This window comes from Acutalibacter muris, from assembly GCF_002201475.1.
Lineage (GTDB): Bacteria > Bacillota > Clostridia > Oscillospirales > Acutalibacteraceae > Acutalibacter > Acutalibacter muris.
This window is the reverse complement of record NZ_CP021422.1, coordinates 2493014-2549898: the sequence shown is the minus strand read 5'-3', so window position 1 is coordinate 2549898 and position 56885 is coordinate 2493014. Positions and strand designations below refer to the sequence as shown.

Sequence of the window (56885 nt, the reverse complement as noted above, 5' to 3'; positions counted from 1 at the left end):
GACTTCAACCTTGGGGACGTTGCGCTAAAGGTTATGGTCGGCGCATTTGGCGGACCTGCCGGGATCGTGGCAAACGGCATATACCCTCTTTGTATGCTGATTGGGCTGTCGTACTCCGTTTTGAAGGTGTTTTTCGCCAACATAAAACGAGGCGGCATCCTGCTTATCCAAATGGCGGTAGGTACCCTTTATCTTTTCTCTGTTCCCCGGGGCTATACGGACGGGTTCAATCAATGGTGCAAGCAGATCATAGCTCTGTGCCTGACGGCCTTTTTGCAGACAACGCTCCTGTTCCTGGGTCTGCTGACTTTCAACAGCAATATGCTCCTGGGGCTAGGGGTCATGCTGGCGGCAGGCGAGGTACCAAGGATCGCCCAGCAGTTTGGGCTGGATTCCAGCGTGAAAGTCAACATGATGAGTGTTGTCCACGCCACCAGCACTGCTGTGAATATGACCCGGAATATTGCCAGGGCTATGGCATAGGGGGTGGCGAAGCTGAACAAGGATAATGAAATGGAGCGTCAAGACCTACGGGTAAATGATGACATCCAAGTGTCCGAGGACGGGCGCTCTCTCATCGCATGTCTGGAAACCTGGCTTGATGCAGGGAAAAAGTTTCAAGAGGATTTGAGCGACGATGAAACATGGTTGAATCTATACGCCACCTATGATCCCTTTACAGATACGCTTGAAATGGGCTATGTAGTTGAAACCGCTATTCATTATTACTCAAATGACTATAAGCCCACAACGAACGAAGAACGCCTTGTCAAGGACATGATCACGGAGAAAATCCATGAACTGTTCAATCAAACGCCACAGGAATTCTGCCGGGCGTTCTCAGACAACGACATACAGATGGGAGGCCAAACATGACCCAATACATCTACCCGCAAAACCTCAAGGCTACGGCCAACCTCTGGCTGTGGAGCCTGCGGGACTTTGCAATCATCTGCATAGGGCTGCTGATTTCAGCCCTGGCGCTGACGCAAATCCACCTGATAGTCCCGCTGGCGCTGACAGCAGCCTACGCCTTCCTCTCAATTAGGCTGGAGGAAATCACTGTGCTGGATTATGTGCGCTACGCCGGGAAGTTCCTCCTGTTCAGCCAGCAGGAATACGTCTGGAGGTGTGAAGAATAAGCAGAAAAAAGAAAAAGGGCAACTCCACCCGCGCCCTTATGGGCCTGGAGGGGTTCACAAACTATGGAATAAAGACCGCTGGCGGCGAGCTGGCGGTTTTTCTCGTCCAGCCCACGAATATCTCCGTTCTCTCTCAGGCTAATGTGGAGATAAAGATCCAACACCTGCTCATGGTGCTGTCCCGGCACCCGGGACTGGAGATCGCCTGCCTGGATTCCTGTGAACGCTTTGACGATAACAAGCGGTTTATTAAGCGCCGCTTACAAGAGGAAGGCAACCCGGCAGTCCGCAAGGTGCTGGAGCAGGAGATCGGCTACCTGGAATCAAAGCAGATCGAGATGTCCACAGCCCGGCAGTTTCTGTTCATCCTGCGGTTCACCAAAGGCGAAAAAGCGGAGCAGGTGTTCCACGACATCAACAACGCCATGACAAATTTCACGGGCCAGGGCTTCGAGGTGCGGCGCATGGAGCGGGAGGACATCAAGCGGGTGCTGGGTATTTACTTTGAAACCACCATGTCCGGCGAAGATGTGGAGGACGTGGACGGCGCCCGCAATTTTGACATGGAAAGGTTGGGTGATACTTGAAAAAAGGCATAAAAGTTTTAATTGTATTCGTGCTGGCAATCGCGCTGGCGGCGTCGGGATTCTGGATAGTACACAGGTTCATCGAGTCGAAGGAGCAGCAGGAGAGCTTTCAAGATTTGGCGGAATCTGTGCTTTTGGATAAGCCCAAGGCGCCTGTGAAAACTGTTCCTAACCTGGATAAGCTTTTCCCAAGAGATGACCCCATAGCCCCAGGGGAAGATGAAACGCCCAAGCCAACCGGCCCGGAAGTGCTCCACGACCTGGCCACGCTCAAGGAGAAGAACGCTGACTGCATCGGCTGGATCAGAGTGCCGGGGACGGATATCGACTATCCCATCATGTGGACGCCCAGCGACCCGGAGCATTATCTGCACCTGGATTTTTACGGCAACTACTCCGATTACGGCGTTCCGTTTTTAGACCACCGCTGTGATTTGGGCAGCAGCAACATCATTCTCTATGGCCACAATATGTTTGACGGTACCATGTTTACCGACCTTATCTGGTACAAGGAAAAGGAGTACGCCGACGCTCACAGGCAAATTATTCTGGAAACGCCCGATGGGGCCAGGGAGTATCAGGTATTTGCCGTATGCAAGGCTAATTCTATGGTGTCCGGCTGTTACCAGCATACCAGTTTTGCCGATGACGAGGAAAAAACCGCGTTTCTGGATTCCATCGAAAACGATAGCGTTTATTATACAGACCCGGCATCTGACCAATTTATCACCCTCTCCACCTGCGATATCTCCCGACGAAACGGCAGGGTCGCTGTCTTGGGAGAGCTGGTGGGAAAGGAGAGCCTATGAGGAAACGAAAAGCGCTCAGTCAGGAGCAGGCCGAGTCCATTGCCGTCAAGGATTTCTTTGACATGATACTCCCCGGCGTGGTGAAGTTCCAGAGCGACCACTATATCTGCGGGGACAGTTACCGCTGCGTGTGGGCCGTCCGGGAGTACCCGCCCAACACCGAGGAACAGGCTATCCTCTCCCAGTTAGCCGATAGGAGCAATATCACTCTGCGGGTGTACAACCGGCTGGTGGACAGCATGGAGCAGCGGAAGATCATGCAGAACGCCACCCGGCGCAATAAGCTCATGTCCGGCGGTACGGACGTGCAGGAAACGCTGGAGGCCGAAAATAACCTCAAGGATGTCATCGATCTGCTCACGAATCTCAGCAGAAACAGAGAGTGCCTTCTGCACTGTGCGGTATACATGGAACTGAAAGCACCTACCCTGGAAAAGCTCAAGGATCTGCAGTCGGATGTGCTGATGGAACTGACCCGCGCCAAAATCAACATCGACAGGCTGACTCTGCGGCAGAAAGAGGGCTTTCTATCGGTGGCACCCTTCGGGACCAATCAGTTTGGGCCGCAGTTTGAGCGGGTGCTGCCCGTCTCATCGGTGGCGAATCTATATCCGTTCAACTATTCCGGCAAGTCAGACCCTCATGGGTTCTACCTGGGCCGGGACAAGTTTGGCACCAATATTCTCACCGATTTTGACCGCCGGGCCGATGATAAGACCAACTCCAATATCCTCATTCTCGGCAACTCCGGGCAAGGGAAATCCTACTTGCTGAAAGGGATAATCTCTAATTTGAGGGAGTCCGGCAAATCCATCATCCTTATGGATGCGGAGGCAGAATACCTAGACCTGACCAAGTCCCTGGGCGGATGCTATCTTGACTTTCTGTCCGGCGACTATACCATAAACCCATTGCAGCCTATGGCCTGGGAGGACGATGCCGAGCGGGAAGACGATGAAAACACCCCGGAAACCTTCCGCAAGACCAGCACCCTTTCCCGGCATATTTCCTATCTGAAAGACTTCTTCCGGGCATATAAAGACTTTACCGACCCCCAGCTGGACACCATAGAATTCATACTCCAAAAGCTGTACCGGCGCTTTGACATGGATGACCATACGGATTTTTCATCTCTGTCCGCCGGGCAGTTTCCAACTATGTCTGATTTCTATGACCTGTTGGAAGACGAGTACAACCTCTACGACCAGAAAAAGAAAAACCTCTTTACAGAGGAAACCTTACAGGAGATTTGTCTGGCGCTGAACTCTATGTGCGAGGGGGCCGAGGCCCGATTCTTCAATGGACATACCAATATAAAGGATGACAAATTCCTGTGCTTCGGGGTGAAAGGCGTCCTCAAGCTGAACAAGCGGCTCAAGGACGCGCTGCTGTTCTCTATCCTCTCCTATATGACCAACGCCATGCTGGGGGCCGGAAACTGCGTGGGCGCTGTGGACGAGCTATATCTGTTCCTCACCAACATGACGGCCATCGAGTATATCCGCAACCTCATGAAGCGGGTGAGAAAGCGAAATTCCACCGTGCTTATCGCCAGCCAGAATATTGAGGACTTCCTCATCCCGTCCATCCGTGAGTTCACAAAGCCGCTATTCAGCATACCGACCCACCAATTCCTGTTCAATGCAGGGCAGACCGACCCCCAGGCGTACATCCGCACCTTGCAGATGGAGGAAGCCGAGTTCAAGCTGATAAAGTTCCCGGAGCGCGGCACCTGTCTGTACCGGTGCGGCAACGAGCGGTACTTGCTCCAGGTGGGGTTCCCGGATTTCAAAACGAAAATGTTCGGGGAGGCTGGCGGGCGGTGAGCCACCGCGGGCAATTCGCGCGGGAAACTGAGAAAAGACATGAAGTTTACTGCCCGCGATTCACGCAGAAAAAATCAGGAGGTGGGATATGAGCCTGACAATGGGCAGCTTGTTCGATGGAATCGGTGGATTTCCTCTGGCGGCAAGCCATGTGGGGATAAAGACCCTGTGGGCCAGCGAGATAGAAAAGTTTCCCATCCAAGTGACTATGAAACATTTCCCGGAGATGGTTCATGTGGGGGATATCACTAAGCTGAATGGGGCTGATCTGCCGCCTGTGGACATCGTCTGTGGAGGCTCACCGTGTCAGGATCTTAGTGTCGCATCAGGGGCCCGTGACGGACTCCAAGGTGCTAGGAGCGGCCTGTTCTACGAGATGATCCGGGTGATAAAGGAGCTGAGAGATGCAGACAGAGAAAGAGGACGGACAGTTCAGTCTGTTCGCCCAAGATGGGCTGTGTGGGAGAACGTACCCGGCAGTTTCTCAAGCGGAGAACCGCCCGGCGAGGACTTCCGCATCGTCCTGCGGTCGTTCACCGGAATTGGCTGCGGCGCCGTTTCTATCCCTCGACCTGACTCCGGGAAGTGGAAATCTGCTGGGCGAATCCTATTGGGAGATACTTTCTCCCTGGCTTGGCGGGTCCTCAACGCTCAATACTGGGGCGTCCCCCAGAGAAGTTCGAGAGTGTACCTTGTCGCAGATTTTGCAGGCCCATGTGCTCCCAAAGTATTATTTGACGAAAAGGGCCTGTTTAGGGATACTGCGCAGGGCGGCGATACGGAATAAACCGTTGCCGCCGCAGCTTGAAATAGCATTGAAACTGCAGGCTGGCGTCGTTGCAGCTGCGCAGATTGAAAAACCACCGTTGGCTTTTGCAATCAATCAGAGAAAGGAGGTCCGGGACTTGGGGATGGCCTCCGCGGCACTGACCGCAACCCAGAGTATGGAGATGCAGACATTTATCTCCCAGGCAAGTTTTACCGCTGGCTTTTGCGCCGGAGCCGGAGCCAAAGCCGGGAGCATCGGCTATACCGAGGAACTGTCCCCCACCCTCAAGGCCAGCCCAAGCGGGAACATGATGCCATCGGTGCTGTGCCTCAATGACCAAGGTGGTATGCTGATGGATGTAAGTGAAAATTGCACAGGTACCCTCCGCGCCCAGGAACATGGACACCAGCCATTAGTTTTTGAGAATCATGGCCAGGATTCCCGGTTTTCGGGGCCGGTAAGCGTGTCCCCGGCTATCTGCGCCGGGGCTGGCGAGGGTGGGAACAATTTGCCCTTTGCGGTGGAGCAGAGTGTGGCCGGAACGCTGTGCGCCAGGGACAGTAAAGGTGTGGACAATATCTGCGCGGAGCAAAACAAGCTGGTAGTGGAAAGCCCACTGCTCATAAGAAGGCTTGTGCCGCTGGAGTGTGAACTCTTACAAGGATTCCCTCCCGGCTGGACGGACATACCCGGCGCGTCGGATACCGCAAGGTACAAGGCCCTGGGCAACAGCATCGCCGTTCCCTGCGCGGAGTTTATCCTGGGCGGGATAGCGGAGTGGGCAAGCTCAATAGTCCTCTGACCCCGGCATAGCCACCGAGAGCGCGTCCCAGAACTGGCCGAACTCCTCGTCCGTCATATTACCTCCATGGGACAGGATGACATAGTCCGTCCCCAGCCAGTTATAGCGTATCTCGGTTTCCGCATAGCCATTGTGCATATAGAATGCCTTGCGCTTGATACGCTCTTTATTATTGGGAACGGAGCTGTCCGGCTCCTCTATGTCCACGATCACCCGCTTGTGGAGGTTGTCACGGTGGACAGCCTGCAAAATCTCAGAACCGAGGCCATGGCCCCGCAGGTCTTCCTCCACGGCGAAATAGATAATATGGACGATGTCTGACCACTCCAATATGCAGACAAAGCCACAAAAGCCGCCCTCACAATAGGCAGCCAGCACCTTAGAGTGGCCGGTAGTATCATTCAGCAGCGGTCCAAGAGGGCGGCGCTCGTTGGCGGGAAAGGCGCGCTCATATAGGGAACGTATCATGGGAACATCATTTTGGCTGGCTGGAATCAGTTTGAGCATAAATAAACCTCTATATTGCCCGGCCCAGCTCATAGGCCCTCTGTATGGCATCTTCGCTAGTCGGGCCGGTGACCACCAGCGGCTCCATCCGCTCAAAGCCCCAGCCGTCGAATAGGCGCAGCAGTTCCTCATAGTTGGCCCGGTACTTGGGATTGTCAGGCGCACCCTGGGCAAAAATGGTATAGAGCTTTTTGCCAGGCTCGATACGGCACCGTGCGCCCTCGCCCACACAGTCATGCAGGCAGAAGTGGCGGTTCATAAACGACCACGCCTCTCCCTGGGGGTACCCCATGTAAATGCCCGCGCCGAACACTACGGCTCCGGCATCAGGAAGGGCGTCAAAATAGGGCCGCAGTGCGTCCTGCTGTACACAGAAACCATCCAGCTTTTTGCAGGCATGACAGCCTGTGCATCCGCTAAGCCCTTTGCTGATGGGTATCAACAGGGTATTATGCCCTGCCTCCTCCGCACCCTGCAGGAACGCCTTTACCGCCTTTTGGGATAGGCTCTTGGGCAGACAGCTGCACGTTATACCGACAACATTCATGTGGAGTTCTCCTCTCAAAAACTATTGATGGAAAAATTATAGCACAGGGTGCTGGGGCGCGTCAATTCGCTGTGCAGCGAAATGTGACAGAGAATCGCTATCCCGCCCCGCTATAATCGAAACTAACGCTTAGATTGCGAAAAGGAATAGGCTTCGTCGATCCAGCCCAGCAGAGCTTCATCCATATCGTTTGCGGACTCTACGCTGACATGGTGCGTCCAGCGGTTCGGATATGCCTCCACGCTCATGGCGATCCGCGGGGAATCCACCTGATAGGGCAGCCCAAAGGATACCATGATAAAACTCTTAGGCCAATCTTTCCTGCGGCGGGCAGGCGGCGAGACCATGGCGAACATATGCCTGTTATAAAATGAGATCTGAGTTTTCGATACCTTGATTTTCATGTCGGGGTAGGTCTCCACCAGCCGCTGTTTGAGGGTTTCGTACAGAGGAAGCAACGGTTCCCACTTTTCCCAAAACATCTGCTCATCCAAATTCATTTCCATAGGCTGTGATTCTCTCCAATGACATTTACTGCTCTCAGGTGAAGCTGTTAAAATGAGTATAGCATATCGCAAGGCCGCTGTCTACCCAAAGCGGGATTTATGACAATCGGCAGAACATATCGCCCCCGCCGCCCCGGTTTTTCTGTAGGTTTCCCAACTGGACTTTCTGCCCCGGCTGGGGTATTGTGTGTCCCAGGAGGTGAAAAACATGGAAGACATTCTGAGACAGCTTTTCTACGGTGATTACATACCCTTTGAAATTCTCACGGAGCTGGACGGCAGCGGGAAGTACGACCGGGGCGACGTCACCAAACAACTCCAGGCGCTGGTTCAGCCAGAGCAATTCAGCCTTATAGAAAAATTGCTCGGCGACGTTTATGAGTCGCAGACGAAGAACATGGTGAAAGCCTTTAAGGTCGGCGTCAGGTTCGGGGCGCAGTTTGTGATGGCGGCTTGCCTGGATAAAGCCGGACAGGAGGACGCGGAATAATGGATAAAGGAAAAACGCTTCTGGAGAGGCTTTACCGAGGCGAGATCTTTCCCGCAGAGGATATCGTACCCCAGTCGAAAGAGTATCAGGCGGCAGTAAACAGAGAAAGCACACTCAGGGGCAGGCTGGAAGGTAAGCTGGGTGAAAGGCACTTCGATCTGTTGGACAAGTACGAAGCCGCAGTCGAAGATGTCCACCGACTGGACTTGCAGTACACTTACGCCGATGGTGTGCGCTTCGGAGTGCGGCTCATACTGGAAACCCTGTGCGTGGACGGAAAACTCCCGCCTCTCAGGAAAAAGAAATAGCAGAGAGGCCGTGCCGCATGGCGCGGCCTTCTATTATATCAAATGTAAAGGAGCAAATACGATGGATATCATCGAACTGGAACATTGGGCGCCTGACCCCGAGCGCCCGCATATGCTGAAATACGCCGGCCAGCCCACAGCCCAGGAGGTCTTCGAGGAACTTCGGTACCGGCTGGAGAGCATGGGCTGTCTCCCGGACGAATATTTTCTCATGGATAAAGAATGGGAGAATGGCCGGGAGACACCCAGGGACGCTGACATCTTCTGCACCACCGACTACGGCGCGAGCGAGGGCATCTATATTGACGTATACCTCAAGTGGCACGAGGACGGCAAGCCAGTCACCAAGTCCTTCATCACCGGCAAGACCCTGGGCGAGAGCGGCTCCGATTTGGACAGAATGTTCCTTATCGCCTCGGCTATCACAAAGGCATTCCGGGGCGGTGACATCAGGAAGAACTCCGTGCTTTCTCTGAACGAGCAGGAACAGGCTATAGTTGTCAATGCCCTAGCAGAGCAGAGGGAACGTCAGGAGAGCGCCCTCAACCAGACCGAGCAGCTCTTGCGGCGCATGACCGGGAGTATCACGAACTACATGAATCTGGTGGGCCAGCGGCCCCTGCATATGAGCGGCGGCGACCGGGCGGTCATCGCTGTTCGGGATGGTGAGCTAAATGAGTTCAAGAATCTGCTGCCGCAAATCTCCGGGCAGGAAACCTATAACGAACTGTTCCTGGAGGCTGTGGGCCGTCCAGGAGCAGTGGGCCGGAAGATGACCATGCTCTTTCTGGACAGCAGCACTGCCTTCTCCCAGGATGTGTACAAGGAAGCCTGCGAGAGGGCGGTCCGCATTGTGGATGCGGAAAAGGTGGCGCTCCTGCAAGAGCAGGCGCATAACCATGTTAAGGATTTACCGCTGGACTTCTTCGGAGAGCTGGCGCGCTACGCATACCAATGGAAGGGCGTCCAGTTTATATCGGCGCAGATCATGGAACGCTGTTCATCGGAAGAAGTTCACGCGGCTCCGAAGGAGCTTTTAGAGATTTCCCTTGTCTGCGGCGACATAGACATACCCAAAGCAATGGCGCGGAAAGGCGTAAACGGTGACCATGCCCTGCGGCCCTTCATCAAGTGCCGGGGGAAAGGAGATTCCTGGATACTCGACGTACTTCTGGACCAGGGAATGAAGGTCAGCCCGGATAACTACGACGCCCTCGCCGCCTGTGTGGAGTATAACTGCCCGGAGATCGGGAAAGCGCTCATCGACCACGGTGTTGATTTTGAGGGCTTCTCCGGCTGGGCGGAGGGTCAGGAAAAAGACATTTCCTGCGATACCTATCAGGAGCTTGCCGGATATTGGCAGGCCCAGCATCAGCAGGAGCAGGGGTCGGAGCAGACTTTGTGAACATGCGTGGTACATAGTGGAAAAACCACGCCGCACATTCGGCGGCATTGGGTATGGACTTTTGCGCCCGGTTCGGGTAGTGTTGTGGGTGAAAAAGGACAGGCCGGAAACGGCGGTCCCAAAAAAAGAAAGGCGGTAAACGCGAATGAGAACCATACACACCTTTGACATCGAGCTGTGGACAGAGCCGGAGGAAAAGGAACGGGCCAAGGAACAGGGGCTGGACACGACCCAAGGGGTATTCGAGGCGCTGAAGGCCCATCTGGAGGAAAACGGCCTGCTCCCGGATAAGTCCTTTGAACCCTGGGATAAGGAACCGGCTCCTATGCCCTACTTCGACTATGTCCGGTGCAATGTGGACTTCAGCGAGCCGGACGGTGTTTGCATGAGCATCGAACTGGTTACCCTGGTCAACAATGAATGGGAGGGGCGCACCTTCGCCATAGCGGATATATCCGGTTCAGGCGCTGATGATTACCTGCGGATGTGCCGCATAGCGGCTGAGTGTTCTCTCATGTTCAATGGGCGGGGGCAGGAGATGATGCTGAGCGAACAGGAGCCTGTGATAGCTGCTGTGGAATGAGAAAGGGAGAATGATATCATGTTCATGAACGTACTAAACTGGGAAAGCGAGTGGGAGCACTCGCATACGCTGGCTGACAGCCTCAAGAAGTCCGAAAAGAACGGTAACATTCAACGCTTGTGCTTTATGCCCGGAGGCTGGGCCTGCTTTCGCAGCGAGGGAGCCGTGGATAACTTCCTGCGTAACTTATCCATACAGTGTGGCGGAAAGGTCATCACCCATATGTGGTGGGGCGGCGATGACTGCGGCTCCTCACTCTGGCAGGATGGCAGGGAGTCAAGGAATGTTCCGTCTGTCGAAAGCCCTGAGTGGGATTCGCTTGCCAAAGAGGTGGCGGACAAGACAGCAGGCTGGGAGGCTTGCGCGGCTTTTCATGAAAAGCTAGATTCCTGCTGGGAAACCTACATTCCCAAACTGCGGGAGCTTACTCTGAAACAGATCCAGGAGCAGTCATCAGAGATAGCCGCCACGATGCTCTGCTATGGGCAGCTCAGTAAGCTCTCATGGCAAAAGACCTGGATCGAGTACCTTAACCGTCTGGATGACCCGCTGGCGGTGGTCCGGGACGCGCTGCTCGCCATGCTGAGCGCATTGGCACAGGAGAAATTCGACGCGGCGATGTGGGGCCTTATGGACAAGGCGGATATTGAGCAGGGCCATAGCAAAGAGGTGGGGCAGGAACAGACCATGTAAAGCAAACCGTTACTGATGAAGGAAGGCCGTGCCAAAGGGCGCGGCCTTTCCGCGTTTCAAGGAATTAAGAAGGAGCTGACATGACAGCAAAAAAATACATTGCCTACGGCAGCAACATGAATCTGGAGCAGATGGAGCGGCGCTGTCCCGGCGCGAGGGTGACCGGCAAGGGCTGGCTCAAGAACCACCGGCTGTTCTTCGCCGGGAGAAGTGAGGCGGCGGTGGCGTCCATTGAACCGGCAGAGGGCCACGCGGTGCCTGTGGTGCTGTGGGAGATCACGCCGGAGGACGAGCAGGCACTGGACGGATATGAGGGCTATCCCTGGTTATACGGCAAGCAGGATTTGACGGTTGAGGCAGCCGGAGAGCAGGTCAGCGCCATGGTCTACGTGATGGGCCCCGGCTTCGCTTACGGCGCACCCAGCAAACCCTATCTGGACTGTATCCGGGAAGGCTACGCCTCCGCAGGTTTTGATACAGCGGTTCTGGACGAGGCCGTGGAGTATTCCACCGCGCATCTGCGGCAGACCTATGAGCTGCCGGACGAGGGCAAACCGTCTGAGCAATCGATACTATAGGAGGTGACTATGAAAGACAAAACAGTTGTGGCCGAGGGTCTGGCGGCATACACCATCGAGCGGCGGTTCGCATGGGAACGGCACCGGCCTGACGGCGCTCCGCCCTGGGATGCGCTCAGGACTACGTGGGCAAGAGTTGTTCTCGGAGAGATGGACGACGTGAACGGTGAACAGTCGTCGCTCTTGGAGCTATACAACCAGCGTCTGAAAGAGGCGGAAGGAATCTTCGCAGCGGAGCCAGCCCCGCTCAAACTTCAGAGCGACACCATCCAGGGCCTGTCGGATTATGTGTCAGCACTGAGCCACAGAGCTGGAGATAGCCGCCACCAGATTTATGCGGTCAGGGAACTGCTGGACGACATGGGTTCGCACCTTCCTTGGACGGGAAGCGCAGATATGCAAGGCAAGACGATCGACAAGGCAAACTGGGAACTGCGGCGCATGACGGCGCGACAGCCCATCCGGTTCACCCTCCTGCTCCTGGGCTGGGAGACCGGCCCGGCAGGCAGTACCTTCCTCCCTGGGTGCGTTACGCAGGCAGACGAAATCATGTCCAGTGATTTCTTTGACGATATGCTCTGGAGGTATGGTGACTATGAGAAGTGGCCGGCGCTCTGTACCGTCTACACAGGCGGGGGCAGAGGCCACTACTTGTACGATGCGGATGAGTTTGACGTGGGCATCATGAACGAGGCCGGGGACGATTTCCTCAAGGAGCCGGGAATCGTCTGGCTGGGAGGTCCCTATGAGGTGGAGATAACCTGTGGGCCGGAGATGACAATGCAGTAACTTTAGCAAGGAAAAAACAATGATCGGAGGGATCAGATGGATAAAAATATTACGGTGAAGATTTCCGAAAGGCGCTATGACGCTCTGGCTTTCATCCTCGAGAGCAAGGGTACTACCCTTGAGAAAGAGTTGGATGACGCCCTTGAGCAGATTTTCAGCAAGCACGTCAAGGGTGACCTGCGCAACTTCGTGGAGAAATCCGAGGGAAAAATCAGCGCTGGTGGTGTGCAGGAGTAAGCAAAAACGGAGAGGGAGCAGGCCAGAGGCGGCCTCTCCCTCTTTCATTTTTCAAATCATTTTGTGGAAGGAGCGAGGAAAAATGGAAACCTACGATAAAATTTTGGCCATGTGGAAGTCTCATAAGCTGGAGACAGCCGCCGACATCGACCGGGTGCTGGACAATTTCAAGACCAGCTTTGCGTTTCAGTCCGGGCGGCTGAGCGACCCGCAGATCACCTACCACGACACCGTGAGCATCTTCGAGAGGGACAGCGTGAACGAGTACACCGGGGTGGTGCGTTCCCTTTTGGAGCAGCGCAACCAGAGGCTGTGCTACGAATACGCCCGCGCCAAGCTGGTGGAGCGCGCTCCCCTGGACATTCCTCTGGTGCTTGAGGTTCACAAGCTGCTCACCAACGGCACCTACAGTCAGAGCCACTACATCGACAACGGCGAGCGTCCCGGCAAGTTCAAGAAACACGATTACGGCGTGGGCCTGCATGAAGTGGGCGTACCGGCCAGCCGGGTGGAGCAGGAGGTAGGCGACCTGCTGGCGGAGGTCAAGGGCTATCGAGGCCCCTGGACTCTCAAGGCAGCGGCCTACTTCCACGCCAGCTTTGAACACCTACACCCCTTTGCCGACGGCAACGGACGGGTGGGTCGGACATTGGTCAACTACTATCTCATCCAGCACGACCACCCGCCGCTGGTATTTTTTGAACACCACCGGGATGACTACTACGCTGCTTTGGACGCCTATGACGTAGAGGAAAATCTGGAGCCGCTGGAGGACTTCTTCCGGCAAATGATAGAGGAAACCTGGAAGATCCAGCTATGGCGGGTGGAGAAGGAGAACCAGGGCCACAAGCCCCTGGCGGCGTTCGCGAGGGAGGCCCCCTGTTGAGCCGTGTGTGGCCCCGTGTGGCCGGTTTGGGGGCCGGGTGGAGAAAGTACCCGCCCAGAGGCCCTCCGGGGCCGTGTGGGGCCTTTGTGGGCCGGTTTCCGGTTGGGCAGTTTTACCAGGAGCGCCCGGAGTCCAGGCGTCGGATTCTCAAGCAGGAAGAAAGGCCCGGTGCCGCAGACGGCACTCGGGCCATCTCACATCGCCCGGCAACGCCGGTCGTTTCAAGGAATTCCGGGACTTTTGTGCAAAAATTGGTACGGTGCCGGTTTTGGGGCAGTGACTCCCGGATACGGTGCTGTGACTCGTTGAAACGCCGGATTTCCGGGAGATTTTACGGTGCCAAAGGCAGGCGCCATGAGTAAGGGAGGTGTATATCATCCAAAATCAGGAACCAGAGAAAAAAGAGGTCAAACGGCGCTTCCAGCTTTGGATCAAGCCCTCCACTTTAGCGCTGGCGGACAAACTGTACGCGGAGGATAACTGCGAGAGCCGCAGCGAGTTTATAGAGAAGGCTGTCATTTTCTATGCGGGGTATCTCTCCTCTCAGAACGCCCATGGGTATCTCCCCAGCGTGATCACCTCCACTGTCAAGGGTGTCGTCATGGAGGCGGTGTCCCGCATCTGCACGATGCTTTTCAAAATGTCGGTCAGCCTGACTATGATGATGAATATTATAGCCGCCGCAAATGACGTCGACCCATTGACCTTGGACAAACTGCATATCGAGTGCGTCAACGAGGTGAAACGGACCAATGGCAATTTCGTATTGAAGGACGCCTTCAAGTGGCAGAAAGGAAGCAAATGGGGGAACAAAACATAATTGAGTTGCAATCAGAAAAGACCGCCGACCGCCTCAAGGAGATCACCGACCGGCTGGAGCAGGGGGTCACAGAACTTTTTGAGAGTGAACGCTATAAGGAGTACCTGCGGGTTATGGCCCGGTTTCACAACTACAGTTTCAACAACACCCTGCTGATAGCCATGCAGTGTCCGGGGGCCACCCGGTTGGCCGGGTTCCAGACCTGGAAGAAGTTTGGGCGGTACGTCAAGAAGGGCGAGAAGGGCATCAAGGTCATTGCTCCTACGCCTTACAAGAAAATAATTGAGAAGGACGGGAAAGAACAGGAAGTTCTGGTTCCGCGCTATAAGGTAGTATCCACCTATGACCTGAGCCAGACTGAGGGGAAACCTCTGCCCACCATCGCCACTCCCCTCATGGGGAGCATGGATACCTTCAACGATATTTACGCCGCACTGGAACAGGTTTCGCCGGTACCGATTGCCTTCGAGGATATCTCCGGCAGCGCCTATGGGTACTACAGTCCATCGGAAAAGCGCATTGCTATCCGGGAGGGCCTGAGTGAACAGCAGACCCTCAAGACTCTGGTTCACGAGATCAGCCACGCTAAGCTCCACGATGTTGACCTGAGTAAGCCCAAGGACGAGCGCCCGGACATCGACAAACGCACCATGGAGTGCCAAGCAGAGAGCGTGGCGTTTACCGTCTGCCAGCACTTCGGCCTGGACACTTCCGATTACTCCTTCGGCTATGTGGCCGGGTGGAGTTCGGGGAAAGAGTTGAAGGAGCTGCGCTCCTCGCTGGAGGTTATCCGCAACACCGCCGCTGATATCATCGACAGCGTAGACGGTTATCTCCATGAACTGCGCCAGCAGCATGAGGCAGAAGAAGAAATCATCGGCCCGGCTCTGGCAATGTGAGGTACTCCATGCCAAAACTCGTGACCAAGTTCAAGTACCTAAAGCCCAGCGCCCGGCAGTCTCGGGGCGGCTATGCTAAGTACATCGCCACCCGAGAGGGTGTGGAAAAACTGGACGACAGCCAGAGGTTCGCTCCTGTCACCGCAAAACAACAGCAGCTCATTCAGCGCTTGCTGAAAGATTTTTCTGACAGCAGGGAGATGTTTGAGTATGAGGACTACCTCCAGAACCAGACAGTAGGCTCGGCTTCTGAGTTCATCACCCGCGCCATAGAGGACAACGCAAGCAAGTGCCTGACCTCCAAGACCTATGCGGACTACATAGCTACACGCCCCCGCGCCGAGCGGTTGGGCTCACATGGCCTGTTCACCGACGATGGTGTGCAGGTCAATCTGGATAGGGTGTCCGCAGACCTCAACAGTTATGGCGGCAACGTGTATACCATTATAATATCTCTCCGGCGGGAGGATGCGGAGCGCTTGGGCTTCGATACCGGTTCCCGCTGGCGGGATATGCTCCGCACTCAGACCCAGGCACTGGCGGAGAACCTCAAGATACCCTTGGAACACCTTAAGTGGTTCGCGGCGTTTCACAACGAGGGTCACCATCCCCACGTCCACCTACTGGCATATTCCACGGTGGAGAACGAAGGCTACCTCACCAAGCAGGGAGTACACAATTTGCGTTCTGAATTCGCCAAAGATATTTTTGCGCAAGACCTTCACTGTATCTATGAGCAGCAGACGGAGTACCGGGACGAGCTTCGGGCCAAGAGCAAGGAGAAGGTTGCAAAGCTGGTGGAGCAGATTAACAGTGGCTTGATCGTCGACCCACAGCTCCAGCAGATGCTGGTGGAGCTGTCACGGCGGCTGAAACGACATAAGGGTAAGAAAGTATACGGCTATCTCTCAGCCGGGGCGAAAAAGCTGGTGGACACTATCGTGGATCAGATGGCACAGGATAGCAGGATAGCTGCGCTCTATGACCTTTGGTACCGGCAGAGGGATGAGATTTTCAAGACCTACTCCGGCAACCCATCAGAACGGTTACCTCTCTCGCAGAACCCTGAGTTCAAGCCTATCCGCAATGCAGTGGTCAAGGCGGCGCTGGGGATAGAGCATCAGGAAGAAAACATAAAGGAACAGCAGGAACCCGATGAGCCTGGCTATTTCAGTCGGGAGTATGGTGGGAAGAAGTCCTGGTGGTCGGATGAATACAAGCTGGCACGGAAATACCTCTACGGCTCAGAAACTGCTTCGCCTGACCCTGTCCGGGCAATGGAACTACTACAGCGGGAGGCAGAGAAAGGCAACGGCTTTGCTCTGTACGATTTAGGGCTCATGGCCAGAAACGGTTTCGGCTGCGAGAAGAACGACGTACTGGCCCAGGAGAGGTTCCGCAAGGCTCTGGCCGCGTTTATGGCCGAGGAATCCCGGAGCAAAAAGCCGGACTACTGGCAGTACCGCATCGGTAAAATGTACGCTTCGGGCTATGGTACTGAGCAGGATTTCAGAACGGCCGCAGAGTGGTATGAGAAGGCAGCAGCCGGGGGTAACCCATTTGCCGCATATGCTTTCGGATGTCTGTACCGCCGGGGCCAGGGAGTGGAGCGGGATGAAGTACGCGCCATTGCTTACTTTCAAGCTGCCGCCGCCCATGGAAACGAGTACGCCCAGCGGCTGTTGGACTCTCTGCACTCAACCTCGGGCGCTCAGAGCTGGTCTGTTATGAACGCAGCTCTCCGCCTTCTGCGGCAGGCGGCGGGGATTTTTCAAGACAGGCTCCGCGACCTGGACAATGAACATATGCACCATTCAGACCGCAAGCTGATGAGTAAGATAGCTGAAAAGAAACTGGCCCAGGGCCAGAAGTTGGGAGGTTAGATCATGACTGCAAAAGACCGCTACCAGGCTGGCCACACCGACCTGGTGTACTGGCTCCGCTCCCGTGGTGAAAAGCTTAAGAAATCCGGCTCCGAGTGGGAGTGGGATTACCAAGGGGAGCGCGTCACCGTCCGCAACAATGTGTGGTTCGACCAGTACACCCAAGAGGGCGGCGACGCTGTGAAGTTCCTGCAATACTTCTATGGAATGTCCGAGGAACGGGCCGTGGCCGAGCACCTTGGCTGTTCTGTTTCCGAGCTGGACGATGTGCCGGAACGCCTCCGGCCTGCCAGGAAGGTCATCCCACCCAAACAGGAAGAAAAGAAAATCGAACTGGTACCACCCGCCGCCAACGGCAATATGCGGCGGGTGTTTGCGTATCTCTGCCAGACCAGGGGCATCGACCCGGAGCTGGTGTCTGCTTTCGCCCATGCCCACCTTATATATGAGAGTGCAGACAAACACAACGCCGTGTTCGTTGGCATGGACGGAAAGGGCCGGGTCAAACACATCCATATGCGTGGGACCCTCTCTGAGAGTGGGTTCCGCCAGACTTTGGGCGGCAGCGAAAAGGCGTACAGCTTTCACCACACCGGGCCGGGCCGACAGCTTTATGTGTTTGAGGCCCCCATTGATATGCTCTCGTACATCAGCCTGCACCCGGAGAACTGGCAGGAGAACTCCTACGTTGCGCTGTGCGGGGTGGGCAGCGCTCCCATCCAGCGCTTCCTGGAGGACTGCCCGCAGCTGGAGGAAGTCACCCTCTGTCTGGACAATGACGAGGCCGGTCATAAGGCCGCCGAGCGCATCGCTCGGGAGTTGTTGGAGGAATGGGAGGTGGAGGTCAGTGCTCATTTTCCCGACCAGAAGGACTGGAACGAGGAACTTCTCTCCACTAGTCAGGAGGAAACCATGGGGCAGGTGATGGCTATGTGAGTCAGTCAAGATGGAACAGCATGGGCAGGTCTGTGGACACGGGGCTGTTGTCCGGGTTGGTCTCCATGATGTCGGCCATATAGTCCCACCACTTCCGGTTGATGGCCGTGTCAGTGCCCTGCGCCCATAGCTCCTCGTTCTCTATCTCAATTACCGCAAACAGAGTAAGACTGCTTTCGTCCAGGAAGATGGAATAGTTTCTGCCGCCATGGGCGTGGATCATCTCCAACATCTCCGGCCAGAGCCGGTCATGGCGGCGCTTATATTCCTGGGCTTTTCCGGGATAGAGTTTCATTTTGAATGCTTTTAACATGGGTATTACCTTTTTCTTTTTTTGAAAAGCATACCACAAATGCACAACCAATTCAATGGGAGGTTATCAATATGCCGCAAAACGTCGGCGGTCTGATTCTGGCGGCGGGTATCATGCTTGCCGTCCTCGCAGGGATCACCGCCCTGAGTAATTTCTATTCGCTGAACATCAAGGCAAAGACCGTGGGCCACGGCCAGCACGGTACCGCGCGGTGGGCCACCAGAGGGGAGATTGTCCGCACCTATGCGCAGGTCGATTTTACCCCCGAACGCTGGCGGGAGGGAAGAAATCTACCGGACAAACAGGGCATTGTGGTTGGCTGTAAAAACAAAAAGCATGGCACCACCGCCCTGGTGGATACCGGCGATGTCCATGCTATCATGATAGGCGCGGCTGGCGTGGGAAAGACTGCGTACTGGCTTTACCCCTGTCTGGAATACGCCCTGGCAAGTGGGATGTCATTCTTAAATACTGATACCAAGGGCGATGTTTTTCGCAACTATGCTGGCATCGCTAGGGACTGCTATGGCTACCGGGTTTCCGTTATTGACCTGCGCAACCCTACAAAGAGCGACGGCTTTAACCTCCTGCATCTGGTCAACAAATATGCCGATTTGTACAAGCAGGAGGGCAAGCTGGCCCACAAAGCAAGGGCTGAGAAGTACGCCAAAATCATCTCAAAGACCATCATCATGTCAGGCGGCGACAGCGCAAGCTACGGTCAAAACGCCTTCTTTTACGATGCGGCGGAGGGCCTGCTCACCTCGGCAATCCTGCTGGTGGCAGAGTTTTGTGAGCCTGCCGAGCGCCACATCGTATCCATTTTCAAAATCATCCAGGAGCTGCTGGCTCCCAGCGGCGTAAAAGGCAAGACCCTGTTCCACATCCTCATGGACTCGCTACCATCTGACCACAAGGCCCGCTGGTTTGCGGGAGCGGCCCTGTCCTCCAGCGAACAGGCCATGGCCTCCGTCATGTCCACGGCACTTGCTCGGTTAAACAGTTTCCTCGATAGCGAAATGGAGCAGATCCTGTGCTTCGGCACGGCGGTAGACGCGGAAACATTCTGCAACGAGAAATCCGCTCTGTTCCTGGTGATGCCCGAGGAAGACCCCAATAAGTTTTTCATGGTATCTCTGGTGATCCAGCAGCTCTACCGGGAGATCCTGGCCGTGGCAGACGAGAACGGTGGCAAGCTGAAGAACCGGGCGGTATTCTTCGCTGACGAGTTCGGCACTTTGCCGAAGATAGAGTCCGCTGAGATGATGTTCTCGGCCAGCCGCTCCCGCCGTCTGAGCATTGTGCCGGTCATTCAATCCCTGGGGCAACTTGAGAAGAACTACGGCAAAGAGGGTGCTGAAATTATAATAGATAACACGCAGCTCACCATTTTTGGCGGTTTTGCGCCCAACAGCGAAACCGCCCAGGTCATGAGCAAATCCCTGGGCAGCAGGACGGCGCTCTCCGGCTCCGTCAGCCGGGGAAAGAATGACCCCAGCCAGTCTTTGCAGATGATAGAGCGCCCCCTCATGACCCCAGACGAGCTGAAGTCCATGCCAAAGGGCCAGTTCGTGGTGATGAAAACCGGCGTGAACCCCATGAAGGTCAAGCTAAAGCTTTTCTTCAAGTGGGGCATTGAGTTCGGGAAGCCGTACCAGGTGCCGGACAGGGGCAGCAGACCGGTGCGGTACGCCAGCCGCGCAGCGCTGATGGAGGCCATCCATAAGGCGTTCCCTCATCTGCGGCCCAGGAAATCAGAGCCATCTACCCAGCCTGTGGAGAAGCCAGCTAAAATACGAACCGAAAGGAATGAAACAGAAAATGTATAATATGGAGGGCCTATACCAGAGCGACCTGCCCAAACGCGCAATCCTGGTTTATATGTACCTGTCCGACCGGGCAGGCAAGGAGGGGCAGTGCTTTCCTTCCGTGCCGACCATAGCTAGACAGACAAAGATGTCCGAGGCCACGGTGCATAGGGCCATCCGGGACTTGGAGAAGGGTGGGTTCCTCTACGTCACCGGGCGGCAGCGGCCTAATGGCGCGGACTCGTCTAACCTATATACACTGACAAACGCCGAGCCAGGGTGGTGATGATTGAAAAGCTGAAACTACTCACAAGGGAGCAGTCTCGGATTTTCGTGATACCGGGAGGGTGTCATGGTGACAGGGGAATGTTAACCTACCAGTTTATGGGTAAGCAGAAAGAAAAAAGGTAAAGAGAAAGTATACTCAGCGATAAGTTTTTAACAACGATGGTTCAGTGAGTAAAGTTCGCGGCGCGGCCTTTTTCTTTTTCTGCTTATCGACGATTGAATGTTGAAAGCTGTGTTGAAAGCTGTGAAGAAGTGGGGTAGAATAGAGTTAGCAACAAGGAGGTTCGCATATGCCAAAGAAAAGAAAGAACCGCCCTCATGGACATTACTGCAAAATCTGCGGCGAGTACAAGGCCAACGAGAAGTTCAGCGGCAAGGGACATGCCGCACACATATGCAAAGCCTGCTCCCGCCTCTCTGCGGAAGAAAAGGCCGAGCGCATGACACTGAACCGCATGGATAAATGGAATATTTTGAGATGGATTGAGCCGGTTATTCGCCCTTCAATGTGAAAGTAATTTCAATCTCCCCCTGTGTGTTCCCATCGAAAACGCGTTTGAGATCAGCAGTAATCATGTCGACATCAATCGCACCACAAAAACGCATAGTGGCGGAGCAGACCTGCATCCCGCAGGAAACCGGCTGGGGCTGGACCACCTCTGCTGCCTTTTCCTCGGTTTCTTGAACACCCAGGAACTCATTCCAGCGGGCGCGGTCAACACGGCTCCCACGACTCAGCTTGATTCCGACGTCGTTGTCTGAGATATACCTGCGCACGGTGTTTGCGTTGATTTTGAACATCTGCGCAAAGGATACCGCGTTAGCGCCGTAAGTGTCAATCAGGTGCTGAAGATAATCGCGCTGTTCCTCTTTCTCTAAAGCCTTAAAGTCCTTCCAAGTCATCGGAACGTCATAATTGACTGCCATTTTTGAGCCTCCTTGAGGTGAATTGTGAGTGCATAAGTACAACATGATTGTACCACATCCACGGGAAAAATCAAGAGTTAATACTCATGCCAAAAAAAGCTGGCAAACTACCCAACTTAGGGAGTGTACATTGCATCCTCAACACTGTATAATATTTTTATGATGGGTTGAGTAGGGCCTAAATAAGCAAATATTCACAAAGAATTTACAGAAAAGGGGTTGCATTTTCCAAATGAGCGCACATAATTGTGTAGCAAGCAAGCAAGCAAGCAAGCAAGCAAGCAAGCAAGCAAGCAAGCAAGCAAGCAAGCAAGCAAGCAAGCAAGCAAGCAAGCAAGCAAGCAAGCAAGCAAGCAAGCAAGCAAGCAAGCAAGGTATAACTGCGCCCATTTTAACCTTATATCACAAAAAGCCACAGGAGCACTGGCGTGTTTCCTGTGGCTTTTTTGCGCGTATTTTTAGGGCGGAGGTGTGAGCTTTGGAACAGTACATCATGCCGCTGAGCGCGAACCGTAAGCTAAAAGCCGCGAAAAGCATTGACCAGACCGCCTATATCTATGGGGCAACCGGCTACGGCAAGACCACCTTTGTACAAAAATATCTGGCGAAACGCCGCCATACCTATCTGAACTGCGGGAACCGGCGCTGGGATGAAAATGATATCCCGGCCCAGGGAATCGTGGTGCTGGACGATTTGCATCTGCTGGACGAATCCCGGAGAGAAATAGTCAGGAGCATCGTCGCCATGCCGGAGGTCTGGCTGATCATCGTAAGCCGCAGCCCGGTACCCGCCTGGCTCATGCCCGAATACATCAATGTGGGTTTCATGATCATCAGCGAGAACGACCTGCGCCTGGGCAGAAAGGAAATTGCGGGGTACTTGGACAGGCTGGGGCTTTCTTGTACCGAGGATGGTTTGCGGCTTTTAACGGAGAACTCCGAGGGCAATGCCTATGCGGTGCGCCACGCGGCACTGAAGATGGCCGAGGGTATGACTCCCGGGCCGCAGATGCAAAAGGAAATTCACGACGGCTTCGCCCGGTACCTTACAGATCATGTGATGGTGGAATGGGACAGCGAGCTGCTGGAATTCCTCATGAGGGTCAGCGTGGTGGACGAATTTACCCTGCCCCTGGCAGAGCTCATCACCGCCAGCCGCCAGGCTTCGGTTTACTTGCAAAAGGCGGCTGAAACCGGCAATTTCCTGTTTTTGGAGGGCGATACGTACCGCCTGCGACCGGTGCTCCTCCACGCTCTGCGGGAGCGGTCCAGGCAGTCGCTGGGGGAGGAGCAGTTGAGGACCTGTGCGAAAAACGCCGGGGTCTGGTATGAGATGAACGGGCATATCTCGGAGGCCCTGGAGATGTACGAGCAGGCCGAGAACTGGGCGCAGATCCGGGAACTGCTTATCCGCAACGCCCGGACGAACCCTGGCGCGGGCCACTACTACGAACTGCGCCGGTACTATCTCAGCATGGATGAGGATGAGGCCGCAAAAAGCCCCGTACTCATGGCAGGGCTTTCTATGCTCCACTCCATGCTGATGGACGAGGAAAAAAGCGAGTATTGGTACAAAAAGCTGGCCGATTTCGCCAAGACTGCCACCGGCGGCACAAAGCGGGAGGCCCAGAGCCGCCTATGCTACCTGGACATCGGCTTGCCCCACCGGGGGAGCCGGGACGTGCTGAAAATCATGCTGAGAGCGCCTGCTATGCTCCTGGACCAGGGGGCGCGCCTGCCGGAGTTTTCCGTCACCAGCAACGTGCCCAGCACCATGAACGGCGGGAAGGATTTCTGCCGGTGGAGCCGCTCGGACCGGGCCTTGGCGCGGACTGTCGGGCCGCTGGTGGAGCGGGTGCTGGGGAGCTACGGCAAGGGACTGACGAAAATTGCCCTGGGGGAGAGCCTGTTCGAGAAGGGCGAGAATGCCTTCGAGGTGCTGACTCTGCTCTCCAGAGGACAGGTGGAGACCGAGTGCGGCGGCAGACCGGAGATCGCGTTCTCGGCGGTGGGCCAGCGGGTGCGGATGATGATTTTACAGGGCGACCTCTTAAACGCCGGGACGATACTCGACTCCTTCCAGACAGCGGTAAAGGAGCAGCGGGTGATGCAGCTCCTGCCCAATATCCGGGCCATGCGGTGCAGGATAGCGCTGTACGCCGGTGACATGGAGGCGGTTCGGGAGTGGCTGAAAGAGGCCCCGGACGAGGATAAGGAATTTATCACCATGGAGCGCTATCGCTATCTGACCAAGGTGCGCTGCTATCTAGCGCTGGGCGAGAACCTCAAGGCCCTGGCCCTGCTGGAAAAGCTCAACGAATACGCCGGGCGCGGCCATAGGACGTACATCCGCATGGAGGCCGGGGTGCTGGGGGCCATCGTGCGCCAGCGGCTGGGGGCGGAGTGGGAGGCCATGCTGACCGCAGCTCTGGACGAGGCCGAGAGCTATCACTTCGTGCGGTTCATCAGCGAGCTGGGGGCGGCGGTGCTGCCGTTGCTGAAGAAGCGGAGTCGGGACGGCCCGTGGTATAGGCAGATGCTGGATGAAACCAAGCAGACGGCCCGGCGCTATCCGAGCTATCTGCTGCCAAAGTCGGCGGCAAGGGATGACTTCTCCCCCACGGCGCTGGAGATCCTGCGGCTGCAAAGCGGGGGCCTTTCGGCCACACAGATCGGCGCGAGGCTCGGCATGAAGCCGGACACGGTGCGCTATCACATCAAGGAGAACTACCGCAAGCTGGAGGCTGGCAGCAAGACAGACGCCATTGCCGCCGCCAAGAGCTTGGGGCTGATATAGAATCAAAACGGAGGTTTTACTCATGAAGAAAATTATCAGTATTCTGCTGAGCCTGGCCCTGTGCCTGGGGATGTGGCCGCCGGTGGCGTTGGCGGTGGAGGGGGACCAGAACGTCACTGTGCTTACAGTGCAGGACAACCAAAGTATTTCTCTTCAAGAAAAAGATGGACAGCCGCAATATGTTATTTACAACGGCATGAATCCGGCGGGGAATGGCACCTTCACCAGCCTTGTCCTCACCGGGTCGGCCCAGAGCGCAAGTATTACATTTAGTAGAACGCTGCCGGAAGGTACGAGCGTTACCCTGCGGGATTTGCGTATTACAACCACCGACAACCAAAGTTCGCTCTATATATGCGGCAATCGCGAAATCGGGATCGAAGGGAATGTATCCGTTTCTGCAGCAGTTCCCCCTATTTGGATAAATAAAGGTGCCGTTGTCAGCATGACCGGCCCCGGCAATCTCACCGTGACGCATGACAAGGGAAAGGCCGTAATCAATAACGATGGCTCTCTCACCATTGATGTAAAGGGAGACGTCCGCATGGAGGCCCTTAACGGCACCCTGTTCAAGAATAATTCCGATGAACACCCCATCTCCATCAGCGCCAAAAACATCACCCTGTCGGACAGCACGGACAACACCAGCTTCGCGGGCGTGACCCTGACACTCAGCGACACATCGAGCGTCAACGGCCAAACCCCCGCGGCTAAGATGGAAAAGGACGGCGTTACCACTTACCTGCTCGCGGATCAACTGGACGCCGCCCTCGCAAACAGCGGCAACGCTGGGGCCACCTTCACCCTGCTGGCGAATGTAGAGAGGACAAATACCCTCAACATCAAAGTCAACTGCACCTTGGACCTGGGCGGGCATAACATCACATTTACCGGCACTGAATATGTCTGGGTTCAAGGTTCTGTCACTGCTATGACCATCCGGGGCGAGGGGGAGATCATTTCTGAGCAGAGCCATGCTCTTGCTGTGAACGGAAGCGTAACGCTGGAAGGTGGGACTTTTACCAGCAACGGGGAGAATTCCGCCGGTGTATACGTCAATTCTGCAAGTGCATCTCTATCCGTCACCGGCGAATATGTGACCATACGCAATACAGGCGGCGGCTATGGGTTGGCCGTCAACTCTGCACAGTCCGTCCAGCTCTCCGCCGGGATCTGCGAGGGCGAAAAGGCGATTGAGGTATTCGGCAGCGGCAACCTTGCCAGCCTGCTGGCCGAGGGCTGCGCCTACTATCGCGATGGTACGCCCATCGCGCTCGAGGCGGACGGCCAGGAGCTGACCGGCACCGTGACGGTAAAGGCGTGTAACCACGCCGGCGAGGGCGTCTGTACTTACACCCACAACGAAAATACGTCCACCCACACCAAGACCTGTCTGGCCTGCGGCAAAACATGGGACGCGGAAAACTGCGACTACGGCGAATACACCCACAACGACACCAGCCACACCCGGATCTGTAAGCTCTGCGGGTATCAAAATGTGGAGGCGCATAACATCAAATGCACCGCCGAGGCCAGCGGCACGGTCATAGCGGTGAGCGAAGCCTGCAAGACCTGCGGCTATGGGAAGGATTTAGGCACCGTGACGATCCACATTCCCAAGCTGGTCTATGGGGATCTGACCGGTGTGGTCACAGCGGAAAACACCCTGACGGAGCCGGTGTCGGTAGCTGGTAACGTGAAGAACCCGCTTGGAGAAACAGTTATTTTTTCTGATCACGCTATTATCGACCCTCCCACTATGGCTACTCTGACAGGCAATGCCCTTCTGAGTGCCGGAGAACATAAAATAAAAATAAATATTGTTATTATTCGTGACGAGAATGCTTTGGCAGAATGCGAGCTGACTTTCAATGTTGCCCCCGCCCTGCTGACGGCGGACATGGTGACGCTGTCCGCGGAGAGCGCCACTTACAGCGGCACAGAGCAGAAACCCGCCCTCTCTGTCCAGCAGGGGGAAACCACGCTGACTGAGGGAACCGATTATGAGGTCAGCTACAAACGCGGCGATGCTGCTACCACCGACTTCACCAACGCCGGAACGGTAAACATCACCGTCACCGGCAAGGGGAACTATACCGGGAGTGTGGAAAAAACCTACACCATCGGCAAGGCCACGCCCACAATCGCGTGGGCCAATAATAGCCCAGTGGAGCTGACCTACACCGGCCAGTCTGTGGCAATCGAGCCTACTGTGACGCTGGTAAACGACGAAAACTTCAGCGGAACGATCACTTACACTTATGGAACGTATTCCGGCCCTGACTTGCCCACCAATGTTGGAACTTACTCCATCAAGGCCAGCATTGCGGAGCAGGGTAACTATACCGCCGCCCAGAGCGAGGAGATGACGCTGACTATCAAGAAAGCGGACGTGACGGTCACAGCTCCCACGGCCAAAACGCTGACCTATACCGGGGAGGCCCAGGCGCTTGTGGAGGCAGGGACGGCGAACGTGGGGGATATGGTGTATTCAACTGCACAAGACGGAACGTACACCAAGAATATCCCCACCGGCACCAATGCGGGAACGTATGATGTCTGGTATAAGGTGGAAGGTACCGATAATTACAACGGCACCGCTCCGGCGAAGGTGGCTGTGACAATAAATAAGGCCAGCCATGAGAATGTGACCGTAGAAACCTCCGCGAAGTTTGGCGCCAGCCGGACTTATGATATCGGCGGGATGCTTCCCGATGGCGCGGAGCTGGGGAATATCACCGTAAGCGGCGGCATCTTTGCCAATCCCCAGCCTGCCGTGAACGAAGGTGTGCTGTCATACACGCTTGCGGCTGACCAGACTAATGTTAATAAGATTGGCACGGTAACTGTCCCTGTTTCGAGCTCCACCAACTATAATGCGTTTGACTTGATGATTAAAATTACTGTTGCCGATGTGGACATCCCGGAGCTGACCGTGGACGCGATATCTGTGACCTATACCGGCCAGTCTGTTTCGGACTTGAAGATCAGCGGCACAGCGGTGGCGAACGGCACGCCGGTCAAAGGCGGATGGAGCTTCGTACCGGGTCAGGCGCTGACTGACGTGGCGGACAGCGGCCTGAAAGAGGTGATCTTCACGCCGGAAGACAGCACCTTGTATGGGAAAGCCAAAGGCTATGCCCAGGTGCAGATAGGCAAGGCGACTCCCACCCTGCGCCTGACGGCATCCCCCACGGCCACGACCGGCGGCGACGTGACGTTTTCTCTCTCCGGCCTGCCCGATGGCAGCACAGCAAACTTGGCCTGCTACGATAAGGACATCACCGTGACAAAGAATCAGGACGGTACCTTTACCGCGAACATCCCCCAAGGCGGCACAGATACAACATACACATTTACAGCGGCATACGCCGGGGACAGCAACCATGAAAAGGCGAACACGTCATGTTCCGTACAGAGGAAGGCGCTGACAGAGCTGCCTGATCCTCCCGCTGACGACGGTTCAAATAAATTCAAGCTGGTCATGGAAGAAGGAATCTCAGAAGTACCCGCAGGGCTGAAGACCAACGCGAGCTTGGATACCCCGGAAGAACTGGAAGCAGTGATGAAAACTAAGGTCACGGAGCAAACCCCCACCATCCCGGCAACGAACACAGCTGTGTATGATGTGGCATTGCTGGTAAGCACTGACGGAGGGGGAAATTGGACAGCTGCGACCAAAGACAACTTCCCCGCCGGGGGATTAACCGTTACACTGCCCTATCCTTCCGGGACAGACAGCAGCTATACGTTTACGGTTGTGCATATGTTTACAACCACTGATTTTGGCAATGTCATTGGTGACATCGAGACCCCGACTGTGACCAACACCGCAAATGGCCTTCGGTTCACAGTAACCGGACTCTCGCCAATCTCCGTGGGCTGGGAGAAGAAGTCCTCCGGCAGCTCCGGCGGTGGCGGCGGTTGGGTCAGCTACTACAGCGTAAAAGTCAATGAGAGCGAACACGGCAAAGTCACCGCTGACCGCACCAGCATATACGCTGGCAGCACCGTGACCCTGACCGTTCAGCCGGACGAGGGCTACAAGCTGGACAAAATCACCGTCACAGACAGCCAGAACCAGGCAGTAGAGCTTACCGAGAAGAATGGTAAATACACTTTCAAAATGCCCAGCCGGAATGTGACGGTAAAGGCTGATTTTGTACCCGCAGGTTCTCCCAGCCCGGAGCCTATAGGTTCTCCCAGCCCTTTGCCGAGTGGCTCGCCAACACCCACTACATCCCCCAGCCCATCGCCAAAGCCCTGGAGGAATCCCTTCCCGGACGTGAGCGATACCAGCTGGTACATCAAGGCCGTGGAGTTTGTGTGTAAAAACGGTCTGATGGCTGGCTATGAGAACGGCAAATTCGGCCCTAATGACAGCATGACCCGCGCTCAGTTCGCGCAGATCATCTATAACAAGGCAGGGCGTCCCCAGGCCGGGAGCGGTGTGTTCAGTGATGTGACCACTGGCTGGTACGTAAACGCTGTGAATTGGGCGACGGCAGAGGGCATCGTCACTGGTGTAGGCGGCGGCAGATTCGCCCCGGATCGGCCAATCACCCGGCAGGATTTGGCAGTCATGCTCTGGCGCTACGCCGGCAGCCCCGAACCACGCAAGAATGAGCTGGATTTCAGCGATGCCGGGAAGGTGAGTACTTACGCCTGGAAAGCGCTGTGCTGGGCCAATGAGAATGGCATCGTCAGAGGTAAAGGGAATGGAATACTTGACCCGAAAGGGAAAGCGACCAGAGCCGAGGTTGCGCAGATGCTTATGAATTACTTGAATAAATAATGCGATAGAAAGGGATGGCGAAAGCCATCCCTTTCTACGCCACAATAACGATGGCCCGAGAGCAAAATGCTCCCGGGCTTTTCTTGTGTCGAAAAGAAGCCGTTTCTTATAAAATAGTGAATATCAAGCCATGTTATATGAGAAAGGAGCCATGCCCATGAAAACCTACGGATATATCCGGGTATCCAGCACCGACCAGAACGAGGACAGGCAGCGGATTGCGCTCAGCACTAAGGAAGTGCCACTGCGCAACATCTATATGGACAAGCAGTCTGGCAAGGACTTTGAAAGGCCGCAGTATCAGCGGATGGTGAAAAAGCTAAAGCCAGGCGACCTGCTCTATATTTTGAGCATCGACCGGCTGGGACGCAACTATAAGGAGATCCAGGAACAGTGGAGGATCCTTACAAAAATCAAGAATGTGGACATCTGCGTGATCGATATGCCGCTCTTGGACACCCGCACCGCCAAAGACCTGATGGGGACGTTCATTGCCGACCTAGTGCTGCAAATCCTCTCCTTCGTAGCAGAAAATGAGAGGGTCAACATCAAAAAAAGGCAGGAACAGGGCATCGCGGCGGCAAAAGCTCGAGGGGTACGGTTCGGCAGGCCGGAGAAGCCGGTGCCAGAGGATTTCGAGCAAATCGTGATTCAGTGGCAAGACAAAGCACTTGACATCAGCCAAGTGCTTGAGCTTTGCGACATGAGCGCCGCTACATTTTATAAGCGGCTGCGGGAATACCGTATAGCAAATGGGACAAAAAGGGAATCGGGGCAACTCTGAAAAGGTGTACTTTTTAAGAGTTCGACATGTTTAGATTATTTTACCACAAAGCGTTCATAATTGCAACACCTTTTGGCTACATAGATGTGAAAAAGACACGAACTTTGGCGTTTTGACTTGGGAAAAGCCGATTTTGTAAAAAAGTACACTTTTCCTTTTTGAGGCTGTTTTCTTGTAACACCCTAGTCATTCTGCTCGAATGATTAGGAATAACGATTTTAGAAAGCTGTTTGCTCGATTTTGATAGGACACTTGAATCATTTCAGGAATGTACCTGATTTGATAGAAGTAAGGACTCAAAAATTTTAAGGAGGATCTAACAATGGCACTATTTGAATCACTTACCAAAAAAGCGGCAGACGCAAGCGCAAAGGCCATACAAAAGACCAGAGAAATTTCGGAGGTTGCCCGATTAAATTCCATGATTTCCGAGGAAGAAAAGATAATCTCAAATGCCTATTTTCAAATCGGTAAGCTGTACGCAACCATTCATGCCCAGGATAGTGAGCCGGAGTTCATGGGGATGATAGGAACAATTGTGGACTCTGACAGGAAAATCCAGGAATATAAGAGACAAATTCAGGATCTAAAGGGCGTTCAACGCTGTGAGAAGTGCGGTGCCGAGGTGGCGCGCGGAGTATCCTTTTGTAGCTCTTGCGGAGCGCCAATGCCGGTGGAAAGTCCAAAAATACCGGAAGATAAAATGGTGTGTTCCGCTTGCGGCGCGTTGGTAAAAAAGGGAATGCGCTTTTGTACGTCATGTGGAAAGCCTATGGAACAGGAGCCAAGTCAATCTTTGGAAACCGCCCAGCCTATGGAAAATACTGCAACTGAACGGGTATGCCCGGCTTGTGGATGTAAGAACACCTCTGAAGATGCGTTCTGCAAAGAATGTGGAGCAAAATTAGGTTGAAATAAAAAAAGATAGCATTCCTTATGGTATATATTTTAAGTATACCTATTGTTGATAAACTTCTTGACAAATATATGGGGTAAAACTCCTGGGGTTATGGAGATGCCCTTGTATTCTTTCCTCTATGGTGACCATAGGTTGCCAGATTAATTTTTGATATTACTTGTACTTTTGCTCGCAGTAGATGATTGGTTTTAGTAAAATCCATCTTACAGCCTACCCTCGCAAATAGTGTATAATCATGGCAGCACCAAGGAAATTCCTTGGCAACCTCAGAAGGATGATTTCATTCTTCTGAGCCGAGAAAAGTTTATTCTATATAAAGCGAGGGAAAAGCTATGAAAAAGAAAGCAATGAAGTTCGTATCTATGCTGGTGCTCCTCTGCCTCATTATGTCCACGATGGTCGTAAATGCAAGTGCCGCAAGTGTATCAGGAAACGCTATATCAAGCTTCACCAGCGTAGCAAAAAAGGCTGTGGGTAAAACCAGGGAGGATTTGGGCCTGCCTAATGAAGCATGGTGCGGGCGGTTTGTCGGATATTGTATCAACAAGTCCAATGTTGGAAAATCCCTAGGACAAATCACGAGGCCCCAATGCGCTTATGCGATTGATCTTGCAGATTGGGTGTGCAGTACGAAATCAGCTGGAACATTTTATGTGTTCTCAAGCGGACACGAAAGTCGTGTAAAAAAGCTCTATCCAGGGTTAAAGGAAAAGGGACGGGTGGAGAGTGCAAGCAATAAAAAATTCTCTCCCAAAGAAGGCGATCTGGTTCAATTCTGTTGGTCGGGATGGAGTTCCCCATATTCTTTCGACCACGTTGGAATCGTGACAAAGGTTTCTGCAAACAAAATAACCTACATTGATGGAAATTCGTCAAGCGGGAAAGGCAAAGTGGCCTCACACACGATGAGTAAGACAAGTGAGAATATCATTGGATATGTGAGGCTAAATGCTGATGGAAATCTTTCTGATGACACTGCGTCCAGCGAAGGTCAGTCTGGTACAAAGTTCGATGTAGGAACTTATACTGTTAATCACTGTTTAGGTGTAAATGTTCGCGCCGGAGCAAGTACTTCCTATTCTTCAGTTGGAGTTGCAACTAACGGTATTGGCTTTACAGTTACCAACATTTCCGGGGATTGGGGCTATACTGCCTCAATAAAAACACATGCTGGAGTGAAGTCCGGTTGGGTTAATTTGACCTACTGCAAGAAGGCAAACACACAAATAACCTTCTCGTCTGTTTCAGCGCCAAATGGGGGTACTGTAAGCTGCGGAAAAGGATATCATCTTACAGGTACAATTTATTCTACTGGAAGTAATATCGCATCGATAACTGCAAAGGTAACGGATCAGTTTTTAAGAAATATTTTTTCAAAAAGCGTAAATGTAAACTCCAGTTCCTATAAACTGAATGAATCTGTCCTTGACTATGCGATGACATTTGGCGACTTGGATGTGGGAAGTTACAAATTGTGCTATGAAGTTAAGGCCAAGGACGGAACCACCGAAAAGAGAACCCTTAACTTCTCTGTAAAAGAAGATAAGTCTACACAAACTTTGGCCAGTATCTCCGGCTCTAATGCACCTGGTAATTTAAGAATTGGACAATCTTTCAGCATACAGGGAAGTATTAAATCTGGAAGCAAACTGACATCCGTATGTGTAGGGGTTTATGCCGCTGACGGTACAATGAAAATTGGTAAAACGGTAAAACCGAACGCCAATAATTATAACTTGTCTAGTATTGATTATGATATCACTTTTGGAAAATTACCTGCGGGCGTTTACACATATCGTGTTACGGCTGTGAATGCTGCCGGTTCAGCCACATTGGTCAACAAGAAGTTCGTTGTGATTATGGACGGATGGTTTACTTTAAGCCCCAAGAGCGCTCCAAACTCAAGCCTTGATGTTCAAGGAGCAAAGACCGGTAACGGTGTCAATGTGCAAATTTACAAAAAGAACAAGTCGGCAGCGCAACAATGGAAATTGACTCATGTAGGGAATGGGTATTACACAATAACTTCAAAATGTTCTAATAAAGCTTTGGACGTGAAAGGAGGAGTTTCAAAATCCGGAACAAACGTACAGCAGTACGCGCATAATGGAACCGCTTCACAAAAATGGCTTCTTGAGGATGCAGGCAACGGCTACTACTATCTATGTCCTCAATTGAATTCAAACCTGGCTTTGGATGTATGCAATGGAGATATTGCGAACGGTACCAATGTGTGGGTTTATTCACGAAACAGGACGAACGCTCAGAAGTGGAAGATCCAGCGTGTGTAATAGTGATGACCCTGCAAGAGTCAATTTTGATAAACCAATAGAGCAATACAATTCTATTAACTGGGAGGCAAAAAATGTTGAAGAAATTTGTCGCTATGATTATGGTGCTGTGTATGGTAGTGGGGTTGTCTGCTTGTTCACAAAGCTATGAAAAAGCGCTGGAAGGTTCCTGGTACCGGGAGGGCAGAGATGAACCGGCATTTACATTTTACAGTGATGGGACGTGTACATCTGGCAGCGGCAGCGGAACAGGAACTTGGGCAATCGTTAATGACAACCAGCTAAAAATCACTGCACCAGTGTTACAAGGCGGCGATACTGCGGTACTTACCATCGAGAGCCTAGAAGATGGAACTCTAACGCTCAGTATGGAAGGAAATGAAATGGTTTTATATGACAAGCCCAACTGAACGCAAGCCGGTGTAGCGGGAACATAATCACATAATGGCCTATCTCTATTACTTGAACATTTGATTACAATCAACGCAATATTTGTTGATTTGCCATGTTAGAGTCAGATAGGCCATTAAGTGATTCTATTCTTAGAATGTGATTATATAAAAATGCCTGTTCGGGCGTTAAATCAGAGAATCTGATATTTTATAGCATAGGTATATTCTATGATTGTTTGTAATCATTCAGGAAGCATTTGAGGGCTGAAAGAGTGGGGTATAAGATTAATTATTCATGCGTAAACCATAGCGGTAATCGCCGAAAAAGCAATCAGGACAATTTTATTTGCTTGAATCAGTATAATAAGCAGGGAGATAAGGGGCAGGAATTTAGTGAACCAATTTATGGCACCATTGGTGTTTCCCAAAACCGTCTATTTGGAGTATTCGATGGGATGGGCGGTGAGGAGTGCGGCGAGATGGCTGCATATATTGCCGCGAAAGCGGCCAGCATGAAATCATTGACAGGGGTTTCACAAAGCATATTGATGGATTTTTGTGCCAATGCCAATAGAGAGATATGTGAATACGCAAAAGAAAACTCTATAAATACAATGGGAACCACAGTGGCCTTACTTCTCTTTTCAAAAAAAAGAATCTTCCTGTGCAATCTAGGTGACAGCAAGATATTTCGTTACTCGCAGGGCAGCATCGTACAAATATCACAAGATCATGTATATGGCTTGAGCGTTAATGGAAAGCCGCCGCTCACTCAGTATCTTGGTATTCCACCATCAGAGATGGAGATTCATCCCTACTTGTCTACCGGCTCATATCATGAGGAGGATATCTACCTGATTTGCTCTGATGGATTGACGGATATGGTTTCTACAGAGAGAATCTCCAATATTTTGGGGTCTCGTCCGTTTCCATCCGTTGCCCAGGACCTGCTTGAAGAAGCTCTGGCAAACGGAGGAAAGGACAATATCACTATCATTACATGCAAAATTGCAAGAGAACATATCAAAATAAAGAATCTTTTTATTAAGGAGCGGAAGTAAAAATGGATGTTAAAAACGTGTGGCCGGAATGGTCTATTGAGGAAAAGCTGGGAAAAGGATCATATGGCACCGTCTATCGGGCTGTGCGTCAGGAGCATGGAGTGACTAGTGAGGCGGCAATCAAGGTCATCTCTATTCCCCAGGATTCGTCCGAAGTGGATTCCTTGCGTTCAGAGGGGTTGGATATGGATGCTACGCGCACATATCTCCAAAGTGTGGTGGATGATTTTGTCAACGAGATTCAACTGATGGAATCATTTAAAGGAATCCAGAATATAGTCAGTGTTGAGGACTATAAGGTAGTGGAGAAAGAGGACGAGGTCGGCTGGGATATCTTCATCCGCATGGAGCTGCTGACACCGTTTAATACATATATTTGCGACAAGCAGATGACGGAGCAGGAAGTGATAAAGCTGGGCACCGATATTTGTTCCGCTCTGGAGATATGTGAACAACGGAACGTGATCCATCGGGACATCAAGCCGGGCAATGTCTTCATCAATAACTTCGGATATTTTAAGCTGGGAGATTTCGGTATTGCCCGCACCTTGGAGAACACCATGGGGCAGTTATCTCAGAAGGGAACCTTTGACTATATGGCTCCGGAAATTGGCCGCGGAGAAAAGTATGACGCTCGTGTAGATATCTACTCGCTGGGTATCATGCTTTACAGGCTTTTGAATGGGAACCGCCTGCCTTTCTTGGATAATGACAAGCAGCTTCTCAGCCCAACAGAGAGGAAAGCCGCTCTTGATCGCCGCCTGCAAGGCGAACCATTGCCGAAACCGAAGGATGCGTCAACGGGAATGGCAAACCTGCTTCTCCGGGCCTGCGCCTTCGACCCAGCACAGAGATTCTCATCGGCCAGTGAGATGAGAACAGCACTGAATCAGGTCCTGGCGGGGGTATACAAGCCTGTCGATGTTCCTGTTTATGACCCGGATAAAACCACTGCAGTGAGAAAGGCGCCGACTGCGCCCTCTGCGAAACAAGATACGATAGATAGCTTTACTCCTCCTAAGAAGAAATCAAAAGCCTCAAAAATAATCGCTATTCTTCTTGTGATTCTTGTTCTTCTAGGAGCTGGAGGATATGCGGTAATCCGATTTGATTTAATTGATGTCCTTTCCGGACAGGCTCAGGAGGAAAAGGATAATATTGAGGCAATCGCACTAGAAGCAGAGCAGCTTGCGGAGGCAGGAGATATTTCCGCAGCATTGGAGAAAGCGCAGGAAGGTTTGGATACATATCCGGACTCAGAGCGGCTGCAGACACTTGCAGACGATTATTCTGCCCAACTGGACAAGCAAATCGAAGACATTCTTGATGAAGCAGAAAAGCTCGATGAGGCCGGCGATTCAGAGGGGGCCTTGGCAAAAGTACAGGACGGCTTAAAAGACCACCCGGATTCAGAAGCCTTGTCCTCCAAGGTTGACGAGTATATGGAGAAGGTTGTACAAAAGGCCAAAAAAACAGCTTTAAGTGAGGCCGCCGACTTTGCAGATAAAGAGGACTATGCGTCTGCCATGAATCGGATCGAGGATGCGCAGGACACCTACGGCGAGGATAAAGAGCTCCAGGATGCCTATGAAATGTACAACAAGGCGTATGTGCTACAGGTGAAAGAGGACGCTATCAGCAAGGCCAATGAAATTGCCCGGGGCGGAGATTACATGGGGGCTATCAAGGAAATAAAGGCTGCCATATCCAAAATTGGCGAGGACAAAGAGCTTTCCTCAAAACAGCAGCAATATGAAGATGATTATGTAGTCGAGGTTATCGCGGAGGCAGATTCGTTTATAGCTGAGAAGGATTTTGACTCTGCCGAAGCCGCTATCACTGACGCGCTGAAGGACCTTCCTGGAAATGAGACTCTTCTTAAGAAAGAGGATGAAATCGAGGAAAGCAGGCCCAAATACTTTGTGGAAGTGTGTTCTCCATATGAATCTAGTGATTGGTACAATGATACAGATAAGGTAGTTACCATGGGAAATGAGAATTATGGAAAGGCTTTTTCCTTACACTGTTTTGGAGATGCATATTTCAATTTAAATGGGAAATACACATCACTGGAGTTCGATTACGGGCATGTTGACGGAACAGACATGAACGAGATGACACTGTTTGTATATTTGGATGGGAATCAGACTGATAAATTAGAAATGAAGCCAGGCGATCTTCCAAAGCATTATAGAGTTGATCTAAAAAATGCTTCTCAGCTAAAGCTAACTTGGGATGGGGGATATTCGCCAACATATGGTTTCGCAAATGCAGTCATTGAGTAAATAGTTGCTTTTCATCAGATAAAAGTCGAATGGAAGCAAAAGGAGTATATAAAAATGCAACCCTCAGAGAAAACTTCACTATACCGCCAAAGCGATAGCCTCCCCCCGGGTCGGGACTGCACTGTGACCATCTTTGACGCCAACTGCTCGCCCTACACGGTTAATCTGGCGGATTTCAGAAAGCCTGTAGTTACTTTTGGACGCGCTGCCGGGAATGATATCGTGTTTGCATCCCACTTGGTTTCTCATAGCCACGGCCAGTTTGAGTACATTAACGGGCAGTGGATTATAAGAGATCAAGGCAGCACCAACGGATTGATCTACAATGAGATGGGTATTGCCCAGCATATAATCAGCAACGGCGACTTTATTCGCATTGATGACGGTGTGGAAACCATCTCTGAGGGTGTACTCCTTGTGTTCTCAGCCGGAAAAGCGCCGAATCGCTGGGAGCGGTTTCCTGTGGGGCAGAACCAGAAAATCACAATCGGGCGCAGTAGTAATTGTTCTATCAGTTTCCCTAATATCAGCACGTCCAATATCCACGCTGAAATTCTTCGTGAGGGTGACAGATACTATCTTGTAGACTGCCAGAGCACCAATGGCACAATTTTGAATGGAGAACGTGTGTCAGGGAAGATAGTCCTGCACGAAAAAGATGTTATCACGATTACCGATTCCAAGATTATTTTCACATCATCAGACATTTACTATTGCCGTACAAAAACTGGTATTTCCGTGGATGTTTCCGATGTTGTTATCCGTCGGGGAAAAGGGAAGAAATCTTTCGTTACCAGCAATCATGTCAATCTTGGGGTAAGGCCCGGGGAGCTGGTGGCGATAATCGGCGGTTCTGGAGCGGGTAAATCCACCATACTGAACTGTATGTGTGGATATCTTCCCCCTACACAAGGGAGCGTGTACATCAATGGAATTAACCTTTACCAGAATTTTGACTCGTTGAAAAAGATTATCGGATATGTTCCGCAGTCTGATATTGTGTATGACAACCTTACCCTTTGGGATATGCTGGTTTATGCGGCCAAGCTGCGTCTGCCCAGCGATATCAATACCACGGAGCGGAACGCGGCAATCCAACGGGCCATAGAAACAGTGGAACTGACTGATAAGCAGAATAGCCTGGTTAAGTCTTTAAGCGGCGGACAGCGAAAGCGGGCGAGCATAGCGGTGGAGCTTTTGTCGGATCCCAATCTGCTTTTTCTTGACGAACCTGCCTCGGGTCTGGACCCCGGCACAGAGCGTAACCTGATGCACTCTCTGCGTCTGATGGCTGACAGTGGTAAAACTGTGATTCTAGTTACACATAGTGTACTTCAGCTTGCGCTATGCGATAAGGTAGTCTTTATGGGTAAGGGGGGAAATCTGTGCTTTTATGGCTCCCAAAAGGAGGCACTTGACTTCTTTGGTGTGGCCGATACCGTAGATATTTACAATCTCATTACCGATCACGCAGAACAATGGAGAGATAAATACAATAGCATGGTTCCCCCTGTTTCCCCAGCTCATTACGCTGGATTAAGCCATACCAGAAATAAAAAGCAGCGAATAAAACAGCTCTGCATACTCACCCAGCGCTGCGCAAAACTGACTGTGAATGACCGACAGAGAACCTTGTTGCTGGTATGCCAAGCTCCAGTCCTGGCATTTTTGATTTCGCTTGTAGCGACAGGAAAGCAGTTTGAACAATATGAAATGACGAAAAGCCTTCTGTTTGCCTTGTCATGCTCCGCCTTTTGGGTCGGAATGCTCAACGCGATTCAGGAGGTATGCAAAGAGCGCACCATATTAAAACGAGAATACATGACAGGACTGTCCCTTAGTTCATATGTAGGCTCAAAGATTGGTGTGCTGAGTGTACTCTGCATCATTCAGAGTTTCCTTCTTACCAGTATGTTTACACTACTTGTGGGCGTTCCCGAAGAAGGTGTGCTGTTCCATCCATATCTGGAGTTGCTGATTACAACTATTCTAACTGCAATAAGTTCTGCCGCTATGGGGCTACTTGTTTCTAGCTTGTTCAGTAATGCGGACAGAGCAATGACAATCGCGCCCATCCTGCTCATGCCACAGATACTGTTTTCCGGCCTGATATTTAAGCTAGAGGGGGCAACGCAGGCAATATCTTGGTTTGCCGTGTGCCGCTGGAGCATGGAGGGGTATGGTACAACGGCAGATCTGAATGGGCTCCCGCTTAAGCTCCAGGAAGAAGGAATCGCTATTCCCCACGAAGCTGAGAGTTTCTATGAGTTCACGGCTGACAATCTGATTACGGCATGGTGTATTTTGGTAGCATTTTCAGTTGTGTTTTTATTGCTCGCCCGAATTGTACTATCCAAGTTGAGGAAGGAAAATGCGTAATCATGGAACCTGAACAAATCCATAGCGCGGATTTTACCAACGATGCGTGGGAGTTATTGTACCAAGTGGTTGATGATGACCTCTTTGGAGAGGAAGATGATCCGCTCCTAATTTATAAAGCGCTTCGCCACAAAATGCGCATTATCTCTTTTGGGGATTATCTGAAACGCTACATATGTCAAAAAGCAGACCTGTCGGGAAACTATAAGGACCATCCGGAGGATTTATACAGAAGAATCATTCGCGATGCTTTTCGCGAAAATGAAACCCCGCCCAGTTTCACTCCAACTACCGCAAAGCTTAGTGCCTTGTCAAAAAACTGGTTAAATCAACAATCCGTCAACAGAAACGTGGTATTCTTGTTAGGATTTGGGCTTAGAATGTCTGTAGATGATGTGAATTCTTTCTTAACCAAAGCGTTAAACGAGCGAGAAATCAACCCGAAAATGCCCTTTGAGGTAATATGCTGGTATTGTTATGAACATGGGTTTACGTTCCCCAAATTTCAACAGCTTTGGAAAAAATATGAGAAACTGGAGGCAGCACACCAAACCTATCATGCTATCATACGGAAGGAAGAAGGGACAATAGGGGTTCGCACTTATATGCAGGCAATAACAGATGAGAACGGATTGCTCTCATACTTGGCAAAGCTAAAAACCTCTCATGGGACATCCTACATGAGCGTGTCGGCGCGAAAGCATTTTATGGCTCTGTATGACGAAACCCGAAAATTGATTGCCAAACATTATAATGAGGTGCCAGACAAAGAAGGGCAGCATTATAGTAAAGAGGCAATTAGCGGAGGCGATATTGAAAAGGTCATTCTGTCTGCCGTACCGCTGGATTCTTATGGTAATCTTTCTCCAGCAAAGAAATCGGCTCTGAACCGCCAATTTGCCGGCAAACGATTTAGCCGCCAGCGCATGAGTGATATTCTGAATGGCGTTTCGGAAGTTACCAGATTTGATCTAATCACGCTAGAATTCTTCATATTTTCACAGAACGAGGACCGCTTCAAAAATCCACAGACCAGGTATGCACAGTATGTTGACACAATCAACAAAATTCTTCTTGACTGTTGTATGGGTGGACTATATATTACGAACCCATACGAATGTTTCGTTTTAATGTGCTTGCTGTCGGACGATCCGCTAACGACATATGCGGACGTGTGGGCGTTATCCTATGAAGATAATATTGGGTAATCAGATTATATGAGGAAGGATGATTATGAAAAAACGAGTTCTGATAGTTTTAGTGATTGCCATTCTTGCTATAGGCGTTATTTTTGCCGTTTATAAAAGTGTGTCAGATTCCCCCAAATATGCTTTGTTACAGACGGTTAGTGATATTAAGGAAAAGGGAGTGGAGGGGTTACCTCCCCATCTTACAAAAAGTGCGAGAGCAAAAATTGAGCCGCTTTTAGAATTAGCAAACAACAAGGCAGTTGGAACTATTGCATCGTTCTTTGCAGCATATAATCAAAATGTTCAGCTTATCATTGAACATATAAAGGAGATTAACTGGGATATAGGCAAATCTTCAATAAGCGGGACGAATGCCGTTGCCATTGTTACGTTCGCATATGGAGATAATTTCTCAGGAAGCATTGAGGTGAAAATGAAGCGGGAAGAAAGCCAATGGAAAATCGACGATTTGTCGATTACGGAAGTAACATTGTCGAAATCTTAGACTTTGATTGACCGAAGTCAAATCTCATTCTCAATCAAATTGTACATAAAACCATAACAACAAAAGTAAAGGAGAACAGTTAATATGTCTAAGTTTTGTGGTAACTGCGGAGTTGAATTAGAGGATGACGCGAAGGTTTGTGGAAACTGTGGAGTACCTTGCGTTAGTACACCCACAAGCGCTGCTAAGAGTGAAGTAACAGAAACGGTCAAACCTACTGTTCCAACGATCAGAACTAGTAAGACAGTAAGAGTAGGTATTGTTGTCATAGCGGTTATCGCCGTGATACTTATTATTAGGGGATTCTCAGATAACCCCAAAATCATGTCAGAAGAAGAAATTCAGATGTTAGCAAATAATTCACAAAACAGCGCCCTGGTTGCAAGTGATGGAGAATGGATATATTTCAATAATAATGGATTGTGTAAAATGCGTTCACAAGATGGAGCAAAACAATCTATTGTTTCGAGTGAGATCCATCCAGACCACATGTTTTGTATCAACAACAAGTTATTTTATTATACTTTTCCTGGATATTACATGCTAAACGGAAAGGCAGGAAAAGATGTAGGATTTAGCGTATTTACAGAAAACTGTATTCAGTCAGACGGTTCTAAGTTTTATGTTACCGGTTCGTCCAATTATGAAGATGCAGGCGTGTATTCTTGCGACATGAGAAACACAAAAAACGGGACAAAACTTTCTGATATTAACCCCACTGCCATACTTTTACAAGGAGAGTACCTATATGTGATTAGCGGATTTGATTCTGTTAATAACCAACCCAATAAGAATTATGGAACCTGGCGAATGAGCAAAAACGGAAAAGATCCAATTTTAGTTTTTGACTATTGTCCTGACTATATCGTCTTTTCAGGCGATAAGATGTATTACACAAATGAGTATCACACTGTTTGTTCTGCAAATTTAGATGGATCGAATGAGACAATATTTTATGATGCAAAAGTTAACGGCGGCTTAAATGTATCGAAGGATTACATTTTCTATGTCGCATCCGATACACAAACAATATATCGCATAGATAAGAAAAACGGTAACGAAATAGCATTAAATGGTGATAGGAGCAGCAACCTGAATATCATCGGTGAGTGGCTCTTTTATGAAAACCAAGACCATGACTACAAAATTTATAAGATGAAATTTGATGGCAGCGATAATCAGCCTATATATTAAATGAATCTGAACTGCCCAGCCCTCTATTCAAGAATCACCTTTTGCTCGAAAAGATTCTCTTGCTTGCTTTGGGAATCAAAACGTTGAATCAAGGGAAAATTGCGATTTCCTTTGTCGATAAATTGATCAATAAGTGCGCGGGATGATTATCAGTGAGCCAGTGGACGTTTTGCCGTCCCTGGCCATTGCCACTGGAAAGGAACAAGAGGAAGATATCGTTTCTTTTCTGCATTTCAATACATAATTATTAAAAAGGGGATATATGTGATGGCCAAGTTTTGTGGGAATTGCGGCAAGCCATTGGGAGAAAACGATGAGGTGTGCGGAAACTGTGGGACTCATGTTGCTGTAAATGAAGCGGTTCCGCCGACAGCTCAGAGCAGAACAGCTAGCAATGCTATAAATGGAAAAAAAGCCGCAGTAATAGGGGGTGCCTTACTTGCGGTGATAGTATTAGCCGTGGTACTTATAAAAGTAGCGTCAGGGACTACACCAGGGCCTAGCACGTCCTCAACAAGCAGTGCTCCATCCTCAAGTACTGCCCAGCAGATAGCCGCAAATTCAAGTACACCGGATGGGGAGCCTACTCCCATCCCGGCAGCAAAGAATGAAACCTTGGAGGGAAGAGCCAAAAAAGCTATAAAGGAGTTGGATGTATGGGACGGCTCTGTTGCGGAAAGTTTTGATGGGGGTGATGGCTCCGTGGAGAATCCTTACCAAATTGCTAATGGTGGACAACTAGCAAAATTAGCACAGGATACAAATTCAGGAATAGACTTTGCCGGCTTTTATTTTGTTTTGACGTCAGATATTATGCTAAACGATATAAACGGGTGGGATTTTGGGAAAACACCGGAAGCTAACACAAGGGACGCAAGCAATACAAGTCCTATATGGAAAAATACCTGGGAATCAATTGGAGAAAGAAGTTATTCATGGGATCAAGATGGCAACGCTGAAGCAGAATTAGTAAAAGCCCCATTTGCTGGAAACTTTGATGGTGCAGGATATACGGTTTGGGGGATGTTCTGCCCAATGGGTTCTACAGGACTCTTTGGATTTGTTACTGGTAATATAACAAATACGAGTGTGGCATGCGGATCTATATGGAACTATTCAGTGAGTGCTGGTGCCGTTGTTGCATGGTTGCAGGATAACACAATCTCGAACTGTTACTCTGAAGATATCTTTATACAAAGTGACACAGGAAAACTGGGTGTACAGGAACTGGTTGGAAGTATATGTGGATTTTGTGAGGATAATTGTAATGTATTGAGTTGTTCGGCAAAAAATGTTGAGATTCATGTGATGCATGCTTTAAGAAGTGAGATTGGAGGAATTTTGGGGGGATCTTTTTCCGGTGATTGTAATATTTCAAATTGTTACAGCGAATGTGATATAGATATATATGGTGTAGCAAGTGATACAGTTACTTACAATAGAGCCGGGGGAATATGTGGCACAGGCAAAAATATTAGCAACTGTATAAGTAATACAAACATTTCATTTTTTGAAGTCATAAATGATGACAATAGAGCTATCAATTCTGTTGCTGGTGGAATTGCTGGTTCGTGTTCAGGAAATATTGTAAGTTGCGGGAGCAATGGCGATATTTCAGGTATTTGTAACAATAATGATCGGATATCTTTTGGAGGAATTGCATTTAGCGTAGGTCGAGGAGAAAATGACACTGGCAATATAACCATTAGAAATTGCTACACTAGTGGTAAAATAAGCGTGGAAGATGGGGAGAAATCAGAAGATGTAGAAGTGAATGGACTAATCTGTAACATTTTAACTGATGGGAATAATGAGATTGAAGCGTCAGTAACAGACTGCTATTTCGTCACATCTGGCTCTGACCAAGCTATAGGGTCTAATGCAAAGGAGATTTCTCTATTTACAAATCAGGTGATTTCCGTATCCTCTAAATCTGACTTAAATAAATTTGACACTTTCATGAATTGGGATTTCGAGAATGAGTGGGCTATTGATAATAAAGTAAATGATGGCTTTCCAATCCCGCGTTCATTATTTGAAATTTTATCTTAAATAGTTAAGGGGGATACATATGGCAAAGTTCTGCGGAAACTGTGGCAACCCGGTAGATGAAAACGATAAGGTATGCGGTAATTGCGGAGCTCCTATCGTTTCAGATCTGGAGATAAAAGTGGAAAAGAGAAAAGCAGAACACGGAAGAAAATGGATACCTAGAATTTTAATAGGTATTGTGCTGTTCGTCATGATACTATACGGAGGATATACATTGGCGACCACGTCCAATGAGCCATGTGATTGGTGCCAGAAAACTCCGACAAAGGCTTTTACGATGAAAGACGGTTCTAAGTCTTATGTTTGCGCAGACTGCCGTCATAACTGCGCATGGTGTGACGCAAGAGCAACAAAGCATTATGAAAACGCCTTGGGAATGATGACGTTTGTCTGTGATGAATGCTACCACGATATCGTGGATTAACGATTAAAGCGAGGATGAAAAGAGAGAATAAATCAGTCCGGCACAAGGATTTTATGCTTGTGTCAGACTGATTTGTTTTTATCTTATTAAAAGATTAATCAACAATGCCTACATCAGAAGTTTTGCGACTCATTTACTATATAGCCCACACATAGTCCAAAGTGTGGTGTCAGTCATGGGTCCAATAGGCAATACTTGACATTTTGGAGGAACCAAACCCAGTGGATACGTTGGCATAATTGTAATTAGAACCGCCGGCCTGCGCGATCACAGGGCCTCTGGCATTTGAATACACATATCCGTTTCCCTCTGGCCTTATCATTGCGATATGCCCGGAACCTCCGGAGGTGTTTTTCCATAATGCTACTGTTGGATATCCTGAGTTAGCCCTATCCTGAGCCTGGGATGCATTCACTTTGCGCCATCCATAGACGCTGCCGTAGTTATTCAACCAGTTATATGTAGCGTTTGCATTGAGCTCTTTTGCACCGATTGTATAGGAGGATACTGGCTTGTTGTCCTTGACCCAGTGAGGAATTTCCGCTCCCAGCGCTCGCGTACAATCCCACGCGAAGATGTTGCAGTAGGTATATGAATCAACCTTATACCTTCTATTCGATGTTACATTAAATTGGTCTATCACCGTATTGAGAGCTGCCGCACTTCGGTTCCCTTGCGTATTCATGTAGTGTGGGGTGGTTTCTTTCGCACGGTTGCTAACTTCTACGTTATAAGAGGAATTTGTAATGATCCCACCAGATGTTCCGTTATTTCCCTGCCCGGGTTTTCTAAGTTTACCTTGTTTCAGCAGGTTCAGCATGGTGATATTCTGGCTATATGACCCGCAGTATCCGCTGATTCCATTCGCAGAGGCTATCTGGCTCCGATATGAGTAGCTTGAATCGATTCCCAAGCTTTTTAGGGCACTTACCAGAGAACCCGAACCATTGTATTTTGGGAAACAATCCGAAGAAGATGGTTGTAAGGGCGCCGGTTTAGGTGTGGGTGTAGGGTTAGGCTTTGAAATAGGATATTCGGGCCTTCTGAGCTTACCCTGCTTCAGAAGATTCAAAATCTGCGTATTTTGTGAAGATGTTCCTGAATAGTTACTAATACCGTTTGCTGACGCAATTTTACTGCGGTAGCTGTAACTGCTGTTGCCATCAATCTTGTTCATGGCTGTTATCAGAGAACCGGAGGGGCCGTCATACCGTGGAAAATATTCTTTTGCAACAGGAACTAGCTTCCATCTGGCACTAAGGTTATCATGCGCGCTCCAAAGGTGAATGATAGAGCCATTAAAGCATCTGGCGTTATCCAGGTCGATCAGGTAATTTTGTGGCTGAACTTTGCTTTGAATCAGATAGGACGAGCCGATCTGAGCAAAGCGGAAAAAGCAGGCGTCTGTGTTATCAAACGGGTATGTCCAAAGGCGTGTGTCATTCTTTGCACTTCCGTTTTGCACGTTTAAGACTTGACCAGTGCGTTTGTAGATAATCTTATACCAGTTCCCAACCCGCTGAAGTGTGAAAACCTGTGATTCAGCACCATTGCGCTCCCATAAGCCAATAGAAGTCTTTGAAGGGGCTGCACCGCCGCCGCTGACATCAACCGCAAAATTCTGATTTGCTTCCGGAACGATGACATAATCTCCATTGGCCGGATATCGGATGTAGTAGCTTGCTGCGGATGCAGGGATGGTCAGCACCATTAAGCAGCTAACAGCGATTATTATGCTGAGCATCATGGAAATAACTTTACGCATACTTACCTCTCCTTTTTTGAATATAGATTATTGAATGGATTGTCTGCCTCCAAAAAGCAAGTCCGCTATTGCATTAAGACCCCCCTTCAAAAAGAGATGTTATGGCTTCTTTCTACCACATAGTATACACGATCCTATTCCAGAGCTTGTAAGATGGATTTTACAAATAGCACTTTTCGCTAGGATCGTTATATCTCACTTGGTTTGCTTGCATTATACAACTTAATATTCTATTCTCTGTAAAAACATTTTTACCATAGGCAACAAAAAGAAATGAAAAGACAGTTAAGCAGTGTTACCCGCTTAACTGTCCTTTCTTCTGATAAGTGCTATTATCTGTAATCCCGCCGCGATCAGTTCGTCCCACTCAGGAATCAACACGTTTATCATGGGCTTGTCATAGGCTACCCTGTGCTTTTTCCTGGTAATATACCCACGGTTTACCATCTCGGTGACTGCCATCTCAATGCGCTCCTTTGGTAGGCCGCTGTTACGGGACACTCTGGTCACAAGACTCTGATAAGTCGCAAAAGGGTTATCATGATTCAGTGCAATGCGATTAAAGTCCGCAACTGTGTACTGGAAACACTCAACCAACTGCTGATCCTCTTCGGGAATCTCAAAGGTTTCGGTGACAGCATCCCGCAGCGCCCGGCTGGCGGTACTCCGTATGCCATAGAGCTCCACCCGCTTGCCAAGCTCCTGAACAAGATACCGCACCACTGGCTGGAAGTGTCTGTCCCCGGTAAACAGCACGAAGGTCTTCGGGGAAGCGCCTTTCGGCTGCGGCCCGGTAGATAGCGTCCAGCATGATAACGTCCGACATATCCTTCATGAACAGACCGGCGTTATCACAGTTTGTTTCAATAATATCGTTGCTGACCTCCCGGATACGGGCCACCTCTCCCGACAGATTACGGTCAAGAAAATTGACAAAGAACCGTATGCTCTCCACCTGATACCTCTCCCGCAGCTGTGCGCACCAGCTGTCCAGATCCGGCTGGATTTGGTAAAGTTCCCTCATTGAAACGTACCAATATTCATAGTCTACAAACGCCACGGCTTCATCTGTACTTTTACGCCAAAACATTCACAACCCCCTTTACTCTATTATACACGGTTTTTCGACCGGAGTAAAGGGGGATGAACTATGCCATTGAATTATACCATTCAGTTAAAAAACGTAGATACCCATCACTGGGCTCCAGAACAACCTTCTCCAAATCCACTCGCCGGATATCGCCCAGGTTTTGCGGGTCACGGAAAATCTTGGTTATCTCATTCTGCCGGAACCTCCGCAGGACGTTGGCTGCTGAATCAGGCGGCGTTTGCGCCGCGACCTTCACAATATCATTTGTACCTGCATTCTGACGCTCCTGGTTTATCTTAGATGTGAAGGATTTCTTGACGTCTATGTACAAAATGCGGGCCATCGCCTGCGCGTTCCATCCCTCTATGCCGCCTTTCTTGGCTGGGAGCAGATCATTTGTAAAATGCTTGGTATAGAGGTCAGGCGTTGTTCTGAAACTGTGCAGGAGCATCAGCGCTACATGGTACTCGTCGTTTGACAAATCATAGGATGAAAGGCTGTCTAGCCATTCAAGAAAATCCCTTTCCTCCTGGGCAGCTTTCCCAACTTCTTCATAGGCTTTAACTTCAGCCTCAGTCGCGGCCCTTACTGCCGGAAAGGACACTCTCCTGCCGGAATCTGTTGAGCCAAGAACACTGTCCAAATGACAATTTGGACAGGTATCGGGCAGAGCATCCGCTTCAAAAAAATAGCGACAGGCATTGCAGGCAAATAATCCCATGTTTCCGTTCTCCTCTCTTTTTCTGTTTCCATTATAGATGTCCATGCCTGTTACTGTCAATACACGCATAGTCACACCAGCATGACACTCTGTAACGCTAGTGACATTTTGCCAACTCTCCCCAACATCCTGTGTCAAAACAGATTTCCAGAAAATACCCCTTGCAATCGAACAAGAATCGAACTATAATATGTTATAGAAAATATGTTCGATTGCTGAAAGGGGATGGTCAACATGGGTCAATACATCTGCATAGACCTAAAGTCGTTTCTATGCCAGCGTAGAATGCGTTGACCGCGGCCTCGAGCCGCTGACCACCAACCTGGTAGTCGCGGACAAAAGCCGCACAGACGGAACCATCTGCCTTGCCGTGTCGCCATCGCTCAAAGCCTACAAGATATCAGGCCGGGCGCGGCTGTTCGAGGTCAAACAGCGGTTGGAGGCCATCAATCGGCAGACCGGGAAGGAGATACACTTCATCATTGCCCCACCACGGATGCAGCGTTATCTGGATGTTTCCACAGAAATTTACGGCGTATATTTGAAATATGTATCTGCAACTGATATTTTTCAATATTCAGTAGACGAAGTCTTCATTGACGCCGCGCCATATCTCTCCTACTACAAAATGACTGCCCATGAGCTTGCCATGACTATGGTGCGGGACGTGCTGGCCACTGTAGGTATCACTGCCACGGCTGGGATAGGTACGAACCCCTATCTTGCGAAGGTGGCGATGGACATAGTCGCCAAGCACATTCCCGCCGACAAGGAGGGAGTCCGCATTGCCGAGTTGGATGAGCAAAGTTTCCGAGAGAAACTTTGGCCCCATGAACCGCTGACAGACTTCTGGATGATAGGCGAAGGAACTGCCGCGAGGCTGGCAAAGTGGGGGATCCATACCATGGGTGATATTGCCCGCCTGAGCTTGACCGGCGAGGATCTGTTCTTCCGGGAGTTCGGCGTGGATGCGGAACTGCTGATCAGTAGGGCATGGGGAGAAGATCCCGTGACGATGTGGCACATCAAGCACTACCAGTCCGCTACGAAGTCATTCAATGAGGGGCAGGTATTGAAATGTGGCTACAACTACGAGAAAACCCGTGTGGTGATCCGGGAAATGACGGAGCAGTTGATCGACCGCCTGATAGACAGCGACATGGCAGCCGATGGCCTCACCATGTACATCAGCTATGACTGGCATGAAACCGCTGATGGGGCTTACTCCGGCCCCACAAAGGTCAATTACTACGGTAAGACCGTCCCAAAATCCGCCCACGGCACTGCCAAGCTGGGAGGCCCAACCGCCTGTCCCAGCCGGATCATGACCGCAGCCATGGAACTGTTTGAAAAGATCATGAATAAGAGTTTATGCTCCAAGCACTTGGGCGTAAGCGCCATCCGGCTCTCCAAAGCCTCGGAAGTACCCGCACAGATGGGATTTTTCACCGATTTCAGCAAGGAGAAAAAGGAGATAGACCTGGTGCGGGCTACTCTCCAGCTGCGGAAAAGGTTTGGGAAAAGCGCTGTCTTCAAAGGCTGCGACCTGATGGATGGCGCCACGACATTGGAACGCAACGGACAAATAGGAGGCCACAAAGCTATATGAATCACCCATATGAAGATATCCTGTATATCAAGCGTCCGCCACTAAAACACCCGAAAATGCCGGTGGAAAAACAGGCAAAATGTTATGCCCCTTTTGACGCGCTCCGGGGCTTTAGCCTCGCCATACTCACAAAGCAGGCAGAACGACAGATGGTCACACGTATCACGCTCTCTGAGGATGCCCAGGTGGAGATCGACGGCAAGCTGCATATGATTCAGCCCGGGGACAAGGTAGCCGTCACATATTTCCGCTTGGAGCGGGCAGTCGGTGATTTGGAATTAGGCTTATATACTCGGGAAACCGGTCAGGTGGAGGACATAGATACGCAGACAGGCATCCTGTTCCTCTCAACTGCCTGCATTCCCATTGAAGAGATCATCGAGATAGAAAGTGAAACTTTCCCCATCGGATATGCCGACCAGGAGGTGGAGCCCTATGCCGGATCGGGCCAGACGTAAGCAGTATGTGGAGGTGATCGCTACCCACCACATCGACGGCAGCGTTCGTCCCCAGCAAATTATCTTTGCACAAGGGCCAATCTACGATGTAGAAGATGTGAAGGGCGTAACCAAGGTGAAAACGACTTCAACCCTTGAGATAGCAAACCGGTATTCCGTGGTCGTTACGGGAAAGGAAACCTATCTCTACGAGGACTGCGGAAAATGGTTTGTGCTCATGAAATCATAGCGAAAACTTTCACCAAAAATAGCGTGGCACCGGTTATTTTCTGTTCCGCAGGTCATCCACCAAAAACTGTATGTGCGAAATCTCTTCCGCAGTTAGGCCGGTCGCGTCGATGATGGAGATCCCGCTCTCCTCCGGCTTATCCCGGCCCAGTAGATAATCCACGCTGACCGAAAAATAATCGGCAGTCTTTATCACCATGTCAACAGAGGGCATAATGTTCCCATTCTCCCAATTGCTGACGCTCTGTTTCTTTACTCCCAGCTTATCTGCCAGTTGGCTTTGGGAGATACCCTGACCGCGCCGGAGATAGCTTAACCGATTTGCAAACATAGGCCACACCTCGCTTTAGCTATGATTATGGCCTATTTTTATAGAAAACTACAAATACTAGTATTGTAATATTTGACTTCTGGCGGTATAATTAAACTATCCCGTCAGTAATTAGCGTATCTGTTCTTCATGCAGAAAGCGCCGGGAAACCGGCGCTTTCTGCATTACTTGATTTCCTGTTCCAAAGCCTCAAACTCCGGAGTAGAGAAGAACTCTGCCAATGACATATCAAGCCCATCACATAGCTTTTTTAGAGTCCGAATTTTGGGGTCGCTGCTTTTGCCATACAAAATGTTCTTGACAGAAGATGGCGGCAACGCCGACATAGTTGCCAGTTTGTTGATGGTGATATTTCTCTCGCCGCAGAGTTGAAGTATCCTTGCCTTGATAACATCCACTATATCCATAGCGCATCCTCCTTTTCTATAGCATAGCGGAAATGGGTTGCAGATATAGGCTATGTATGCTACTATTTAGGCTATACATAGCCTATAATTATATTCAAAGGACGTGAGTGCATGGAAGAAATGAAAAAGCGCAACATGACCTGCTGTTTTACCGGCCACCGTCAGATACCGGAAAAAGACCTTCCAAGAGTGCAAAGAAATCTGGAGCAGACTATCATCAAGTTGTATGAGCGGGGCGTGGTCTATTATGGAACCGGGGGAGCTTTAGGCTTTGACACCCTTGCAGCAGAAACCGTACTGCGCCTTCGGAAAAACTATCCAAAGCTGCGGTTGATTCTCGTCCTGCCATGCAAAGACCAGACCCGGGACTGGAAAGCGGAGGATGTGGCTAAGTATGAGGAGATCCGGCAGAGAGCAGACAAGGTGGTTTATACCGGCGAAAACTATACCAGGGGCTGTATGCACGAGCGCAACCGGCACCTTGTGAAGTTCAGCAGTGTGTGCGTTTGCTACCAGACTAGGAATAACGGCGGGACAGCTTACACCGTCCACTATGCCCAGGATAAGGGGCTTCATATCATCAATGTCGTATGACACAGAAAAAAGGGGGAAATCGACTTCTGAAACAATTTACGACCTGAACTCAATGAAAAATTCTCGAGTATAATTGGAAGAAACACGCTCCGTTCTCACTTGCAATGGGTCTTGGCAATGAGAACCTGGATTGAGCGGGCTTCATTGTCACATTCGAGTACCAGTCTTCATACACAAACAACGCCTACAGTCCTTCTCGCAGGAAAACCCGGAACGCCGGGCCTTCCATGTCAGATGGGGCGGGGCGTTGTTTGCTTATGTACAGGAGTTAAAAAAGCTGATGATGGCCTGCGGCAATTTCAATGCCCCCTAAACTCCGCAGATTCTTTGCCTTAGTAAAAAGTATAGGGTTGAATAGGATTATTTGTCGCCCAAGCGGTAAGGTCACTTATTAAATAAGTTAGTTATACATCAGAGAGATTGATAATAATAAAAATCGTGACATTCCACACAAGTTATGGTAAAATATATTCACATTTTTATATAAAGTCGTGTGAGTATATTGAGATCTACGCTTGCACTATGTAGTACACTTATTGAATCCATATACTATAGAGTGTGGCGCGGGTATCAACGAAAATGTCCGGGCCTGGTTTATAACGGCCTTGTTACGGGAAAACTGACCGTTTGTCCGTGCATTGAGAACGAAATTGACATAAAAGAACCGCAGAACAGACAAGTTCTGCGGTTCTTTTATGTCCTAATATGCAGGGGTTTGAGAGAAAGCGCATCCAGTAAGGTCAACTTTCATCGCTCATATTCCGCCCGAGCCCCACCCCTTCAATCTGATTTTGGTTCACGACAACAAAAAATCAGATTGGAGAGAGAAAAATGAAAGAGATCAACCTACGGAAGTACTATCCGCACTATACCCAAGACATGATCGTTTCAATCCCTGACGAGGTGGCAGAGCTTCTCCAAGAGTTCAAGCGTGCCGAGGATGCCCAGCGCATCCGTACATACCGCCACAAAGCGATGTACTCGCTGGAACTCATGAACGAGTTTCGGGAGTTCCCGGCAGAGGAGCTGCTCCCAGAAGAACTGCTGGAGCAGCGCAGCATGAGGGAGCTGTTGTATAAGGGTTTGCAGTCTTTGCCGGAGAAACAGCGGTCACGGCTCATCGCCTACTATTTTTTAGGGATGAGCAAGGTTGAGATTGCACAGTCAGAAGGTTGTGATCACACTGCTGTCGTTCGCTGTATTAAGCGAGGAGAGGCCGCACTCAGGGAGTTTTTCAAAAAAACGTCTTAATAGGATCACTTTTTGCCCCAAAAATGTACGGAATATATAGAGGGACATTTTCCGGGGTCGCCTAAAGGCATAATTTCACCCCGGAAACGCCCTCTGTATCTCTTGCGTACATTGACAACCGAATACACAATGTATCGGATACATCACCTCCTGACTGCAAGCCAGCGGGCCAAACGGCCCAAGGGATGGGCGGCACCCATCCCGGCGATGACCAGCAGGAGGCTGAGAACTTCTGTCCAGCCACAGACATCGCAATGGGGGCAGCCGGGCGAGAACCGCGCGGGGTTGAGATTACCATGAGAGTGTCAGCCAGCACTCGTCCGATACATTCCCGGGCCGGGGATGCGTGGCAAATACGGCTAATGAACTAAAATCAGATTTCTATCTTTCATGATAGACGCTACAGGGATAGGTGATCTATGCCTATCCCCGCCGGTGTGTCATGAACAGAAATAGAGAAGGAAAAGAGAGGATGAGCAAAAATGAGAGCATGGCTGTACTGCCGGGTAACAAACGGCTGGGACGCGGATTCCAGAGATCATCTGGCACTGCAAAAAGCAGAACTGGAAAGGTTTTGCGCGGAGCATGATTTGACTGTGGCCGGAGCCACTATGGTCACCGGCAGCGGCAAAAAGGAACTGCAAGAGCTGGTACATAGCGGTGTAGAGCAGGACACCTACGATGTGCTGGTGGGCATAAGCGCTACACGGTTTGGCGGGGATATATTGAGCCTGCTCCAGACGGGCAAAGCGCTCACCGAGCAGGGCAAGGGGATTTGCATGGTGAGGGAGAATATCTCAACGCACCCTGACATTGTCCTGCAAAATGCCAGTGAAACTTTGGAGTCTCAGGAAATTGGAGGGTTATCGTTATGAATCAGCAGAATAATGTCAAATTCTATCTCATGCAAAAGGCGCTTGAGTACCTTGTGGAGAAAGACGTGATCACCCAGAAGGAATCCGACCGTGCCAGTAGGTACAACGCCGAAATTCTGCGACCTGACAGGGAGTACATTCGGTGACATTCGTGAATGGATTTTTGCGGCCCGGTGTGGTAATGTGTGGGTAACCAGACGAAGGGAGAGTGACAGAGATGCCGCAGGTGCAGAGGATAGACCCCATTATGCTGCCCAACGAAAAAGAGTCGGTAGCGGCTTACTGCCGGGTGTCCACAAACTCCGCAGATCAGTTAAATTCCTACAACTCTCAGATCGCTTATTACACCAAGCTGATAAACGAGAACCCGGATTGGGAACTGTACGATATATATGCAGATGCCGGTATAACAGGGACAAGCATAGAAAAGCGGGACGAGTTCCAGCGTATGCTGGCAGACTGCCGGGAAGGGAAAATCAAGCGGGTGCTGGTGAAGTCCGTGTCCCGGTTTGCCAGAAATACAACAGAACTGTTAGAAACCACGCGCAAGCTGAATGACTTGGGCGTGGTCGTTATTTTTGAGGAACAAGGCTTCGATACCAGCCAGGTGTTGGGTGAGATGCAGCTTGCCTTGTTCGCTATGGCGGCGCAGGAGGAGAGCTTCTCTATCTCCAAAAATATGCGGTGGAGTTATCAGAAAAGGATGCAGAATGGTACATTCGCCTGCTGCCTGCCGCCTGTTGGATATGACCTGAAAAACGGAACGCTTACAGAAAATCATGATGCTGGGATAGTCAAGGAGATTTTCAAACGGTATAATTCTGGAGAAGGAATGACCAAAATAGCCGCATATTTGAATGAGCAGTACCCTGACGGAAAATCGTGGGGTAGAACGGCAATTTCAAAAGTTCTGCGAAATGAAAAATATATAGGTGACTCACTTCTTCAAAAAGGCTTTACTTCAGATACTCTTCCATTTGTCAGGAAGGAAAACAAAGGGGAGAGGCCGCAATATTATGTTGAGGGGACACACACTGGGATAATTGATAAGAGATGTTTTGAAAGCAGCAGTACACTTCGTGAAAGACGGTTGCATGAAAAAAGCAAAGGGAAGGAGCATCTGTTTACACACAGGCTTCTCTGTGCGACCTGTGGACACCATATGCGGCAAGTGACAAGTAACGGAAAATCATACTGGCTGTGTGCGGGGAGGGCCGGGCAAGTAACGGACTGTGATTATTTCCGTTTGGCAGAGGACAGCATTATCATTGCGAGTCTCAATATGATGACAAAGATTTTTTTGAACCAGGACAACATTATTCTTCCTACCATTGCCCATCTGCGTGAAATAGAATACACACAATCCGGCTCAGACACCAAGCTCTCCGAGCTCGACCTATCCCTGGCCGCCCTGAACGACAAATCCCTCACCCTGCAAAAGCTAAACACCAAGGGCTTCATCAGCCCAGAGGAATACCGCTTTCAGAGCGAGGCCCTCGCCGCCCAGCGCAAAAGAATTACCGCCGAGCGCAACAAAAAACTGAATGGCCTGCAATCCCACTCAGCCATAGAAAAGCTGGAGGAATTGCAGGCCATTCTTTCCAGTTGGCCGGGGCTGCCAACGGAGTTCGATATCGACCAGTTTGATGAAGTCATAGAGAAAATCATCCCCACCGCTGACAATAAACTGACCTTCCGACTGCACTGCGGTCTGGAGCTTACGGAGGAAATCCCATCATGAGCAACCGCTACATTCCCTACGGATACAAGTTTGAGGCTGGCCAGCCGATTCCTCATCCCGATGAGAGCCAGATCGTGCGGGAGATATTTGACCGATACTGCGCTGGGGATTCCCTCAAAGTGATTGCCGAAAACCTGACCCACCGGCAGGTAGAATACAGTTCCGATAAGGCAAGCTGGGACAAGGCCCGCATCAAGCGCATTTTGGAAAACAGCCGTTACATCGGTTCGGACGAGTGTCCGGCACTGATTTCCAAGGAGCAGTTTGTTGCGGCCAATCTCAAGAAAGAGCAGGCGAACACCAATAAGCTCACTATAGACGATGATATCAAGCTGTTCAAAGAGCTGACGGTGTGCGCCAAGTGCGGTAAAAAGGTTACAAGGCGTACTGATTCCCGCCTTGCGGAGCCGGTCTCATGGAAGTGTGCTGAGTGCGGCTGGTCAGTGAGGCTGTCAGATGCTAGATTTAAGGCACAGGTTATTGAGATAATGAACGCCCTGATAAACGACCCTGACTCTATAGTCCCTGAAGGATCAGCGCCCGAAATTCATACGTTAGAAAGCAAGCGCCTACTTAATGAGTTTCACCGGGCGCTGGACAGTGGACAGGCCAGCGAAGGCGAGCTTATCATGATGGTATTTCAGATAGGTGCGGCGAACTACCAAGCTATCAACAGCCGGGAGGCAATCACAGCAAGGCTGGCCGCAGACTACTCGAAAGCAGAGCCGCTGTCCACATTTCAAAGAGAACTATTTCAGCGCACCGCCCGGCGGTTACTCATGGACGCTAATGGAATGCTGTCAATAGAGTTGCAGAACGGCAAAATTGTAACAGAAAGGAACGAGTAAGCATGAGCACCACTTCCCCCTCTAGAAATGTCACCGTTATTCCCGCCAAGCCCCAGGGTTCCGCCCCCGGTCAGCCCACCAAGAAAAAGCTACGGGTAGCAGCTTACTGCCGGGTATCCACCGACAAGGACGAGCAGCTCAACAGCTTTGAGGTACAGAAAACCTATTACACGGAGAAAATAACCAGTAATCCAAACTGGAAAATGGCCGGGATTTTCGCTGACGAGGGCATCACGGGCACCTCCATGAAAAAGCGCGACCAATTCATGCGGATGCTCCGCCACTGCCGGGAGGGGCGCATTGACCTTATCTTGGTGAAGTCGGTGTCACGATTTGGCAGGAACACGGTGGATGTGATGCGTACAGTGCGGAGCTTGCGGGAGAAAAATATCACTGTTATGTTTGAAAAAGAGAATCTGGACACCAGTCAGATGACTAGTGAGTTGATGCTGGCCTTTTTCAGCGCTTTCTCCCAATCGGAGTCCGAGTCAATCCGTGAGAACATTATCCGGGGCAACGCCATGGCCTATGCCCAGGGCAAGGTCAGCGTCAGTCCCACTA

The 56885-nt window shown here is 50.7% G+C and carries 58 protein-coding genes and 2 pseudogenes (2 of these 60 running past the window's edge); 49 read left to right on the top strand and 11 right to left on the bottom strand.

Features of this window, described 5'->3' with window-relative positions; translation table 11 throughout:
* The 8 genes from ADH66_RS13020 to ADH66_RS21995 all read left to right on the top strand — a co-directional run.
* A protein-coding gene (locus ADH66_RS13020) for a conjugal transfer protein TrbL family protein (RefSeq protein ID WP_088364446.1) crosses the window boundary here: on the top strand, nucleotides 1-483 show its 3' portion. Its footprint begins 462 nt before the window's first position; the window shows 483 of its 945 coding nt (coding positions 463-945); the start codon falls outside the window, past its left edge; its stop codon occupies nucleotides 481-483.
* A gap of 30 nt (nucleotides 484-513) precedes the next feature.
* A complete protein-coding gene (locus ADH66_RS13015; RefSeq protein WP_066539902.1) occupies nucleotides 514-876 on the top strand; it encodes a hypothetical protein in 363 nt (120 codons plus the stop codon).
* The gene (locus ADH66_RS13010) at nucleotides 873-1142 is read left to right on the top strand and encodes a hypothetical protein (RefSeq protein WP_066539905.1); all 270 of its coding nucleotides are present in this window, start codon (nucleotides 873-875) and stop codon (nucleotides 1140-1142) included. The genes ADH66_RS13015 and ADH66_RS13010 overlap by 4 nt, the downstream gene beginning before the upstream one ends.
* 38 nt (nucleotides 1143-1180) lie before the next feature.
* Nucleotides 1181-1729 (top strand): hypothetical protein, encoded by a 549-nt coding sequence (locus ADH66_RS13005; RefSeq protein ID WP_084384477.1) that lies wholly within the window; start codon nucleotides 1181-1183, stop codon nucleotides 1727-1729.
* A 29-nt stretch (nucleotides 1730-1758) separates the two neighbouring features.
* Nucleotides 1759-2538: a class B sortase gene (locus ADH66_RS13000; RefSeq protein WP_207652993.1), complete on the top strand. Its 780-nt coding sequence runs from the start codon at nucleotides 1759-1761 to the stop codon at nucleotides 2536-2538.
* Nucleotides 2535-4364, top strand: a complete 1830-nt coding sequence (locus ADH66_RS12995; protein ID WP_066539911.1) for a VirB4 family type IV secretion system protein — start codon at nucleotides 2535-2537, stop codon at nucleotides 4362-4364. The genes ADH66_RS13000 and ADH66_RS12995 overlap by 4 nt, the downstream gene beginning before the upstream one ends.
* An 88-nt stretch (nucleotides 4365-4452) precedes the next feature.
* Nucleotides 4453-5151 carry a DNA cytosine methyltransferase gene (locus ADH66_RS22000; RefSeq protein WP_084384478.1) on the top strand — a complete coding sequence of 233 codons (699 nt, stop codon included), beginning with the start codon at nucleotides 4453-4455 and terminating at the stop codon, nucleotides 5149-5151.
* A 79-nt stretch (nucleotides 5152-5230) separates the two neighbouring features.
* Nucleotides 5231-5935: a DNA cytosine methyltransferase gene (locus ADH66_RS21995; RefSeq protein WP_456236484.1), complete on the top strand. Its 705-nt coding sequence runs from the start codon at nucleotides 5231-5233 to the stop codon at nucleotides 5933-5935.
* On the opposite strand, the gene ADH66_RS12980 is transcribed toward ADH66_RS21995, so the two are convergent.
* The 3 genes from ADH66_RS12980 to ADH66_RS12970 all read right to left on the bottom strand — a co-directional run bounded on the left by ADH66_RS12980 (nucleotide 5921) and on the right by ADH66_RS12970 (nucleotide 7495).
* The gene (locus ADH66_RS12980) at nucleotides 5921-6442 is read right to left on the bottom strand and encodes a GNAT family N-acetyltransferase (RefSeq protein WP_066539913.1); all 522 of its coding nucleotides are present in this window, start codon (nucleotides 6440-6442) and stop codon (nucleotides 5921-5923) included. The genes ADH66_RS21995 and ADH66_RS12980 overlap by 15 nt on opposite strands.
* 10 nt (nucleotides 6443-6452) lie before the next feature.
* The gene (locus ADH66_RS12975; RefSeq protein WP_066539915.1) at nucleotides 6453-6989 is read right to left on the bottom strand and encodes a flavodoxin family protein; all 537 of its coding nucleotides are present in this window, start codon (nucleotides 6987-6989) and stop codon (nucleotides 6453-6455) included.
* 122 nt (nucleotides 6990-7111) lie between these two features.
* The gene (locus ADH66_RS12970; protein WP_088364444.1) at nucleotides 7112-7495 is read right to left on the bottom strand and encodes a DUF5655 domain-containing protein; all 384 of its coding nucleotides are present in this window, start codon (nucleotides 7493-7495) and stop codon (nucleotides 7112-7114) included.
* 208 nt (nucleotides 7496-7703) lie between these two features.
* On the opposite strand from ADH66_RS12970, the gene ADH66_RS20355 reads away from it, so the two are divergent.
* The 13 genes and pseudogenes from ADH66_RS20355 (at nucleotide 7704) to ADH66_RS12910 (ending at nucleotide 18002) form a co-directional block, all read left to right on the top strand.
* On the top strand, nucleotides 7704-7985 hold the full coding sequence (locus tag ADH66_RS20355; RefSeq protein WP_066539918.1) for a DUF6809 family protein: 282 nt from the start codon (nucleotides 7704-7706) through the stop codon (nucleotides 7983-7985).
* Nucleotides 7985-8293: a DUF6809 family protein gene (locus tag ADH66_RS12960; protein WP_066539926.1), complete on the top strand. Its 309-nt coding sequence runs from the start codon at nucleotides 7985-7987 to the stop codon at nucleotides 8291-8293. Before ADH66_RS20355 ends, ADH66_RS12960 begins: the two co-directional genes overlap by 1 nt.
* A 61-nt stretch (nucleotides 8294-8354) precedes the next feature.
* Complete coding sequence (locus ADH66_RS12955; RefSeq protein ID WP_066539928.1) at nucleotides 8355-9698, top strand: hypothetical protein; 1344 nt, start codon at nucleotides 8355-8357, stop codon at nucleotides 9696-9698.
* Between the two features lie 145 nt (nucleotides 9699-9843).
* On the top strand, nucleotides 9844-10281 hold the full coding sequence (locus tag ADH66_RS12950) for a hypothetical protein (RefSeq protein ID WP_066539930.1): 438 nt from the start codon (nucleotides 9844-9846) through the stop codon (nucleotides 10279-10281).
* An 18-nt stretch (nucleotides 10282-10299) separates the two neighbouring features.
* Nucleotides 10300-10974, top strand: a complete 675-nt coding sequence (locus ADH66_RS12945; protein ID WP_066539932.1) for a hypothetical protein — start codon at nucleotides 10300-10302, stop codon at nucleotides 10972-10974.
* An 80-nt stretch (nucleotides 10975-11054) separates the two neighbouring features.
* Complete coding sequence (locus ADH66_RS12940) at nucleotides 11055-11552, top strand: gamma-glutamylcyclotransferase family protein (RefSeq protein WP_066539934.1); 498 nt, start codon at nucleotides 11055-11057, stop codon at nucleotides 11550-11552.
* A gap of 9 nt (nucleotides 11553-11561) precedes the next feature.
* Nucleotides 11562-12341: a hypothetical protein gene (locus ADH66_RS12935; RefSeq protein ID WP_066539937.1), complete on the top strand. Its 780-nt coding sequence runs from the start codon at nucleotides 11562-11564 to the stop codon at nucleotides 12339-12341.
* Nucleotides 12342-12377: 36 nt separating this feature from the next.
* Nucleotides 12378-12578, top strand: a complete 201-nt coding sequence (locus tag ADH66_RS20110) for a hypothetical protein (protein WP_066539940.1) — start codon at nucleotides 12378-12380, stop codon at nucleotides 12576-12578.
* An 82-nt stretch (nucleotides 12579-12660) separates the two neighbouring features.
* A complete protein-coding gene (locus ADH66_RS12930) occupies nucleotides 12661-13464 on the top strand; it encodes a Fic family protein (protein WP_066539942.1) in 804 nt (267 codons plus the stop codon).
* A gap of 367 nt (nucleotides 13465-13831) precedes the next feature.
* Entirely contained in the window at nucleotides 13832-14284 is a 453-nt protein-coding gene (locus tag ADH66_RS12925; protein ID WP_084384482.1) for a hypothetical protein, read from the top strand.
* Nucleotides 14284-15156: pseudogene (locus tag ADH66_RS12920) on the top strand (ArdC-like ssDNA-binding domain-containing protein); the annotation flags it as partial. The gene ADH66_RS12925 and the pseudogene ADH66_RS12920, both read left to right, overlap by 1 nt.
* A gap of 35 nt (nucleotides 15157-15191) precedes the next feature.
* A complete protein-coding gene (gene mobP3, locus ADH66_RS12915; RefSeq protein WP_084384485.1) occupies nucleotides 15192-17066 on the top strand; it encodes a MobP3 family relaxase in 1875 nt (624 codons plus the stop codon).
* A gap of 3 nt (nucleotides 17067-17069) precedes the next feature.
* Complete coding sequence (locus ADH66_RS12910; RefSeq protein WP_066539959.1) at nucleotides 17070-18002, top strand: DUF3991 and toprim domain-containing protein; 933 nt, start codon at nucleotides 17070-17072, stop codon at nucleotides 18000-18002.
* Nucleotide 18003: 1 nt separating this feature from the next.
* Here ADH66_RS12910 and rhaM read toward each other — a convergent pair whose 3' ends face one another.
* Nucleotides 18004-18297: an L-rhamnose mutarotase gene (gene rhaM, locus ADH66_RS12905; protein WP_407922899.1), complete on the bottom strand. Its 294-nt coding sequence runs from the start codon at nucleotides 18295-18297 to the stop codon at nucleotides 18004-18006.
* Between the two features lie 89 nt (nucleotides 18298-18386).
* Here rhaM and ADH66_RS12900 point away from each other — a divergent pair, with 89 nt between their 5' ends.
* The 3 genes from ADH66_RS12900 to ADH66_RS12890 all read left to right on the top strand — a co-directional run bounded on the left by ADH66_RS12900 (nucleotide 18387) and on the right by ADH66_RS12890 (nucleotide 20923).
* On the top strand, nucleotides 18387-20144 hold the full coding sequence (locus tag ADH66_RS12900) for a type IV secretory system conjugative DNA transfer family protein (protein WP_066539966.1): 1758 nt from the start codon (nucleotides 18387-18389) through the stop codon (nucleotides 20142-20144).
* On the top strand, nucleotides 20125-20409 hold the full coding sequence (locus ADH66_RS12895; protein WP_236757038.1) for a helix-turn-helix domain-containing protein: 285 nt from the start codon (nucleotides 20125-20127) through the stop codon (nucleotides 20407-20409). The genes ADH66_RS12900 and ADH66_RS12895 overlap by 20 nt, the downstream gene beginning before the upstream one ends.
* Before the next feature lie 292 nt (nucleotides 20410-20701).
* On the top strand, nucleotides 20702-20923 hold the full coding sequence (locus ADH66_RS12890) for a hypothetical protein (RefSeq protein WP_066539975.1): 222 nt from the start codon (nucleotides 20702-20704) through the stop codon (nucleotides 20921-20923).
* Here the strand turns inward: ADH66_RS12890 and ADH66_RS12885 are convergent.
* Nucleotides 20904-21338, bottom strand: a complete 435-nt coding sequence (locus ADH66_RS12885; RefSeq protein WP_066539976.1) for a hypothetical protein — start codon at nucleotides 21336-21338, stop codon at nucleotides 20904-20906. The genes ADH66_RS12890 and ADH66_RS12885 overlap by 20 nt on opposite strands.
* 232 nt (nucleotides 21339-21570) lie before the next feature.
* Between ADH66_RS12885 and ADH66_RS12880 the strand changes: the two genes are divergently transcribed.
* The 15 genes from ADH66_RS12880 (at nucleotide 21571) to ADH66_RS20100 (ending at nucleotide 44406) form a co-directional block, all read left to right on the top strand.
* Nucleotides 21571-21813: a hypothetical protein gene (locus ADH66_RS12880; protein WP_066539977.1), complete on the top strand. Its 243-nt coding sequence runs from the start codon at nucleotides 21571-21573 to the stop codon at nucleotides 21811-21813.
* Between the two features lie 3 nt (nucleotides 21814-21816).
* Nucleotides 21817-24135: a LuxR C-terminal-related transcriptional regulator gene (locus tag ADH66_RS12875; RefSeq protein ID WP_066539983.1), complete on the top strand. Its 2319-nt coding sequence runs from the start codon at nucleotides 21817-21819 to the stop codon at nucleotides 24133-24135.
* Nucleotides 24136-24157: 22 nt separating this feature from the next.
* Entirely contained in the window at nucleotides 24158-28930 is a 4773-nt protein-coding gene (locus ADH66_RS12870; RefSeq protein ID WP_084384486.1) for an S-layer homology domain-containing protein, read from the top strand.
* Between the two features lie 151 nt (nucleotides 28931-29081).
* Nucleotides 29082-29714 carry a recombinase family protein gene (locus tag ADH66_RS12865; RefSeq protein ID WP_066541966.1) on the top strand — a complete coding sequence of 211 codons (633 nt, stop codon included), beginning with the start codon at nucleotides 29082-29084 and terminating at the stop codon, nucleotides 29712-29714.
* Between the two features lie 322 nt (nucleotides 29715-30036).
* A complete protein-coding gene (locus ADH66_RS12860) occupies nucleotides 30037-30627 on the top strand; it encodes a zinc ribbon domain-containing protein (protein ID WP_066539986.1) in 591 nt (196 codons plus the stop codon).
* Nucleotides 30628-30965: 338 nt separating this feature from the next.
* On the top strand, nucleotides 30966-32924 hold the full coding sequence (locus ADH66_RS12855; RefSeq protein ID WP_066539989.1) for an RICIN domain-containing protein: 1959 nt from the start codon (nucleotides 30966-30968) through the stop codon (nucleotides 32922-32924).
* Nucleotides 32925-32998: 74 nt separating this feature from the next.
* A complete protein-coding gene (locus ADH66_RS12850) occupies nucleotides 32999-33334 on the top strand; it encodes a lipocalin family protein (RefSeq protein WP_066539992.1) in 336 nt (111 codons plus the stop codon).
* A 254-nt stretch (nucleotides 33335-33588) separates the two neighbouring features.
* Nucleotides 33589-34377 (top strand): PP2C family protein-serine/threonine phosphatase, encoded by a 789-nt coding sequence (locus ADH66_RS12845; RefSeq protein ID WP_066541968.1) that lies wholly within the window; start codon nucleotides 33589-33591, stop codon nucleotides 34375-34377.
* A gap of 2 nt (nucleotides 34378-34379) precedes the next feature.
* Nucleotides 34380-36662 (top strand): protein kinase domain-containing protein, encoded by a 2283-nt coding sequence (locus ADH66_RS12840; protein WP_066539995.1) that lies wholly within the window; start codon nucleotides 34380-34382, stop codon nucleotides 36660-36662.
* Nucleotides 36663-36785: 123 nt separating this feature from the next.
* The gene (locus ADH66_RS12835) at nucleotides 36786-39041 is read left to right on the top strand and encodes an ATP-binding cassette domain-containing protein (protein ID WP_162288753.1); all 2256 of its coding nucleotides are present in this window, start codon (nucleotides 36786-36788) and stop codon (nucleotides 39039-39041) included.
* Between the two features lie 2 nt (nucleotides 39042-39043).
* Nucleotides 39044-40249: a hypothetical protein gene (locus tag ADH66_RS12830; protein WP_066539997.1), complete on the top strand. Its 1206-nt coding sequence runs from the start codon at nucleotides 39044-39046 to the stop codon at nucleotides 40247-40249.
* 25 nt (nucleotides 40250-40274) lie between these two features.
* Nucleotides 40275-40736, top strand: coding sequence for a hypothetical protein (locus ADH66_RS12825; RefSeq protein WP_066539999.1), 462 nt, complete (start codon nucleotides 40275-40277; stop codon nucleotides 40734-40736).
* 84 nt (nucleotides 40737-40820) lie between these two features.
* Nucleotides 40821-41930: a zinc ribbon domain-containing protein gene (locus tag ADH66_RS12820; RefSeq protein ID WP_066540002.1), complete on the top strand. Its 1110-nt coding sequence runs from the start codon at nucleotides 40821-40823 to the stop codon at nucleotides 41928-41930.
* Nucleotides 41931-42197: 267 nt separating this feature from the next.
* Nucleotides 42198-43982: a zinc ribbon domain-containing protein gene (locus ADH66_RS20105; protein ID WP_157130684.1), complete on the top strand. Its 1785-nt coding sequence runs from the start codon at nucleotides 42198-42200 to the stop codon at nucleotides 43980-43982.
* 19 nt (nucleotides 43983-44001) lie between these two features.
* Nucleotides 44002-44406, top strand: a complete 405-nt coding sequence (locus tag ADH66_RS20100) for a zinc-ribbon domain-containing protein (RefSeq protein ID WP_066540004.1) — start codon at nucleotides 44002-44004, stop codon at nucleotides 44404-44406.
* Between the two features lie 169 nt (nucleotides 44407-44575).
* Here ADH66_RS20100 and ADH66_RS12815 read toward each other — a convergent pair whose 3' ends face one another.
* The 4 genes from ADH66_RS12815 to ADH66_RS12805 form a co-directional block, all read right to left on the bottom strand.
* A complete protein-coding gene (locus tag ADH66_RS12815; protein WP_066540006.1) occupies nucleotides 44576-46171 on the bottom strand; it encodes an RICIN domain-containing protein in 1596 nt (531 codons plus the stop codon).
* A gap of 303 nt (nucleotides 46172-46474) precedes the next feature.
* Nucleotides 46475-46891, bottom strand: coding sequence for an NYN domain-containing protein (locus tag ADH66_RS21825; RefSeq protein ID WP_407922928.1), 417 nt, complete (start codon nucleotides 46889-46891; stop codon nucleotides 46475-46477).
* On the bottom strand, nucleotides 46791-47261 hold the full coding sequence (locus tag ADH66_RS21090; protein ID WP_066540010.1) for a hypothetical protein: 471 nt from the start codon (nucleotides 47259-47261) through the stop codon (nucleotides 46791-46793). Before ADH66_RS21090 ends, ADH66_RS21825 begins: the two co-directional genes overlap by 101 nt.
* A gap of 58 nt (nucleotides 47262-47319) precedes the next feature.
* Nucleotides 47320-48027: an FmdB family zinc ribbon protein gene (locus ADH66_RS12805; RefSeq protein ID WP_157130685.1), complete on the bottom strand. Its 708-nt coding sequence runs from the start codon at nucleotides 48025-48027 to the stop codon at nucleotides 47320-47322.
* 180 nt (nucleotides 48028-48207) lie between these two features.
* On the opposite strand from ADH66_RS12805, the pseudogene ADH66_RS12800 reads away from it, so the two are divergent.
* The 3 genes and pseudogenes from ADH66_RS12800 to ADH66_RS12790 all read left to right on the top strand — a co-directional run bounded on the left by ADH66_RS12800 (nucleotide 48208) and on the right by ADH66_RS12790 (nucleotide 50278).
* Nucleotides 48208-49591: pseudogene (locus tag ADH66_RS12800) on the top strand (Y-family DNA polymerase).
* Complete coding sequence (locus ADH66_RS12795; protein ID WP_066540014.1) at nucleotides 49588-50049, top strand: hypothetical protein; 462 nt, start codon at nucleotides 49588-49590, stop codon at nucleotides 50047-50049. The pseudogene ADH66_RS12800 and the gene ADH66_RS12795 overlap by 4 nt, the downstream one beginning before the upstream one ends.
* Nucleotides 50027-50278, top strand: coding sequence for a hypothetical protein (locus ADH66_RS12790; RefSeq protein WP_066540018.1), 252 nt, complete (start codon nucleotides 50027-50029; stop codon nucleotides 50276-50278). Before ADH66_RS12795 ends, ADH66_RS12790 begins: the two co-directional genes overlap by 23 nt.
* 33 nt (nucleotides 50279-50311) lie before the next feature.
* Here ADH66_RS12790 and ADH66_RS12785 read toward each other — a convergent pair whose 3' ends face one another.
* Both ADH66_RS12785 and ADH66_RS12780 read right to left on the bottom strand, forming a co-directional pair.
* A complete protein-coding gene (locus tag ADH66_RS12785) occupies nucleotides 50312-50608 on the bottom strand; it encodes a helix-turn-helix domain-containing protein (RefSeq protein WP_066540021.1) in 297 nt (98 codons plus the stop codon).
* A gap of 164 nt (nucleotides 50609-50772) precedes the next feature.
* Complete coding sequence (locus tag ADH66_RS12780) at nucleotides 50773-51015, bottom strand: helix-turn-helix domain-containing protein (RefSeq protein WP_066540024.1); 243 nt, start codon at nucleotides 51013-51015, stop codon at nucleotides 50773-50775.
* Nucleotides 51016-51126: 111 nt separating this feature from the next.
* On the opposite strand from ADH66_RS12780, the gene ADH66_RS12775 reads away from it, so the two are divergent.
* The 7 genes from ADH66_RS12775 to ADH66_RS12745 all read left to right on the top strand — a co-directional run.
* Complete coding sequence (locus tag ADH66_RS12775) at nucleotides 51127-51609, top strand: SLOG family protein (RefSeq protein ID WP_330397558.1); 483 nt, start codon at nucleotides 51127-51129, stop codon at nucleotides 51607-51609.
* 831 nt (nucleotides 51610-52440) lie between these two features.
* Nucleotides 52441-52860, top strand: coding sequence for an RNA polymerase sigma factor (locus ADH66_RS12770; protein ID WP_066540027.1), 420 nt, complete (start codon nucleotides 52441-52443; stop codon nucleotides 52858-52860).
* A 482-nt stretch (nucleotides 52861-53342) separates the two neighbouring features.
* Nucleotides 53343-53735 (top strand): recombinase family protein, encoded by a 393-nt coding sequence (locus ADH66_RS12760; RefSeq protein WP_066540030.1) that lies wholly within the window; start codon nucleotides 53343-53345, stop codon nucleotides 53733-53735.
* Nucleotides 53732-53881, top strand: a complete 150-nt coding sequence (locus tag ADH66_RS20095) for a hypothetical protein (protein WP_157130686.1) — start codon at nucleotides 53732-53734, stop codon at nucleotides 53879-53881. Before ADH66_RS12760 ends, ADH66_RS20095 begins: the two co-directional genes overlap by 4 nt.
* A 71-nt stretch (nucleotides 53882-53952) precedes the next feature.
* Nucleotides 53953-55476 (top strand): recombinase family protein, encoded by a 1524-nt coding sequence (locus ADH66_RS12755; protein WP_066540033.1) that lies wholly within the window; start codon nucleotides 53953-53955, stop codon nucleotides 55474-55476.
* Nucleotides 55473-56324, top strand: a complete 852-nt coding sequence (locus ADH66_RS12750) for a recombinase family protein (RefSeq protein ID WP_066540042.1) — start codon at nucleotides 55473-55475, stop codon at nucleotides 56322-56324. Before ADH66_RS12755 ends, ADH66_RS12750 begins: the two co-directional genes overlap by 4 nt.
* A gap of 2 nt (nucleotides 56325-56326) precedes the next feature.
* A protein-coding gene (locus ADH66_RS12745; protein WP_066540054.1) for a recombinase family protein crosses the window boundary here: on the top strand, nucleotides 56327-56885 show its start. Its footprint extends 1067 nt past the window's final position; only the first 559 of its 1626 coding nucleotides appear in the window; it begins with the start codon at nucleotides 56327-56329; its stop codon lies beyond the right edge, outside the window.

Excerpts from the sequence above, each read along its gene's own strand:
- ADH66_RS13015 (WP_066539902.1), top strand. The coding sequence starts at position 514 with ATGGAGCGTCAAGACCTACGGGTAAATGATGACATCCAAGTGTCCGAG.
- ADH66_RS13010 (WP_066539905.1), top strand. The coding sequence starts at position 873 with ATGACCCAATACATCTACCCGCAAAACCTCAAGGCTACGGCCAACCTC.
- ADH66_RS13005 (WP_084384477.1), top strand. The coding sequence starts at position 1,181 with ATGGGCCTGGAGGGGTTCACAAACTATGGAATAAAGACCGCTGGCGGC.
- ADH66_RS12995 (WP_066539911.1), top strand. The coding sequence starts at position 2,535 with ATGAGGAAACGAAAAGCGCTCAGTCAGGAGCAGGCCGAGTCCATTGCC.
- ADH66_RS22000 (WP_084384478.1), top strand. The coding sequence starts at position 4,453 with ATGAGCCTGACAATGGGCAGCTTGTTCGATGGAATCGGTGGATTTCCT.
- ADH66_RS12980 (WP_066539913.1), bottom strand. The coding sequence starts at position 6,442 with ATGCTCAAACTGATTCCAGCCAGCCAAAATGATGTTCCCATGATACGT.
- ADH66_RS12975 (WP_066539915.1), bottom strand. The coding sequence starts at position 6,989 with ATGAATGTTGTCGGTATAACGTGCAGCTGTCTGCCCAAGAGCCTATCC.
- ADH66_RS12970 (WP_088364444.1), bottom strand. The coding sequence starts at position 7,495 with ATGGAAATGAATTTGGATGAGCAGATGTTTTGGGAAAAGTGGGAACCG.
- ADH66_RS20355 (WP_066539918.1), top strand. The coding sequence starts at position 7,704 with ATGGAAGACATTCTGAGACAGCTTTTCTACGGTGATTACATACCCTTT.
- ADH66_RS12960 (WP_066539926.1), top strand. The coding sequence starts at position 7,985 with ATGGATAAAGGAAAAACGCTTCTGGAGAGGCTTTACCGAGGCGAGATC.
- ADH66_RS12955 (WP_066539928.1), top strand. The coding sequence starts at position 8,355 with ATGGATATCATCGAACTGGAACATTGGGCGCCTGACCCCGAGCGCCCG.
- ADH66_RS12950 (WP_066539930.1), top strand. The coding sequence starts at position 9,844 with ATGAGAACCATACACACCTTTGACATCGAGCTGTGGACAGAGCCGGAG.
- ADH66_RS12945 (WP_066539932.1), top strand. The coding sequence starts at position 10,300 with ATGTTCATGAACGTACTAAACTGGGAAAGCGAGTGGGAGCACTCGCAT.
- ADH66_RS12940 (WP_066539934.1), top strand. The coding sequence starts at position 11,055 with ATGACAGCAAAAAAATACATTGCCTACGGCAGCAACATGAATCTGGAG.
- ADH66_RS12935 (WP_066539937.1), top strand. The coding sequence starts at position 11,562 with ATGAAAGACAAAACAGTTGTGGCCGAGGGTCTGGCGGCATACACCATC.
- ADH66_RS20110 (WP_066539940.1), top strand. The coding sequence starts at position 12,378 with ATGGATAAAAATATTACGGTGAAGATTTCCGAAAGGCGCTATGACGCT.
- ADH66_RS12930 (WP_066539942.1), top strand. The coding sequence starts at position 12,661 with ATGGAAACCTACGATAAAATTTTGGCCATGTGGAAGTCTCATAAGCTG.
- mobP3 (WP_084384485.1), top strand. The coding sequence starts at position 15,192 with ATGCCAAAACTCGTGACCAAGTTCAAGTACCTAAAGCCCAGCGCCCGG.
- ADH66_RS12910 (WP_066539959.1), top strand. The coding sequence starts at position 17,070 with ATGACTGCAAAAGACCGCTACCAGGCTGGCCACACCGACCTGGTGTAC.
- rhaM (WP_407922899.1), bottom strand. The coding sequence starts at position 18,297 with ATGAAACTCTATCCCGGAAAAGCCCAGGAATATAAGCGCCGCCATGAC.
- ADH66_RS12900 (WP_066539966.1), top strand. The coding sequence starts at position 18,387 with ATGCCGCAAAACGTCGGCGGTCTGATTCTGGCGGCGGGTATCATGCTT.
- ADH66_RS12895 (WP_236757038.1), top strand. The coding sequence starts at position 20,125 with ATGAAACAGAAAATGTATAATATGGAGGGCCTATACCAGAGCGACCTG.
- ADH66_RS12890 (WP_066539975.1), top strand. The coding sequence starts at position 20,702 with ATGCCAAAGAAAAGAAAGAACCGCCCTCATGGACATTACTGCAAAATC.
- ADH66_RS12885 (WP_066539976.1), bottom strand. The coding sequence starts at position 21,338 with ATGGCAGTCAATTATGACGTTCCGATGACTTGGAAGGACTTTAAGGCT.
- ADH66_RS12880 (WP_066539977.1), top strand. The coding sequence starts at position 21,571 with ATGAGCGCACATAATTGTGTAGCAAGCAAGCAAGCAAGCAAGCAAGCA.
- ADH66_RS12870 (WP_084384486.1), top strand. The coding sequence starts at position 24,158 with ATGAAGAAAATTATCAGTATTCTGCTGAGCCTGGCCCTGTGCCTGGGG.
- ADH66_RS12865 (WP_066541966.1), top strand. The coding sequence starts at position 29,082 with ATGCCCATGAAAACCTACGGATATATCCGGGTATCCAGCACCGACCAG.
- ADH66_RS12860 (WP_066539986.1), top strand. The coding sequence starts at position 30,037 with ATGGCACTATTTGAATCACTTACCAAAAAAGCGGCAGACGCAAGCGCA.
- ADH66_RS12855 (WP_066539989.1), top strand. The coding sequence starts at position 30,966 with ATGAAAAAGAAAGCAATGAAGTTCGTATCTATGCTGGTGCTCCTCTGC.
- ADH66_RS12850 (WP_066539992.1), top strand. The coding sequence starts at position 32,999 with ATGTTGAAGAAATTTGTCGCTATGATTATGGTGCTGTGTATGGTAGTG.
- ADH66_RS12840 (WP_066539995.1), top strand. The coding sequence starts at position 34,380 with ATGGATGTTAAAAACGTGTGGCCGGAATGGTCTATTGAGGAAAAGCTG.
- ADH66_RS12830 (WP_066539997.1), top strand. The coding sequence starts at position 39,044 with ATGGAACCTGAACAAATCCATAGCGCGGATTTTACCAACGATGCGTGG.
- ADH66_RS12825 (WP_066539999.1), top strand. The coding sequence starts at position 40,275 with ATGAAAAAACGAGTTCTGATAGTTTTAGTGATTGCCATTCTTGCTATA.
- ADH66_RS12820 (WP_066540002.1), top strand. The coding sequence starts at position 40,821 with ATGTCTAAGTTTTGTGGTAACTGCGGAGTTGAATTAGAGGATGACGCG.
- ADH66_RS20105 (WP_157130684.1), top strand. The coding sequence starts at position 42,198 with ATGGCCAAGTTTTGTGGGAATTGCGGCAAGCCATTGGGAGAAAACGAT.
- ADH66_RS20100 (WP_066540004.1), top strand. The coding sequence starts at position 44,002 with ATGGCAAAGTTCTGCGGAAACTGTGGCAACCCGGTAGATGAAAACGAT.
- ADH66_RS12815 (WP_066540006.1), bottom strand. The coding sequence starts at position 46,171 with ATGCGTAAAGTTATTTCCATGATGCTCAGCATAATAATCGCTGTTAGC.
- ADH66_RS21090 (WP_066540010.1), bottom strand. The coding sequence starts at position 47,261 with ATGTTTTGGCGTAAAAGTACAGATGAAGCCGTGGCGTTTGTAGACTAT.
- ADH66_RS12805 (WP_157130685.1), bottom strand. The coding sequence starts at position 48,027 with ATGGACATCTATAATGGAAACAGAAAAAGAGAGGAGAACGGAAACATG.
- ADH66_RS12795 (WP_066540014.1), top strand. The coding sequence starts at position 49,588 with ATGAATCACCCATATGAAGATATCCTGTATATCAAGCGTCCGCCACTA.
- ADH66_RS12790 (WP_066540018.1), top strand. The coding sequence starts at position 50,027 with ATGCCGGATCGGGCCAGACGTAAGCAGTATGTGGAGGTGATCGCTACC.
- ADH66_RS12785 (WP_066540021.1), bottom strand. The coding sequence starts at position 50,608 with ATGTTTGCAAATCGGTTAAGCTATCTCCGGCGCGGTCAGGGTATCTCC.
- ADH66_RS12780 (WP_066540024.1), bottom strand. The coding sequence starts at position 51,015 with ATGGATATAGTGGATGTTATCAAGGCAAGGATACTTCAACTCTGCGGC.
- ADH66_RS12775 (WP_330397558.1), top strand. The coding sequence starts at position 51,127 with ATGGAAGAAATGAAAAAGCGCAACATGACCTGCTGTTTTACCGGCCAC.
- ADH66_RS12770 (WP_066540027.1), top strand. The coding sequence starts at position 52,441 with ATGAAAGAGATCAACCTACGGAAGTACTATCCGCACTATACCCAAGAC.
- ADH66_RS12760 (WP_066540030.1), top strand. The coding sequence starts at position 53,343 with ATGAGAGCATGGCTGTACTGCCGGGTAACAAACGGCTGGGACGCGGAT.
- ADH66_RS20095 (WP_157130686.1), top strand. The coding sequence starts at position 53,732 with ATGAATCAGCAGAATAATGTCAAATTCTATCTCATGCAAAAGGCGCTT.
- ADH66_RS12755 (WP_066540033.1), top strand. The coding sequence starts at position 53,953 with ATGCCGCAGGTGCAGAGGATAGACCCCATTATGCTGCCCAACGAAAAA.
- ADH66_RS12750 (WP_066540042.1), top strand. The coding sequence starts at position 55,473 with ATGAGCAACCGCTACATTCCCTACGGATACAAGTTTGAGGCTGGCCAG.